At 49.5% G+C, this 57,671-nt stretch carries 52 protein-coding genes, 1 tRNA gene, 1 other RNA gene and 1 pseudogene (2 of these 55 only partly in view); 52 read left to right on the forward strand and 3 right to left on the reverse strand.

The genetic code is table 11. The features are described from left to right. From secA to ABNN70_RS07950, 6 genes are all read left to right on the forward strand, one after another. Nucleotides 1-2,076, forward strand: the 3' portion of a protein-coding gene (gene secA / locus ABNN70_RS07925) for a preprotein translocase subunit SecA (RefSeq protein WP_129928760.1). The gene continues 447 nt to the left of window position 1, outside the view; the window shows 2,076 of its 2,523 coding nt (coding positions 448-2,523); its start codon lies beyond the left edge, outside the window; it ends in the stop codon at nt 2,074-2,076. A gap of 29 nt (nt 2,077-2,105) precedes the next feature. Then, nucleotides 2,106-3,206, forward strand: a complete 1,101-nt coding sequence (gene prfB / locus ABNN70_RS07930) for a peptide chain release factor 2 (protein WP_353947477.1) — start codon at nt 2,106-2,108, stop codon at nt 3,204-3,206. Nucleotides 3,207-3,349: 143 nt separating this feature from the next. Next, nucleotides 3,350-4,246, forward strand: a complete 897-nt coding sequence (locus tag ABNN70_RS07935) for a YitT family protein (RefSeq protein WP_353947478.1) — start codon at nt 3,350-3,352, stop codon at nt 4,244-4,246. A 318-nt stretch (nt 4,247-4,564) separates the two neighbouring features. Further along, complete coding sequence (ftsE, locus tag ABNN70_RS07940) at nt 4,565-5,251, forward strand: cell division ATP-binding protein FtsE (RefSeq protein ID WP_353949407.1); 687 nt, start codon at nt 4,565-4,567, stop codon at nt 5,249-5,251. Next, nucleotides 5,241-6,134, forward strand: coding sequence for a permease-like cell division protein FtsX (gene ftsX / locus ABNN70_RS07945; RefSeq protein WP_353947479.1), 894 nt, complete (start codon nt 5,241-5,243; stop codon nt 6,132-6,134). The genes ftsE and ftsX overlap by 11 nt, the downstream gene beginning before the upstream one ends. A 90-nt stretch (nt 6,135-6,224) precedes the next feature. Then, complete coding sequence (locus tag ABNN70_RS07950) at nt 6,225-7,685, forward strand: S41 family peptidase (RefSeq protein ID WP_353947480.1); 1,461 nt, start codon at nt 6,225-6,227, stop codon at nt 7,683-7,685. 224 nt (nt 7,686-7,909) lie between these two features. On the opposite strand, the gene ABNN70_RS07955 is transcribed toward ABNN70_RS07950, so the two are convergent. Further along, nucleotides 7,910-8,365: a DUF6141 family protein gene (locus tag ABNN70_RS07955; RefSeq protein WP_353947481.1), complete on the reverse strand. Its 456-nt coding sequence runs from the start codon at nt 8,363-8,365 to the stop codon at nt 7,910-7,912. 274 nt (nt 8,366-8,639) lie between these two features. On the opposite strand from ABNN70_RS07955, the gene ABNN70_RS07960 reads away from it, so the two are divergent. The 15 genes from ABNN70_RS07960 to ABNN70_RS08030 all read left to right on the forward strand — a co-directional run bounded on the left by ABNN70_RS07960 (nt 8,640) and on the right by ABNN70_RS08030 (nt 25,034). Next, nucleotides 8,640-9,824, forward strand: a complete 1,185-nt coding sequence (locus ABNN70_RS07960) for a PDZ domain-containing protein (protein ID WP_353947482.1) — start codon at nt 8,640-8,642, stop codon at nt 9,822-9,824. A gap of 298 nt (nt 9,825-10,122) precedes the next feature. Further along, on the forward strand, nt 10,123-10,422 hold the full coding sequence (locus tag ABNN70_RS07965; RefSeq protein WP_129928753.1) for an AbrB/MazE/SpoVT family DNA-binding domain-containing protein: 300 nt from the start codon (nt 10,123-10,125) through the stop codon (nt 10,420-10,422). A 178-nt stretch (nt 10,423-10,600) separates the two neighbouring features. Further along, nucleotides 10,601-12,571 carry an excinuclease ABC subunit UvrB gene (gene uvrB / locus ABNN70_RS07970; RefSeq protein WP_129928752.1) on the forward strand — a complete coding sequence of 657 codons (1,971 nt, stop codon included), beginning with the start codon at nt 10,601-10,603 and terminating at the stop codon, nt 12,569-12,571. Nucleotides 12,572-12,578: 7 nt separating this feature from the next. Beyond that, nucleotides 12,579-15,464: an excinuclease ABC subunit UvrA gene (uvrA, locus tag ABNN70_RS07975; protein WP_353947483.1), complete on the forward strand. Its 2,886-nt coding sequence runs from the start codon at nt 12,579-12,581 to the stop codon at nt 15,462-15,464. 289 nt (nt 15,465-15,753) lie between these two features. Beyond that, entirely contained in the window at nt 15,754-15,948 is a 195-nt protein-coding gene (locus ABNN70_RS07980; RefSeq protein ID WP_129928750.1) for a PspC domain-containing protein, read from the forward strand. Nucleotides 15,949-15,955: 7 nt separating this feature from the next. Next, nucleotides 15,956-16,330, forward strand: coding sequence for a phage holin family protein (locus ABNN70_RS07985; RefSeq protein ID WP_353947484.1), 375 nt, complete (start codon nt 15,956-15,958; stop codon nt 16,328-16,330). Between the two features lie 113 nt (nt 16,331-16,443). Further along, nucleotides 16,444-17,364: an HPr(Ser) kinase/phosphatase gene (gene hprK / locus ABNN70_RS07990; protein ID WP_129928748.1), complete on the forward strand. Its 921-nt coding sequence runs from the start codon at nt 16,444-16,446 to the stop codon at nt 17,362-17,364. A 38-nt stretch (nt 17,365-17,402) separates the two neighbouring features. Continuing rightward, nucleotides 17,403-18,209 carry a prolipoprotein diacylglyceryl transferase gene (lgt, locus tag ABNN70_RS07995; protein ID WP_129928747.1) on the forward strand — a complete coding sequence of 269 codons (807 nt, stop codon included), beginning with the start codon at nt 17,403-17,405 and terminating at the stop codon, nt 18,207-18,209. Nucleotides 18,210-18,302: 93 nt separating this feature from the next. Then, entirely contained in the window at nt 18,303-18,956 is a 654-nt protein-coding gene (gene ppaX, locus ABNN70_RS08000; protein ID WP_129928746.1) for a pyrophosphatase PpaX, read from the forward strand. Nucleotides 18,957-19,074: 118 nt separating this feature from the next. Beyond that, the gene (locus ABNN70_RS08005; RefSeq protein ID WP_353947485.1) at nt 19,075-20,586 is read left to right on the forward strand and encodes a tetratricopeptide repeat protein; all 1,512 of its coding nucleotides are present in this window, start codon (nt 19,075-19,077) and stop codon (nt 20,584-20,586) included. A gap of 122 nt (nt 20,587-20,708) precedes the next feature. Continuing rightward, on the forward strand, nt 20,709-21,659 hold the full coding sequence (trxB, locus tag ABNN70_RS08010) for a thioredoxin-disulfide reductase (protein WP_129928744.1): 951 nt from the start codon (nt 20,709-20,711) through the stop codon (nt 21,657-21,659). A 309-nt stretch (nt 21,660-21,968) separates the two neighbouring features. Continuing rightward, a complete protein-coding gene (gene rapZ / locus ABNN70_RS08015; protein WP_353947486.1) occupies nt 21,969-22,832 on the forward strand; it encodes an RNase adapter RapZ in 864 nt (287 codons plus the stop codon). An 8-nt stretch (nt 22,833-22,840) separates the two neighbouring features. Beyond that, complete coding sequence (locus tag ABNN70_RS08020) at nt 22,841-23,797, forward strand: YvcK family protein (protein WP_353947487.1); 957 nt, start codon at nt 22,841-22,843, stop codon at nt 23,795-23,797. 24 nt (nt 23,798-23,821) lie between these two features. Continuing rightward, nucleotides 23,822-24,754 (forward strand): DNA-binding protein WhiA, encoded by a 933-nt coding sequence (gene whiA, locus ABNN70_RS08025; protein ID WP_129928741.1) that lies wholly within the window; start codon nt 23,822-23,824, stop codon nt 24,752-24,754. A 19-nt stretch (nt 24,755-24,773) separates the two neighbouring features. Further along, complete coding sequence (locus ABNN70_RS08030) at nt 24,774-25,034, forward strand: HPr family phosphocarrier protein (protein ID WP_353947488.1); 261 nt, start codon at nt 24,774-24,776, stop codon at nt 25,032-25,034. Nucleotides 25,035-25,300: 266 nt separating this feature from the next. Here the strand turns inward: ABNN70_RS08030 and clpP are convergent, their stop codons facing one another. Then, nucleotides 25,301-25,885 (reverse strand): ATP-dependent Clp endopeptidase proteolytic subunit ClpP, encoded by a 585-nt coding sequence (gene clpP, locus ABNN70_RS08035; protein WP_353947489.1) that lies wholly within the window; start codon nt 25,883-25,885, stop codon nt 25,301-25,303. Between the two features lie 860 nt (nt 25,886-26,745). Beyond that, a tRNA-Arg gene (locus ABNN70_RS08040) sits at nt 26,746-26,819 on the reverse strand. 233 nt (nt 26,820-27,052) lie between these two features. Between ABNN70_RS08040 and ABNN70_RS08045 the strand changes: the two genes are divergently transcribed. The 31 genes and pseudogenes from ABNN70_RS08045 to ABNN70_RS08195 form a co-directional block, all read left to right on the forward strand. Further along, complete coding sequence (locus tag ABNN70_RS08045) at nt 27,053-27,535, forward strand: CotD family spore coat protein (RefSeq protein WP_353947490.1); 483 nt, start codon at nt 27,053-27,055, stop codon at nt 27,533-27,535. Between the two features lie 348 nt (nt 27,536-27,883). Next, nucleotides 27,884-28,822 carry a magnesium transporter CorA family protein gene (locus tag ABNN70_RS08050; protein ID WP_353947491.1) on the forward strand — a complete coding sequence of 313 codons (939 nt, stop codon included), beginning with the start codon at nt 27,884-27,886 and terminating at the stop codon, nt 28,820-28,822. 198 nt (nt 28,823-29,020) lie between these two features. Then, nucleotides 29,021-30,325: an RNA polymerase factor sigma-54 gene (gene rpoN, locus ABNN70_RS08055; RefSeq protein WP_353947492.1), complete on the forward strand. Its 1,305-nt coding sequence runs from the start codon at nt 29,021-29,023 to the stop codon at nt 30,323-30,325. A 391-nt stretch (nt 30,326-30,716) separates the two neighbouring features. Further along, a complete protein-coding gene (locus ABNN70_RS08060; RefSeq protein ID WP_353947493.1) occupies nt 30,717-31,742 on the forward strand; it encodes a sugar-binding domain-containing protein in 1,026 nt (341 codons plus the stop codon). Nucleotides 31,743-31,766: 24 nt separating this feature from the next. Further along, entirely contained in the window at nt 31,767-32,774 is a 1,008-nt protein-coding gene (gene gap / locus ABNN70_RS08065; RefSeq protein WP_353947494.1) for a type I glyceraldehyde-3-phosphate dehydrogenase, read from the forward strand. A 142-nt stretch (nt 32,775-32,916) separates the two neighbouring features. Then, the gene (locus ABNN70_RS08070; protein WP_353947495.1) at nt 32,917-34,104 is read left to right on the forward strand and encodes a phosphoglycerate kinase; all 1,188 of its coding nucleotides are present in this window, start codon (nt 32,917-32,919) and stop codon (nt 34,102-34,104) included. 33 nt (nt 34,105-34,137) lie between these two features. After that, a complete protein-coding gene (gene tpiA / locus ABNN70_RS08075) occupies nt 34,138-34,899 on the forward strand; it encodes a triose-phosphate isomerase (RefSeq protein WP_353947496.1) in 762 nt (253 codons plus the stop codon). A gap of 120 nt (nt 34,900-35,019) precedes the next feature. Further along, a complete protein-coding gene (gene eno / locus ABNN70_RS08080) occupies nt 35,020-36,303 on the forward strand; it encodes a phosphopyruvate hydratase (protein WP_129928731.1) in 1,284 nt (427 codons plus the stop codon). Between the two features lie 211 nt (nt 36,304-36,514). After that, nucleotides 36,515-37,420 carry an AraC family transcriptional regulator gene (locus ABNN70_RS08085; RefSeq protein ID WP_240697249.1) on the forward strand — a complete coding sequence of 302 codons (906 nt, stop codon included), beginning with the start codon at nt 36,515-36,517 and terminating at the stop codon, nt 37,418-37,420. A gap of 232 nt (nt 37,421-37,652) precedes the next feature. Further along, the gene (locus ABNN70_RS08090; protein WP_353947497.1) at nt 37,653-38,507 is read left to right on the forward strand and encodes a DUF2231 domain-containing protein; all 855 of its coding nucleotides are present in this window, start codon (nt 37,653-37,655) and stop codon (nt 38,505-38,507) included. Nucleotides 38,508-38,795: 288 nt separating this feature from the next. Continuing rightward, nucleotides 38,796-39,887 carry a hydrogenase small subunit gene (locus ABNN70_RS08095; RefSeq protein WP_353947498.1) on the forward strand — a complete coding sequence of 364 codons (1,092 nt, stop codon included), beginning with the start codon at nt 38,796-38,798 and terminating at the stop codon, nt 39,885-39,887. Continuing rightward, nucleotides 39,880-41,604: a nickel-dependent hydrogenase large subunit gene (locus tag ABNN70_RS08100; RefSeq protein WP_353947499.1), complete on the forward strand. Its 1,725-nt coding sequence runs from the start codon at nt 39,880-39,882 to the stop codon at nt 41,602-41,604. Before ABNN70_RS08095 ends, ABNN70_RS08100 begins: the two co-directional genes overlap by 8 nt. Nucleotides 41,605-41,673: 69 nt before the next feature. Next, a pseudogene (gene cybH / locus ABNN70_RS08105) lies at nt 41,674-42,360 on the forward strand (Ni/Fe-hydrogenase, b-type cytochrome subunit); the annotation flags it as partial. A gap of 81 nt (nt 42,361-42,441) precedes the next feature. Next, a complete protein-coding gene (locus tag ABNN70_RS08110; protein WP_326407522.1) occupies nt 42,442-42,897 on the forward strand; it encodes a HyaD/HybD family hydrogenase maturation endopeptidase in 456 nt (151 codons plus the stop codon). Then, the gene (locus ABNN70_RS08115) at nt 42,894-43,322 is read left to right on the forward strand and encodes a Rieske (2Fe-2S) protein (RefSeq protein WP_353947500.1); all 429 of its coding nucleotides are present in this window, start codon (nt 42,894-42,896) and stop codon (nt 43,320-43,322) included. Before ABNN70_RS08110 ends, ABNN70_RS08115 begins: the two co-directional genes overlap by 4 nt. Further along, nucleotides 43,315-43,668, forward strand: a complete 354-nt coding sequence (locus tag ABNN70_RS08120; protein WP_129928725.1) for a hydrogenase maturation nickel metallochaperone HypA — start codon at nt 43,315-43,317, stop codon at nt 43,666-43,668. The genes ABNN70_RS08115 and ABNN70_RS08120 overlap by 8 nt, the downstream gene beginning before the upstream one ends. A 4-nt stretch (nt 43,669-43,672) precedes the next feature. Further along, nucleotides 43,673-44,332 (forward strand): hydrogenase nickel incorporation protein HypB, encoded by a 660-nt coding sequence (hypB, locus tag ABNN70_RS08125; protein ID WP_353947501.1) that lies wholly within the window; start codon nt 43,673-43,675, stop codon nt 44,330-44,332. Next, a complete protein-coding gene (gene hypF / locus ABNN70_RS08130; RefSeq protein WP_353947502.1) occupies nt 44,284-46,614 on the forward strand; it encodes a carbamoyltransferase HypF in 2,331 nt (776 codons plus the stop codon). Before hypB ends, hypF begins: the two co-directional genes overlap by 49 nt. A gap of 60 nt (nt 46,615-46,674) precedes the next feature. After that, nucleotides 46,675-46,899 (forward strand): HypC/HybG/HupF family hydrogenase formation chaperone, encoded by a 225-nt coding sequence (locus tag ABNN70_RS08135; protein WP_353949408.1) that lies wholly within the window; start codon nt 46,675-46,677, stop codon nt 46,897-46,899. Next, nucleotides 46,883-47,992 carry a hydrogenase formation protein HypD gene (gene hypD, locus ABNN70_RS08140; protein ID WP_129928722.1) on the forward strand — a complete coding sequence of 370 codons (1,110 nt, stop codon included), beginning with the start codon at nt 46,883-46,885 and terminating at the stop codon, nt 47,990-47,992. Before ABNN70_RS08135 ends, hypD begins: the two co-directional genes overlap by 17 nt. Nucleotides 47,993-47,998: 6 nt before the next feature. After that, on the forward strand, nt 47,999-49,003 hold the full coding sequence (hypE, locus tag ABNN70_RS08145) for a hydrogenase expression/formation protein HypE (RefSeq protein ID WP_353947503.1): 1,005 nt from the start codon (nt 47,999-48,001) through the stop codon (nt 49,001-49,003). A gap of 21 nt (nt 49,004-49,024) precedes the next feature. Beyond that, a complete protein-coding gene (locus ABNN70_RS08150; protein WP_129928720.1) occupies nt 49,025-49,243 on the forward strand; it encodes a twin-arginine translocase TatA/TatE family subunit in 219 nt (72 codons plus the stop codon). A 17-nt stretch (nt 49,244-49,260) separates the two neighbouring features. Next, the gene (gene tatC, locus ABNN70_RS08155; protein ID WP_353949409.1) at nt 49,261-50,037 is read left to right on the forward strand and encodes a twin-arginine translocase subunit TatC; all 777 of its coding nucleotides are present in this window, start codon (nt 49,261-49,263) and stop codon (nt 50,035-50,037) included. A gap of 82 nt (nt 50,038-50,119) precedes the next feature. Further along, complete coding sequence (secG, locus tag ABNN70_RS08160; protein WP_353947504.1) at nt 50,120-50,350, forward strand: preprotein translocase subunit SecG; 231 nt, start codon at nt 50,120-50,122, stop codon at nt 50,348-50,350. Nucleotides 50,351-50,551: 201 nt separating this feature from the next. Further along, nucleotides 50,552-51,301: an alpha/beta fold hydrolase gene (locus ABNN70_RS08165; protein ID WP_129928717.1), complete on the forward strand. Its 750-nt coding sequence runs from the start codon at nt 50,552-50,554 to the stop codon at nt 51,299-51,301. Between the two features lie 18 nt (nt 51,302-51,319). Next, nucleotides 51,320-53,650 (forward strand): ribonuclease R, encoded by a 2,331-nt coding sequence (gene rnr / locus ABNN70_RS08170; protein WP_353947505.1) that lies wholly within the window; start codon nt 51,320-51,322, stop codon nt 53,648-53,650. 175 nt (nt 53,651-53,825) lie between these two features. Beyond that, nucleotides 53,826-54,671 (forward strand): Cof-type HAD-IIB family hydrolase, encoded by an 846-nt coding sequence (locus tag ABNN70_RS08175; protein ID WP_353947506.1) that lies wholly within the window; start codon nt 53,826-53,828, stop codon nt 54,669-54,671. Between the two features lie 25 nt (nt 54,672-54,696). Beyond that, entirely contained in the window at nt 54,697-54,876 is a 180-nt protein-coding gene (locus tag ABNN70_RS08180) for a hypothetical protein (RefSeq protein WP_353947507.1), read from the forward strand. Between the two features lie 80 nt (nt 54,877-54,956). After that, nucleotides 54,957-55,424 (forward strand): SsrA-binding protein SmpB, encoded by a 468-nt coding sequence (gene smpB / locus ABNN70_RS08185; protein ID WP_353947508.1) that lies wholly within the window; start codon nt 54,957-54,959, stop codon nt 55,422-55,424. A gap of 84 nt (nt 55,425-55,508) precedes the next feature. Continuing rightward, nucleotides 55,509-55,866, forward strand: a transfer-messenger RNA (tmRNA) gene (ssrA, locus tag ABNN70_RS08190). Between the two features lie 390 nt (nt 55,867-56,256). After that, nucleotides 56,257-57,671 carry the 5' portion of a heavy metal translocating P-type ATPase gene (locus ABNN70_RS08195; protein WP_353947509.1) on the forward strand. Its footprint extends 457 nt past the window's final position, so only the first 1,415 of its 1,872 coding nucleotides appear in the window; it begins with the start codon at nt 56,257-56,259; its stop codon lies off the right edge, out of view.

Genomic DNA, 57,671 nt, shown 5'->3' on the forward strand with positions numbered 1-57,671 from the left:
GGCCTGTCGGTCGGCCTGAATGTAGCCGGCATGTCGCCTGCAGAGAAACGTGAGGCGTATAACGCAGACATTACCTACGGGACGAACAGCGAGTTCGGTTTCGATTATCTGCGTGACAACATGGTGCTTTATAAGGACGAAATGGTTCAGCGCCCGCTGAACTATGCGATTGTCGATGAAGTGGACTCGATCCTGATCGATGAAGCGCGGACGCCGCTGATCATTTCCGGAAATGCGGAAAAGTCGACGGATCTTTATATCCGCGCTAATCAGTTTGCACGGCTTCTGACAGAAAAGCAGGATTACACAGTGGATCTCAAGACGAAGACGGTACAGCTGACCGAAGAGGGCATGACCCGGGCAGAAAAATTCTTTCATATTAAAAATCTGTATGATTATTCCAATGTCGCTCTGAACCACCATGTCACCGAAGCCCTGAAGGCGCATGCGATCATGCACCGCGATACGGATTATGTCGTTCAGAACGGTCAGATCATTATCGTTGATCCGTTTACCGGCCGGCTGATGCAGGGAAGACGGTACAGCGAAGGCCTCCATCAGGCCATTGAGGCCAAGGAAGGTCTGGAGATCCAGAGTGAAAGCAAGACGCTGGCCACGATCACGCTGCAGAACTTCTTCCGGATGTATAACAAGCTGGCTGGTATGACCGGTACGGCGAAGACCGAAGAGGAAGAATTCCAGAGCATCTACAATATGGATGTCATTGTGATTCCGACGAACCGGCCGATGATCCGTGAAGACCATCCGGATCTGATTTACAAAACGAAAAAAGGTAAATTCAAAGCCGTCGTGGAAGAGATTGCGACACTGTATCACCGCGGTCAGCCGGTGCTGGTCGGTACGGTTGCCGTTGAAACGTCGGAAATGCTTTCGAAAATGCTGAAACGGCGCGGGATTCCGCACAATGTGCTGAACGCGAAGAACCACGAACGTGAAGCGGAAATCATCGAAAATGCCGGCCAGGTCGGAGCCGTCACAATCGCAACCAACATGGCTGGCCGTGGGACAGATATCAAGCTCGGTGAGGGCGTGGCTGATCTTGGCGGCCTGTTCATCCTCGGTACAGAACGTCACGAATCGCGGCGTATTGATAACCAGCTGCGTGGTCGTTCCGGCCGGCAGGGGGACCCCGGTGAATCGCGGTTCTATCTGTCCCTGGAAGACGATCTGATGCGCCGCTTCGGATCGGACAAGATGAAGGGCATGATGGAACGGCTTGGCATGGATGATGAGACGCCGATCGAAAGTAAAATGGTCAGCCGGTCTGTTGAATCAGCCCAGAAGCGCGTTGAGGGCAACAACTTCGATGCCCGTAAGCAGCTGCTGAAATTCGATGATGTCATGCGCCAGCAGCGGGAGATTATTTATAAGCAGCGCATGGAAGTAATGGAATCGAAGAACGTTCGCCCGGATATCGAGGATATGATCAAAACGGTGATTGAAAATGAAGTGAAGGCTCATACGCCGGAGCATGAAGTGCCGGAAGAGTGGGATCTTCAGTCGGTCATCGATTTCCTGAACGCACGTATTTTTGATGACGGCGTTCTGACGCTTAAGGATCTTGAGGGCAAGGATCCGGAAGAGATGATTGACGACCTGTATGACAGGGCAATTGCCAAATACGACAAGAAGGAAGAACAGTTCACGCCGGAGCGGATGCGCGAATTCGAGCGGGTGATCATGCTGCGGACGGTCGACACGAAGTGGATGGATCACATCGATGCGATGGAACAGCTCCGCGAAGGGATCTACCTCCGGGCTTACGGCCAGGTTGACCCGTACCGCGCCTATCAGGTCGAAGGCTACAAGATGTTCGAAGAAATGATTGCGAGCATCGAAGAGGAAGTAGTAAACTTCCTGATGCGTGCTGAAATTCGTGAGCCGGAAGAGCCGATTAAACGCGAGCGCGTCACTCACGGTCTGCACGTCATTTCAGGCGGTCAGGATGATAAGCCGAAGAAGAAAAAACCGTTTGTCCGTAAGATGCATGTCGGGCGTAACGACCCATGCCCATGCGGCAGCGGTAAAAAATATAAGAACTGCCACGGTAAATAAGTCCAGGCAGTAAGAAAGCAGGATGAACAATGGAATTATCAGAAATGAAACATGAAATCGACGAGATGGCAGGCCGTCTCAAAGAATTTAGGGGTCTCTTTGACTTAGACAGCAAAAAGGAGCGTATCGCCGAGCTTGAGGAACAGATGACCCTGCCCGGTTTCTGGGATGATAATGAAAAAGCCCAGAAAGTGATCGATGAATCCAATGAATTGAAGGGCAAGGTCGACTCCCTCAGCGAGCTGATCACGAAGTTTGAAGATCTTCAGGTGGCCTATGAACTCGTGAAAGAGGAAAATGACGCTGACCTGAAAAACGAACTGGAGACCTCACTTGCCGAAGCCGGTAAGGCATTCGATCATTATGAAACGCAGCTGCTGCTCAGCGGCAAACATGACCGGAACAATGCGATTCTGGAACTGCATCCCGGCGCCGGTGGGACAGAGGCCCAGGACTGGGCGTCCATGCTGCTGCGGATGTACACACGCTGGGCGGAACGCCACGGCTACTCTGTCGAGACGCTCGACTATCTGCCGGGGGATGAAGCCGGTGTGAAGAGCGTCACCCTGCTGATCAAAGGTCCGGATGCCTACGGCTATCTGAAAACGGAAAAAGGCATTCACCGTCTGGTCCGTATTTCTCCGTTTGACGCAGCAGGCAGGCGTCATACGTCCTTTGTTTCCTGCGAGGTGACTCCGGAACTCGATGACAGTATCGACATTGACATCCGTCCGGAAGACGTGAAAATGGAAGTGTTCCGTTCCAGCGGCGCCGGTGGGCAGCATATCAATAAAACGTCATCGGCGGTCCGGCTGATCCATATTCCGACCGGGATTGTGGTCAGCTGCCAGTCTGAACGTTCTCAGTTTCAGAACCGGGATCAGGCGATGAAGATGCTGAAATCGCGTCTCTACCAGATGGAGGAAGAAAAACGCGAAGCAGAAAAAGCCGCTCTGCACGGTGAACAGAAGGAAATTGGCTGGGGCAGTCAGATCCGTTCCTATGTTTTCCATCCGTATTCGATGGTGAAAGATCACCGGACGAATGTGGAAATCGGCGATGTGAACCGGGTGATGGACGGAGACATCGATCCATTCATCGATGCCTGTCTCAGACTGAATCTGTCATGATCAGGACTGAAAAAGGAGCCTCGACGGCTCCTTTTTTTACTTTGAGAAGAAAAACTCCACTGATTGAAATTTCACTTTATTTATCTTATTGCCGGGATGTGTCCCGGCTCCTCATCAAAAACAGGAACAAAGGAGCACAAGTCATGTCTTTCCTGGCGAAAAGGGACAAGCATGCTGCCGCACCACGCGGATGGAAAGCGGCGGTACTGGATTATTTTTATGTGATTGCCGGTGCGACAATTCTCGGTATTTCTTTTAATCTTTTTCAGCTGCCCAATCAAATTGCAGCGGGGGGTGTCAGCGGGATCGGCATTATTCTGCACTGGACACTCGGCTGGGAGCCGGCCTATGTCCTCTGGGGACTGAATATCCCGCTTTTTATCATCGGCATCCTGATGCTCGGGAAGAGCTTCGGTTATTTTGATTATGCGCTTAAGACGCTGATTGGTACGCTGATGCTGCCGCTCTCCGTTTTTCTGACGGCAGACTGGCCGGCTGCGACCCACAATGCGCTGCTCGGCGCACTTTTTGGCGGGATTGGGGTCGGACTGGGGCTGGGCATCGTCTTTCGCGGACGCGGCTCGACCGGTGGCACCGCGCTTGCCGGTCAGGTCTTCCAGAAGTTTACCGGGCTCTCACTTGGTTTCTGCGTGTCGGCCATTGACGGTGCGATTGTCCTTGCTTCTGCCTTTACGCTCTCCCTGGAATCAGCACTTTATGCGCTGATCAGCATTTATCTTCAGGCAAAAATGATCGACGTCGTCCAGCTCGGGTTCAATACAGAGAAAATGGCTCTCGTGATTTCAAACAGGGAAGACAAGATGCGGCGCGCCATTCTCGAGGAGATCGACCGGGGGGTGACGCGGATCAGCAGCCGCGGCGGCTATACGGGGGATGACCGGCCGATGCTGATGACTGTCGTTTCGCAGAGCGAGCTGACTCATCTCAAACAGTTGATCCGCTCCATTGATCCCGAAGCCTTTTTTATCGTCACGAATGCGACGGAAGTATTCGGCAAGGGATTTTACCGGGGAGTCTGATTTTTTTCATTTCTGTCGCATCCTGTCAGATCTTGAAATTGAAATGTAATATTTTTCTTACGTAATCGGTCGGGTTTGAATGGTATAATAAAAATTGATTAAGGTCGCTCGTGGCAAGTTCTGATACATAAGGAAGGCGGCAGAGCAGGCAGAGAAATCCGCAGAATCTGTCGACCTGTGTCATTTTGCATCAGCCGGGATACCCGCTTATTTTACCGGCTGTTCGAATAGTTTTAAAAACAGGCTCTGCCAGGGAAACAGAGAGACTTTGGTTAAATTTTTCAAAGGGAGCATGGGGGAACACAACATATGGAAGACATGATTCAGATGCAGAATGTCTGGAAAGCTTACCCTAATGGTGTCATGGCACTAAATGGTATTGATCTCTCGGTTAAGAAAGGCGAATTTGTCTATATCGTCGGACCCAGTGGGGCCGGCAAGTCAACGTTTATCAAGATGATTTTCAGAGAACTGAAACCAACGAGAGGCAAAATTCTTGTCGCTCATAAAGATATAGCTAAGCTGAAAGAAAGACAGGTTCCTTATCTGAGACGGAAGATCGGCATTGTTTTCCAGGATTTTCGTCTGCTTCCGAAACTGACTGTTTATGAAAATGTCGCTTTCGCGCTTGAAGTGATCGAGGAGCCGCCGCGCGTGATCAAACGCCGCGTGATGGAGGTCCTGGATCTTGTCGGACTGAAGCATAAAATACGTTCCTTCCCCAATCAGCTCTCCGGCGGCGAGCAGCAGCGCGTATCGATTGCCCGTTCTATCTGTAACCGTCCACCGGTCCTGATCGCCGATGAACCGACGGGGAACCTCGATCCGGAAACCTCCTGGCAGATCATGGATGTATTCAAAAGGATCAACGAACAGGGGACAACGATTGTCATGGCGACACACAACCGTGATATCGTGGACCGGATCAAGCACAGAGTCATTGCCCTTGAGGGCGGCATGATCGTCCGGGATGAAGAAGAAGGGGGTTACGGTTATGAAGCTTAGGACACTGCACAGACACGTTAATGAGAGCTTCAAAAGCCTGGGTCGAAACGGATGGATGACCTTTGCCTCCGTCAGTGCCGTAACCGTCTCTCTCATTCTGGTCGGACTGTTTCTGATGGTGCTCTTCAATCTGAATAAAATTGCCGGAGATATTGAGAGTGATGTGGAAGTTCGCGTCTATGTCGATCAGTCGGCGACGCAGGCGGATACAAACCGGCTGGAGAATCAGCTGAAGGGGATCAATAATGTGCAGTCCGTCGCCTATCAGCCTAAAGAAGAAGGGCTGAATAATCTGATGGACAGTCTCGGCAGTGACAAGAAGACGTTTAAGGATCTGACGAAACAGAATCCGCTCCCGAACGCCTTTATCCTGAAAACCGATCAGCCGGAACAGACGATCGGTGTTGCGTCAGAAGTGAAAAGTCTGTCGCATGTGTCCGACGTCCGCTACGGAAAAGGGACTGTTGAGAAACTGTTCAAGTTCATCAACATCGCGCGGAATGTCGGTATCGTGTTGATTATCGGTCTGCTGTTTACATCGATCTTCCTGATCGCCAACACGATCAAACTGACGATTGTTGCCCGACGCCGGGAAATCGAAATTATGAAATATGTCGGTGCGACCAATGCCTTTGTCCGCTGGCCTTATTTCCTTGAAGGGCTGATGATGGGCGTTCTTGGAGCAGTGATTCCGGTCGTTCTGGTTATTATTGTTTATCATTTTGCCTATTATAATCTTGGGGGCAGTTTATCCCAGATGTTTATCAGGCTGATTCCTTATCAAACGATGACGCTTCATCTCAGCCTGCTTCTGGTCGGCATTGGCGCAGCAATCGGCGTCTGGGGCAGTCTGAGTTCAGTACGGAAATTTCTCAAGGTCTGAAAGGCAACACCGGCCACGGACGATGATCATTTCTGGAGCTGTTGACTGCTGCCCGGGGCGTATTTTACAGATACTGAAGGAGGCAGCAGGATGAAAAAATTCAGCGGCAAAATAGTCGCTTTACTGATGGTGCTGTCGCTCGTGATTGGTGGAGCGGCGGGTTCTTTTGTGGTATACAGCCTGACCAAGAGCAATGAACAGACGACGGCGCCGGCCGTGGAGACCGGTTCAGCCGCGGCAGACCAGGAGACCGCAAAAATAAAAGCCATTCACGATTTAATTGAAAAAGACTATTTTCAGAAAGTCGACAGCAGCAAGCTGTATGACGGCGCGATAAAAGGGATGATCAGCGCGCTGGGTGATCCCTTCTCAAGCTACATGAATGCCAAAAATGCCACAGCATTCACCGAATCCCTTTCTTCATCCTTCCAGGGGATCGGAGCCGAAGTCCAGATGGTCGGAAACAGAGTGAGTGTTGTTTCACCGATCAAGGGATCACCGGCTGAGAAAGCCGGCATCAGGCCAAATGATCAGATCGTTTCTATCGATGGGAAGACGACGGAGGGCCTCGACATCAACGAAGCCGTCAGCCGGATCCGCGGAAAAAAAGGAACGGTCGTCAAACTGGGTATCCGGCGTCCGGGCACGGATAATGAACTTAGCTTTTCTATTAAGCGTGATGACATTCCGCTGCGCACGGTTGACAGCCGGATGATCCGGCAGTCAGGCAGTCAGATCGGATATATCGCCATTACACAGTTTAACGAAAAAACCGACCAGGAGTTTGCAGACGCCCTGACATCTCTTGAAAAACAGAAACTGCAGGGCCTGATTGTGGATGTGCGCGGGAACCCGGGCGGCTATCTGCAGGCTGTTGAAAAAATAGCCAACCTGATTGTGCCGAATCAGAAGCCGATTGTTCAGATCGAAGACCGACAGGGTAAGCGTCAGCCGTTTTACTCAACATCGAATAAGAAAAAGAACTATCCGATTGTCGGTCTGATCGATGGCGGCAGTGCATCAGCGTCGGAAATTCTGGCCGGCGCCCTGAAACAGGCCGGAGGTTACCGCCTGGTCGGTGAAAAATCATTCGGTAAAGGGACGGTTCAGCAGGGCATTCAGCTTTCTGATAAAAGTGAACTGAAACTGACCACCAATAAGTGGCTGACGCCAGACGGAGACTGGATCCACAAGAAAGGGGTTCAGCCGACAATTCAAGTGAAGCAGCCGGATTATTTCTATGCCGCACCGCTGGTTCTGAAGAAGGACCAGGTTCTGAAGCCGGATCAGACGAGCTCGCATATTGCTGACGCTCAGAAGATGCTGAAAGCGGCCGGATTTGATCCGAAGCGTGCTGACGGGTACTTCAGCAGAGAGACAACCCGTGCGGTCAGCGCTTTTCAGAAGGACGTCAGTCTGCCTGTGACAGGAAACATTGATCAGAAAACAGCTGAAGCGCTTCAGGCAGCTACGCTGAAAGCCATTGCCAGTCCGAAGAACGATCGCCAGCTCAGTGCGGCGGTTCAGGAAGTTCTGAAAGAAATCAAATAAATGACAAAGCATGAAAACCGGGGAAACCCGGTTTTTTCTTCTTTCTGGCAATCCTGTCGCCACGCGCGGTCAGCCTGAATATATGAATGCTGAATCGATCGCTTTTTCAGTTCAGGACTCAAGTTATTTTCAGGACAGAAATTTAATGGCCAAAGTTCAGGTCTTATCGGCGAAAAGCCAAAATTTACTTGAATCTCACTTGATCAATTGCCTTTTTAAGTCTTTCATCTTGATTCGTACCTATAACCAATTTTTCTCCTGTTGTATTCAACTCCCTTGTTGCCTCCCAAATTATATATTTTTTCACCACGAGAGTTAAATCGAATTCCTATTCCTCCAAATCGAGAGATCGTACTATAATTTACCGGATAATAATAAGCAATACTTTTAAAGGGAATCTTTTTGTAGCGAATGTGAAACGGAAAAAATCGAAAATATACACCGTCTGTCCTGACCTCAATAGTAAACGTGACAAGAAAGAATAATAGCGGGAACAAAATTCCAAGCAATAACAAATAGCCAGATAAATCACGTGGAGTGTCAATATTATTAAATAAGGTGATATTTAAAATAAATGTTATCCATGCGGAGGCAGAAATTAAAATCACCGGCCAAAAAAGAATAGGAGAATTCCAAAACCCCTGGACCTCACGTAAAGTAGCGTCAGTTTTTTTTCCCATGTTATCATTCCTTTGTTGTTTTTTCGCGGTACCTGACCGTAGAAAATAATAAAGCGCTTAAATTTTTTACTGCCCCGGAGATTTTTCGAACTGAATATGATGTTCTCCAACAGAGACCTTCCCTGTTCAAAATAACAAATAGAATCTATTTTATTGGGAATGATTACCCCGTTTCATCGTTTTTTTCAGCAAATTGTTCACAGTGGGAGTGTTTTTGCTGTATTCTTAAACTAATAGATTCTTCATTTTGCTGATGATTGTGGAGGAAATTCGAATGGCGGATATTGTGCGATCGATCTTATCAGGCCTTGCCTCTTTTTTCTTAAATCCGGTTTTTTACCTGCTGGTTGCCGGACTGTTTCTGTTCAGTGCGCAGCGTGTCCGGCGGGAGCGACGCTCATTTCATGTTAAGGCATATGGCATGTTCAATACGATTTTCAGGAGTATTGTGCCCTCTTTACTCATGGGGCTCAGCGGATCAGTACTCCTGCTTGTTTCCGGTACGGCGCTGACGCAGGGGGTAATCGTGCTGTTCTCCTGTGCTTATCTGGTCATCATGCTGACGACGCAGCTTCGTTTTCTTTCACCGGCGATTGCTGGTGGTCTGGCCATGCCTGCTGCATGGTTCATGCCTGATTTTCAGACGCCTTTTTCGCTGATCAACCGCTGGATCAGTGAGATCCGCGAGGTGAACTTCTTTTCTCTCGGCGTCTTCGTCGTCGTCTGTATGCTGATGGAGTGCCTGCTCGTTTATCTCTGGGGTGCGTCTCAGTCCTCTCCGCGGCTGATTAACAGTCGTCGCGGCGGACTCGCAGGGGCTCATGAAGCAAGTGAGTTATGGATTGTCCCGCTCCTGCTCTTACTTCCTTCTCCCTCGGGACCCATAGGGTCGGCGGGCCCCTGGCCGTTTATTCCCGATACAGGTAGTTCGTACGGTCTGATCATGTTTCCACTTGGCGTCGGTATTGCTCAGCTGATCACGCACACACTTCCCGGGCGTGCTGTACGTGAGACGGGTCACTGGCTGTTAATCTGTACAGGATTTACGGCACTTTTTGTGGGGCTGGCCTGGCCGGATCTGCACCTGCCCTTCATGGCGGTGATCGGTGGTCTTCTGGCCCTGGTCGGGCGCCTGGGTCTGGTCTGGTATCATCATTACCTGCGCGAGTCGCGCCCCTTTTATTACACCATGCCGAATCAGGGCATTCGCGTCATCGGCGTCATTCCGCATACTCCTGGCGCACGGATGGGAATTCTCTCCGGTGAACAGATTCTGCAGGTGAATGATGTTACGGTGACAAGTGAATATGATTTTTATCAGGCTCTGCAGAAAAATCCGGCCTATTGTAAACTGGAAGTACTCGACCGGTTTGGGGAACCACGCTTTGTTAAGGGCACAATACATGAGGGTGACAGTCACAGAATTGGACTGCTTTTTCTTGAGCCGGAAATGGGTTAAAAAGACAAAGCGGACCTGCCTCATGCGAAGGTTATGTATGGAACATAATCCGGTAAAATAACCGAGCGGCTCTTTTTCCAGATTTTCATAGTTTGGAAATGGAGCTTTGAGAGGTGCGCTGCCCGTGACGTCTGAAAGCGGGAGCCGTATCGGAGCATTTCCCGGATGTTCCATAAATCTGAAATAAAACGCTGACGGACAAAGAAATTCCATGGGCGTTAAATGTTAATGTTATCCAGTATTGTGCTATGATTTACTTAGGGATCGTATAAATCCAGGAAAGGAGAAAAAATGAAGCATGAAATCCACCGGTATTGTACGTAAAGTAGACGAGCTGGGCCGCGTCGTGATTCCCATAGAACTGAGAAGAACGTTGAATATTAAAGAAGGCGATCCACTGGAAATCTTTACTGAAGAGGATCGAATTATTTTCCAGAAATATGTTCCAAGCATGGCCTGCCAGATTACGAATGAAGTCTCGCCGGACAACCTGGTTCTGGCAAACGGAAAACTGATTCTGAGCCGGAAAGCAGCGAAAGAAGTAGTCAGCGAAATAGAAAAGTATATGGGTGAAGATGCACATTCAAAAAATATATGATACGTTACAGTACAAACGCTTCCAGCCGTCACAGGGTGAGGGAGCGTTTTTGTTGTGTGTTCAGATAGTGAAAAGCGCACCTTCCTTCCGGGAATATTTGTTCGCTTTTTCTGTCCTTTCACCCTTTGGATATGATATAATTTGAACTAACGATTTCGAGAAACGGGAGGTCGGATGCATGGACTTCAAACTTGTATCCAGTTACAGGCCGCAGGGGGACCAGCCTGAGGCCATCCGTGAACTTGTTCAGGGCATTGAAAGTGGAAAGAAGCACCAGACACTTTTGGGCGCAACAGGAACAGGAAAGACATTCACGATGTCGAATGTGATTGCGCAGGTAAAGAAACCGACGCTGGTCATCGCCCACAATAAGACACTGGCCGGCCAGCTGTACAATGAATTTAAGGAATTCTTCCCGAACAATGCTGTTGAATATTTTGTCAGTTATTATGATTACTATCAGCCTGAGGCCTATATCCCCCAGACCGATACGTATATTGAAAAAGATTCGAGTATTAATGATGAGATTGATAAATTACGGCACTCGGCAACAAGCGCACTTTTTGAGCGCCGCGATGTGATCATTGTCGCCAGCGTGTCCTGCATCTATGGCCTCGGTTCTCCGGAAGAGTACAAGTCACTTGTTGTTTCACTCCGGCCGGGGATGGAAATAGACAGAGACGCGATGCTGCGCCGGCTGGTAGATATCCAGTACACACGTAATGATGTGAATTTTACACGCGGAACGTTTCGCGTGCACGGCGATGTGGTTGAAATCTTCCCGGCATCGCGTGACGATCACTGCATCCGTGTTGAATTTTTCGGTGACGAAATTGACCGGCTGACCGAAATGGATCCGATGACCGGAGAAATTGTCGGTGAGCGGGATCATGTGGCCATCTATCCGGCTTCGCACTTCGTTACCGGCCAGGAGAAAATGACACGGGCCATTAAAAATATTCAGGCGGAGCTTGATGAACGGCTGAAGGTGCTGCGCGATAACGGCAAACTGCTGGAAGCGCAGCGTCTGGAACAGCGGACCCGTTATGATCTGGAAATGATGGAGGAAGTAGGGTTCTGTTCAGGGATTGAGAACTATTCCCGGCATCTTACTTTTCGCAAGGCGGGAGATCCGCCGTATACGCTTCTGGACTATTTCCCCGATGATTTTCTGATCATGGTGGATGAATCGCACGTGACGCTTCCCCAGGTACGGGCGATGTATAACGGGGATCAGGCAAGGAAGAATGTCCTTGTCGATCACGGGTTTCGCCTGCCATCGGCGAAAGATAACCGTCCGCTGACGTTTGATGAGTTCGAGAATAAAGTCAATCAGATTGTCTATGTCTCTGCAACGCCCGGTGACTATGAAATGGAACACTCGGGTCAGCCGGTGCAGCAGATCATCCGCCCGACCGGACTGCTTGATCCGAAAATTCTTGTCCGTCCGATCAGGGGGCAGATTGACGATCTTTATAATGAAATCAATATCCGGGCGAAACGCAATGAGCGTGTCCTTGTGACGACGCTGACTAAAAAAATGGCGGAGAACCTGACGGATTACCTGAAGGGTATGGGGGTTAAAGTCCGCTACCTGCATTCAGAAATTAAAACACTTGAGCGGATTGAGATTATCCGTGATCTGCGGCGCGGTGAGTTTGATGTGCTGGTCGGCATCAATCTGCTCCGTGAAGGGCTGGACATTCCAGAAGTTTCGCTCGTTGCGATTCTTGATGCCGATAAGGAAGGCTTCCTGCGTTCTGAACGGTCGCTGATCCAGACGATTGGCCGGGCGGCGCGTAATGCGGAAGGGCAGGTCATTATGTACGCCGACCGGATCACGGATTCGATGCGCGCAGCGATTGATGAAACGAATCGCCGGCGGACGATCCAGAACGCCTTTAATGAAAAACATCATATCACGCCGAAGACGATCAGCAAAGCCATTCCGGAACTGATTCAGGCTACGTATGAAGCGAAGGATCAGAAGAAATCCGGTAAGAAGAAGAAACGCAAATTGACAAAGACGGAACGGAAGAAAACTATTATCAGCATGGAAACTGAAATGAAGAAGGCGGCCAAATCACTCGACTTCGAGCGGGCCGCTGAGCTCAGAGATATTATTCATGAACTGAAGGCGGAGGGATAACAGACTCATGGTACTTGAAAATATCGTCGTAAAAGGTGCCCGTGAACATAATCTGAAAAATGTCAACGTGACCATTCCGCGTGACAAAATGGTTGTGGTCACCGGACTGTCCGGATCAGGGAAATCATCACTGGCCTTCGACACCATCTATGCGGAAGGCCGGCGGCGCTACGTTGAATCGCTCTCCGCCTATGCCCGCCAGTTTCTGGGTCAGACGAAAAAGCCTGATGTGGACGCCATTGAGGGGCTTTCTCCGGCCATCTCTATCGATCAGAAGACGACAAGTCATAACCCGCGTTCTACCGTCGGCACGGTGACAGAAATCTATGATTATCTGCGCCTTCTTTTTGCCCGTATTGGCCATCCCTTCTGTCCGAAGCACCATATTGAGATTTCGTCACAGACTGTTGAACAGATGGTTGACCGGATCATGGTCTTCCCCGAGCGGACCCGGCTGCAGATTCTCGCACCGCTGATCTCAGGAAGGAAGGGGACGCAGGCGAAGGTTCTTGAAGACATTAAAAAGAAAGGCTATGTCCGTGTCCGGGTGGATGGCGAGATCCATGAAGTCAGCGAAGACATTAAACTTGAAAAAAATAAAAAGCACACGATTGATGTCATCATCGACCGGATTATTGTGAAACCCGGTGTTGAAGCGCGCCTTGCAGATTCACTGGAGTCAGCCTGCAAGCTGACAGACGGTCGTGTCATTGTCGATATCATCGGCGGAAAAGAATTGCTTTTCTCCGAGCAGCATTCCTGCCCGTACTGCGGTTTTTCAATTGGTGAACTGGAACCGAGACTATTTTCTTTCAACAGTCCGTTTGGTGCCTGCCCGGACTGTGACGGGCTTGGTGCACGGATGGAAGTTGATCCTGATCTGGTTATTCCTGATAAAAGCAAATCCCTTGCCGACGGGGCGATTGTTGCCTGGGAACCGACCAGCTCGCAGTATTATCCGCAGCTTCTGAAAGCCGTCTGTGCGCATTTCGGCATTGATATGAACATCCCGGTTAAAAAACTGCCGGCGGAACAGATGAAAATTATTCTGTACGGGTCAGGCACGCAGCGGATCCATTTCCATTATGAAAATGAATTTGGCGATGTACGTGATAAAGACATGTACTTTGAAGGTGTGATCCCGAATATTGGACGCCGCTACAGGGAAACCAGTTCCGATTTTGTCCGCGATCAGATGTCGACGTATATGACCCGGAAAGTCTGCCCGACCTGTCACGGATACCGGCTCAGGACTGAAGCGCTTGCTGTGAAGATTGGCGGAAAACAGATCAGTGAAGTGACGGAGCTGTCAATCCGTGACATGCAGACGTTCTTCAATTCTCTGGAACTGACACCAAAGGAGAAGACGATCGCCAGACTGATTCTGCGTGAAATCAGGCAGAGGACTCAGTTCCTGATCGATGTCGGCCTTGATTATCTGACACTCAGCCGTCCGGCGGGAACGCTCTCCGGCGGCGAAGCACAGCGGATCAGACTGGCCACTCAGATCGGTTCGCAGCTGATGGGGGTGCTCTACATCCTTGACGAGCCGTCGATCGGCCTGCATCAGCGGGACAACGACCGTCTGATTCATACCCTGCTCGGCATGCGTGATCTGGGTAACACGCTGATTATCGTGGAACATGATGAGGATACCATGCTCGCCGCGGACTACATCATTGATGTCGGTCCCGGTGCAGGTGAACATGGCGGACAGATTACTGCCCAGGGTCCCCCGGCGGAAATCATGAAGAATACCCATTCGCTGACCGGCCAGTACCTGTCGGGGAAAAAGTTCATTCCCATTCCGGCAAAGCGCAGGAAGGTTACCAGACGGGCGATTAAAATTACCGGAGCAAAAGCCAACAATCTGAAAGACATCAGTGTCAGTTTCCCGCTTGGCGTCATGACGGTCGTCACCGGTGTATCCGGATCCGGGAAGAGTACGCTCGTCAATGACGTGCTGTTCAAAGCGCTGGCTCAGAAATTGCACGGGCGCAGGGAACTGCCGGGCGCCTTTAAACAGATTAAAGGCATCAAAGAACTCGACCGGGTGATTCAAATCGACCAGTCACCGATCGGACGGACTCCCCGTTCCAATCCGGCCACCTATACCGGTGTTTTTGATATGATCCGTGAAGTCTTTGCGGCAACCAGTGCGGCAAAGGTCCGCGGGTATAAAAAAGGCCGCTTCAGTTTTAACGTCAAAGGCGGGCGCTGTGAAGCATGCAGCGGTGACGGGATTATTAAAATTGAAATGCACTTTCTTCCGGACGTTTATGTGCCCTGTGAAGTGTGTCACGGGAAACGTTATAACCGGGAAACGCTTGACGTCACGTATAAAGGGAAAAACATTGCCGATGTCCTGGATATGACCGTGGAGGAAGCACTGGAGTTCTTTAAAAATGTACCGCGGATCAAGCGTCGCCTTGAACCACTGGATCAGGTCGGGCTCGGTTACATCCGGCTCGGGCAGCCGGCAACCACACTGTCCGGCGGTGAGGCGCAGCGTGTCAAGCTCGCTTCACAGCTCTACAGAAGGACAAAGGGGCGCGCCCTGTATATTCTGGATGAACCGACGACCGGGCTGCATACCGATGACATCGCAAGACTGCTGCGCGTCCTCCAGGCCCTGGTCGACAGCGGTGACAGCGTCCTGATTATCGAACACAATCTGGACGTCATTAAATGCGCGGATTACCTGATTGACCTTGGACCGGAAGGCGGTGCAGGCGGAGGAACGGTTGTAGCCAGTGGTACACCGGAACAGATTGCGGAAACAGCCGGATCTTATACCGGTAAATATCTGAAACCGATCCTTGAACGGGACCGTAAGCGGATGGCTGACCGGATGAAGAGCCAGAAAATGGCGGCCGGAAGCCAGATAAAGTGAAACTCAATCAGTGGGGGGGCTTCATTCCCACTGATTGTTCGTTGAACCCATCGGGCGGCTGCGGGCAGTGATCCCTCACCCGGGCATGTGTGTTTATCCTGATTACTTTGAGGTGGGGGTTCTTACTGCCCGTTAATGCGGGATAAATAGATAAATCGTCAGGAGCTTAAAAGAGCCATTCGCACAGACCGGCCGGAGCAAAGTTGACTACATTCTGCTTGTTAATCTGCAGGGCATAAGGGTATAGTTGAATAAGTGAGAAAAAATATTTTCCGGGAGGAAACTAAAGATGCAGAAAAAGCTGTACCGGTCAAGAGAAAATAAAATTCTTGGTGGCGTATTGGGCGGCATTGGTGAATACCTTAATATAGATCCGACGCTGATTCGTCTGATTTTTATTGTATTATTAATCGTTACGGCCTTTTTTCCCTGTGTGATCGGCTATTTTCTGGCTTATCTTGTGATCCCCGAACAGAGAGAGTGATTTTTTGATGAAGAGATGGTTTGCCAACGTTATGATAAATATCATCATCAATATGATTATTTTAATGACGCTGGCAGGATACTTACACACCATGGTCTATCTGTCCGGAGTCGGGGCGGCATTCGTCGCGAGCGCGATTCTGTCCCTGCTCAATTTTTTCATCCGGCCGATCCTGATCCTGTTCTCCCTGCCGGTGACCTTACTGACCCTTGGATTCTTTATCTTTGTGATTAATGCCCTGATGCTGCTTCTGACCTCGGCGATTATGGGCCCCGCCTTTCAGCTGGACGGATTCGGCAGTGCCCTGATTGTTGCCATTATCATGGCAATCTTCCAGCTGATCATTCAGACATTTATCATTAAACCCATTCGCCGGCGCTGATCCGAAATGCGAAAATATATGGTAAAATAAAGGCAAAAGGTGCCTCATCATGGCAGCCGGGCGGGCAGTGCCGGCCGGTTTCATATCAACAGCAATAAGGAGCGGTCAGGCTCATGAACAAAGTGCGTGTCAGTGAACTGATTAATCATTTCAATTTGAAACTTGTCAGCGGGAAAGAAGGAATTGACCGTGAAATCATCGTCAGCGATATTTCACGGCCGGGGCTGGAGATCGCCGGTTATTTTACCTATTATCCCAGACGCCGTCTGCAACTTCTCGGACGGACCGAGCTTTCCTTTTTTAATGAACTGAGCATGGATGAACGCTACAAGCGTACCTCTCAGCTCTGTACAGCTCAGACGCCGTGTATTGTCATTTCCAGGGGCATTGACGTGCCGGAAGAATTCATTATTTCGTCTAACAAACGCCATGTACCGATTCTTCAGTCAAAAATGAAAACAACACGTCTGAGCAGCATGATTACTAATTACCTGGAATCGCGTCTTGCGCCGATGACTGCTGTACATGGCGTACTCGTGGACGTGTACGGAGTCGGTGTACTGATTACCGGCGAGAGCGGGGTCGGCAAGAGTGAGACGGCACTGGAACTGGTGAAACGCGGACACCGACTGGTCGCGGATGATTCAGTGGAGATTCGCCAGGAGGGTGAATCCGAACTGATCGGCAATGCACCTGAGCTGATCCAGCATTTACTGGAAATACGCGGGCTGGGGATCATTAATGTCATGACCCTCTTCGGTGCCGGCGCAGTGAGAAATTATAAACGCGTGTCCCTTGTGATCCATCTGGAACTCTGGGATCAGAACAAAGTGTATGACAGACTGGGTCTGGATGAAGAAAAGACGAAACTGATCGATACAGAGGTTCCCCGTCTTGTTCTTCCGGTACGCCCCGGTCGAAATCTGGCCGTCATTATTGAGGTGGCTGCAATGAACTATCGTTTGAAAAATATGGGCTTTCATGCGGCACAGCAATTCTCCGACCGCCTGAATGATACACTCCATGAAAGATAACTGTTGAATACTTGACAGACTGAGGTGAACAACTAAAGATGGATCAGAACATTGAGCCTTTGGATCGTGTCGCCATTCAGCTGGGGCCGATTCACATATACTGGTACGGGATCATTATTGCCGCTGCGGCATTGATCGGACTGCTGCTCGCCATACGGGAAGGCAGGAAACGCGGTCTGCCCCAGGATACATACGTTGATCTGATCCTGTTTGCTGCACCGATTTCGATCATCTTTGCACGACTTTATTATGTGATCTTTGAATGGTCCTATTATTCAAAACATCCGATGGAAATTTTCGCCATCTGGAACGGCGGGATTGCGATTTATGGCTCCCTGATCGGTGCGGTGGGAACGGCTATTGTTTTCTGTGCCGTCCGCCGGCTGCCGTTCTGGAAGGTCGCGGATATCGCAGCACCAAGCGTTATTCTAGGTCAGGCCATCGGACGCTGGGGAAACTTCATCAATCAGGAGGCACATGGGGCTGAAACAACACGTGAAGCACTGGAAAATCTCCATCTCCCCGACTTTATTATTAATCAGATGCTGATTAACGGTTCTTACTATGTTCCGACTTTTTTATATGAATCCGTGTGGGATTTTCTGGTCTTTATTGTGCTTCTTATCCTGAGACGTGTGAATTTGAAACGCGGCGAAGTGTTTGTTTCATACATGATGCTGTATGCAGCTGGCCGCGCCTGGATTGAAGGACTGCGTACAGACAGTCTGATGTTTGGCACGCTCAGGGTATCCCAGTGGCTCTCGGTCGTGCTGATCATTATCGGTATCGGACTGATTCTGTATTGGCGGATATTTGATAAAAAGCGTCCGCGTTATCTGGACTAGCTGGATAGATTCAGGAAGTGCCGCTCGAAAAATACAGGCGGCACTTCAGTATGTCCGGGGGCAACACAACACATGCAGAGGGAGGGTCTGAATGTGATTCAGACTGTGCTGTTCGATCTTGATGGAACACTAATCAATACAAACCGGCTGATTCTTGCGTCCTTTCAATATACACTGGATCGCTATTTTCCAGGTCAATACACCAAGGAGGATCTGATCCCGTTTATCGGCGAGCCGCTGCATGCCAGTTTCAGCCGGGTGGATGCCCGCCTGGCCGGCGAGATGGTTGCTGTATACCGGGAATATAACAGTCGGCATCATGACCAGCTGGTAACGGAATTCCCGGGCGTACATGAGACGCTTCAGAATCTCCGGAAGGCCGGGTGCCATCTGGGTGTGGTCAGTACGAAAAGGCGGGATATGGTGGAACGCGGATTAACGTTAACCCATATGAACGATTATTTTTCGACGATTGTTGCCGGAGATGAAGTCGGACATTTTAAGCCGGATCCTGAACCGGTTGAAACGGCCATAGCCCGCCTTCATGCAACAGCAGAACAAACGATGATGGTGGGTGACAGCCCGGCGGACATTCTTGCCGGCTCATCGGCGCATGTTCGGACAGCGGCTGTCAGCTGGTCACTCAAAGAGCGTTCCGTTCTGGAAGGACTTCACCCGGATTATTTCCTTGATTCCATGATTGACCTGCTGGACATCGTCCGTCGGGAAGATTCAGCAGCCATGTAAAGCGGGAAGCGTGCTGCAGAAATGAAACGTAATAAACGTGTCACCGGTATGTTTCCTAATCGTATGTTATACTGAAATGAACGTGATGAATCATGCTTTACGGAGGCAGAAAGAAGTTATGAAAGAAGCAAACCGGCCCAAAAAGGCCCAGGTGATTTCTTTTTATCCCAATGGCGAATTTTTCTACCAGAGGGGTATGACCTGTTTTGAAAAAGGAGATCTTAATCGCGCAAGCAAATATATGGAACGCGCATTGAAAATAAGGCCGAATGACGTCGAATATCTGTGTCAGCAGGCCGCCATCATGTCCGAACTGGAGCAGTATGATTCTTCAATCGGTCTGCTCAAAAAAGTGGTCTGCGAGCTGGATACACATATGACCGAATGCTACTTTTTTATGGCAAATAACTATGCCTATATGGGGGCATTCGATGAAGCGCTGGATGCGGCAAAGCTTTATATGACGCTGGAGCCCCATGGTGCTTTTTCAGATGAAGCAAGGCAGCTGTGCGACATGCTGTCTTCCGATGATGAACTGCCCGATGATGAGCCGGCTTATGTAGAAGAACATGAAAAGGGCCGGATGGCGCTTGAGCACGGCCGCTTTACCGAAGCCGCAGCGCTGTTTCAGCGGGTTCTCAAATTGAATCCGGATTTTCTTGCGGCTCAGAACAACCTGTCGATTGCCTATTTTTCAACAGGAAACATCAATCAGGCCCTTGCCGAAACAGACCTGGTTCTGAGTAAGGATCCGGGCAACGTTCATGCCCTCTGCAATATGGCGACCTTTTTTTATCAGGAGGGGGACACGCCGCATCTGAAACAGATTTTGAACCGGCTGGACAGCCTGTATCCGATGGTACCGGAGCACTGTGGAAAACTTGGATCGACCTATCTTTATCTTGGTGAATACAGAAAGGCTTACAGGTGGCTCAGGATAGCGGAAAAAAGAGGGGTTCACTGTGATCAGGTCTTTCGCTTCTGGCTGGCGCTGGCCGCCTTTCACTCAGGCGACAGGAAGCAGGCGGAGAAAAACTGGAAGCGTGTGGACTATTTCAGTAATAAACCCTTCCATCCATTCAAATACAATAAAATTCAGGATATGATGTTTGAAGAATCAACGGCAGATAACTTTATGGTGAAGGATCTGCTGCGAAAGGAAATCTGGGAGAACAACCTGTCCTATCAGCTGTTTTCACTTTTCTATCTTTCTCATCATGGAGATGCGCAGCTGCTCGCGGATACAGCTCGAAAAGGTCCGACGCCCCAGATCAGGGACATTGCCGGTCGCTTACTTGAAGAAAATCAGACAGGGATGAAGAATAGCCGCCTTGAAATCATGCGGATCGTTGAAAAGCTGACAGGCGGCGAGAAAGAAGCGATGAAGCAGCCGGAAATCTACAGCTTCTGGTCCGTGGTCGATTCTGTGATCGGACCGGACAAAGAAGCAGACAGTCTGGGCTGGGCGGCAGCTCTGTATTACTTATGGGAGAAAGAATTCGGTGTCAAAACTTCTCAGAAAAAGGTTGCTGATCTGGCCGGGACGACGGTTTACAGGATTCGAAAACATATTGGCGTGCTTTCTCAGGTGCTGAATCGTAAATGGGAAGAGGAACTGGTGCATGATTAAGCGGCTGTCTGAGCAACTTTCTGGACATTGGTTTTTCGATTCATTAGCATAAAATAAGTGATGAGCAGATAATAATGATTACAATTTGATCATGGAAAAACAGGAAGGGACTGAGATATACATTGGCCGAAGACGAGAAAATTTATGATGTCCTGATTGCCGGAGCAGGTCCGGCAGGGATGACTGCAGCGGTCTATGCTGCCAGAGCAAACATGACAACGATTATGGTAGAACGGGGCATTCCGGGAGGACAGATGGCCAACACAGAAGCTGTTGAAAATTATCCCGGGTTTGAATCGATCCTGGGCCCTGACCTTTCCAATAAGATGTTTGAGCATGCCAAGAAGTTTGGTACCAAATATGCTTATGGGGACATTAAAGAGATTCGCGATGGAAAGGAATATAAAACCGTGGACTGCGGCAGCAAGGTTTATAAAGCCCGTACCGTGATTGTGACAACCGGAGCCGAGTACCGGAAACTTGGTGTTCCCGGTGAAAAGGAATTTGCCGGACGTGGCGTTTCCTACTGTGCGGTCTGTGACGGTGCTTTCTTTAAGGGGAAGAAGCTGGCGGTTATCGGAGGCGGCGATTCGGCGGTTGAAGAAGGGACTTATCTCACGCGCTTTGCTTCGAGTGTCACGATTATTCACCGCCGCGACGCATTGCGTGCGCAGAAAATCCTGCAGAACCGGGCTTTCAATAATGAAAAAGTTGATTTTATCTGGAATACCATCTGCACAGAGATTAAAGGTAAGGATGGAAAAGTATCGAGCCTTGTTCTGCACAATAAGAAGTCGGGTGAGGATTCTGAATTCCCGGTAGACGGCGTATTCATCTATGTCGGGATGAATCCTCTCTCTAAAGCCGTCGAGAATCTGAACATCACCGATGAGCACGGATACATTGTGACGAATGAACAGATGGAGACGCGCGTACCTGGTATTTTCGCTGCAGGCGACGTGCGCCAGAAAGACCTTCGCCAGATTGTAACAGCAACCGGCGATGGAAGTATTGCAGCTGATAATGCTCAGAAGTATGTTGAGAAACTCAAGGATGCTTCGGCGGTTAGCTGATGTGAGGTGCGCCTGGACAATGTGCCTTTGGTCGCAGTCGTAAAGCGCCTTTTCAGCTCCAGTATTATCCATCTTTAATCTTGATGTAACGGTTCTGAAATGAAAATGGGGTATCATAAAATTGAATTGACCCCCCTTGTTATTAATAAATCATTTACGGCGCGAAAGTCATTCCGTGCTGTTTTTTTTTGCAGCCATTTTCCAAAGCCTTCCTGATTCACGGGTTTTCGAGTATACTGAAAGAAGAAGTGACAGGAGTCCTGATGACTCAGCATTTCCGAAATTCAGAGGCGATGGGAAGGATCATGGATGAAAGACATTCAAGTGGTGATTATAACAGGAATGTCCGGTGCCGGAAAGACTGTTGCGACACGGATTTTCGAGGACCTGGGTTATTTCTGTATTGATAATCTGCCTCCAACCCTGATGCCGAAATTTATTGATTTGATTCAGGATTCGGACTCGGATAAATTAAACAAAGTGGCTCTGGTTATGGATCTGCGCGGGCGGGAATTTTTCGATTCATTGTTTTCATCACTGGACGCGTTAAGCAGGTTAGATAAAATCAGACCTAAAATTTTATTTCTGGATGCGAAAGATCAGACACTCGTCAGAAGGTATAAAGAGACACGCCGATCCCATCCGATGTCGCCGCAGAGTCGGCCGATAGACGGTATCCGGCGTGAACGGGAGAAACTTGAAGAGGTTAAAGGGCTGGCACAGTACTATATTGATACAACCGATTTGTCTGCACGGCAGCTACGCGACCGGATCATCAGTGAATTTGATTCGGAAAGTGCATCTTTTCGCGTGAACCTGCTTTCGTTTGGATTTAAATATGGTCTTCCGATCGATGCGGATCTTGTGTTTGACGTCCGCTTTCTGCCCAATCCGTATTATGTCAGACATATGCGTGACCGGACGGGTCTGGATGCGGATATCTCGGAGTATGTGCTTAAGTGGACAGAGACCCGGCAGTTTCTAAAGAAATTAACTGATTTGCTGCACTTTATGCTCCCTCAGTATAAACGGGAAGGGAAGGGACAGCTGGTGATCGCCATAGGCTGTACGGGCGGGAAACATCGCTCGGTAGCTCTGACGGAATGGCTCGGCAAGACTCTTTCAGCTGACTATCCGACGAGTGTGTCGCACCGGGACATTAAGAGAGGATAGTTGAGACCATGACGGTACGAAAAAAAGTTGTTGCGATCGGCGGGGGTACAGGACTGCCTGCCGTGCTCCGTGGCCTGAAGCATTATCCCGTAGATATTACGGCGATTGTAACTGTTGCAGATGACGGCGGAAGCAGTGGTATGCTCCGGAACGAACTGCGCATTCCGCCTCCTGGCGACATCCGCAATGTGCTCGTTTCGTTGTCTGACGTAGAACCGATATTTGAAAAGCTGCTTCAGCACCGCTTTAAGACAGAAAGCGGGCTGAACGGCCATTCTCTGGGTAATCTCCTGATCGCCGCACTGACCTCGATCACCGGTGACTTCGTTAAGGGAGTCAGGGAAATGAGCCACATTCTGAATGTACATGGAGAAGTCCTCCCGGCGGCCGATCAGAGCATCATTCTCGGAGCAGTGATGCATGACGGAACGATCGTTGAAGGTGAGTCCAGTATTCCAAAGGTTAAGAAAAAGATCAAAAAGGTCTTTTTAAAACCGGATCATATACGGCCGCTGCCGGAAAGCGTCAAGGCGATCAGGGAGGCTGATCTGATTACGCTTGGACCGGGGAGCCTTTATACAAGTGTGTTACCTAACCTGCTCGTACCTGGACTGGCCGGAGAGATTGCCCGGTCAAAAGCGCAAAAAGTGTATGTGTGTAATGTGATGACCCAGATGGGGGAGACGGATGGATTTTCTGCATCGGATCATGTGGCCGTGATGAATCAGCATGTGGGTACCCCTTTTCTTGATACGATTATCGTAAACAATCAACCGATTGCGCCGGATATCCTGAAGCGTTATGCTGCAGAAAAGGCAGAACCGGTTTCTGTTGACCGTGATAAGCTGGAGGCAGAGGGCCTGAGAGTGATCAGTGCGCCTGTGATCCGGACGACAGGTGGGGTCATACGACATAACGAAGCGGCGATTGCGCAGCTTCTGATGACTTTGTTTTCCGGGGAATAAGTTAAAGTTGCGGGAGGGCTGCCGATGTCATTCGCTGCAGACACAAAAAAAGAGCTGACCATGCTTGAAGTTAAGGATTGCTGCGCCAGAGCAGAACTTGCTGCGCTGACGCGAATGAATGGATTTATCACCATTCGCAGCAAACGCGTTGAACTGGACATTGCAACGGAAAATGCAGCGATATCCCGACGCATCTACCGTCTGATCAAGCAGGTCTATCATTACCAGATTGAGATCCTTGTCCGTAGAAAAATGCGACTGAAAAAGAATAATGTTTATATTGTCAGACTGAAAGAGTCGGCCCGTCCGTTTCTGCGGGATCTGGAGATTATCGACGACCAGGGACAGTTTACCAGAGAAATTGCTCCGGATCTGGTTAAGCAGAAATGCTGCCGCAGATCGTATCTGCGCGGTGCTTTTCTGGCAGGAGGCTCGCTGAATCATCCGGAATCTTCCTATCATCTGGAAATTTTCTCAAATTATGAAGATCATATCCGTTCTTTGGCTAAACTGATGAATACATTCGAACTGAATGTCAAAGTACTCCCAAGAAAAAACGGGTATATTATTTATATGAAAGAAGGCGAGAAGATTACCGATTTTCTGAGCATCATCGGAGCGAACCGGGCACTCTTCTACTTTGAAGACATCCGGATCGTGAAAGATATGCGTAACTCCGTCAATCGTCTGGTTAACTGTGAAACAGCAAATTTGAATAAAACGGTTGGGGCAGCCATACGTCAGACGGAGAATATCCGTCTGATTGAAAAGAGCATCGGTCTGGATGAGCTTCCGCATAAACTGCGTGAAATCGCTGAGCTCCGTCTCAAGCATCCGGATATTACGCTAAAAGAACTGGGTGAATTGCTCGGCGAACCGATCAGCAAATCAGGAATCAACCACCGTTTCAGGAAACTGGATACCATTGCAAACAGAATCAGACAGGGGCAGAAATAAATGAAAGGGGGGAAAGCATATGGTGAACAAAAGGGTCACCGTTCAGTTGCGGGAAGGTCTTCAGGCCCGCCCGGCAGCGCTTTTTGTCCAGGAAGCCGGACGTTTTCATTCGCACGTGACACTTGAGAAAGACGGGAAGGTCGCCAATGTAAAAAGCATTATGGGCGTCATGAGCGTCGCTCCGGCTTTCGGTGAAGAGATCGTCCTTGCGGCGGATGGACCGGATGAACAGGAAGCGCTGGACACCCTGTCGTCTTTTATTGAAAATCAGAAGGGATAATATTTTATTGCGGCTTGTTTTGTAAGCGTTATCCTTCAGGAACGGGCAGTACCCCGCAGGGAGGGTACATAAACATGCCCGGCTGGGCGATCACTGCCCGCAGCAGCCCGAGGGGTTCAACGAACAATCAGTGGTGGATGAAGCCCCACTGATTGGCGTTTCACCTTACTTGAGACTTGCGAGATAAGTGAGACGGCCTGAGTATAAGTAAAAAACCCGGAATGCAGCCTGTAAGCTGTATTCCGGGTTTCCTTTTTTTGCCTTCTTTATCGGGACGTCGTCAGAATCTCATCGATCAGACCATATTTTTTAGAATCTTCAGCTGACATGAAGTTGTCGCGGTCCGTATCCCGCGCAATGACTTCATAAGGCTGTCCGGTCCGTTCGGAATAGATATGATTCAGCTTCTCACGGATTTTCAGAATCCGTTTGGCATGAATTTCCATGTCCGATGCCTGTCCCTGCATGCCGCCGAGCGGCTGGTGAATCATGATTTCACTGTTCGGAAGGGCGAAACGTTTCCCTTTCTCTCCTGCTGTCAGCAGGAAACTGCCCATGGATGCCGCCATCCCGATGCAGATTGTGGAAACATTGGGTTTGACGTACTGCATCGTATCATAGATCGCCATCCCTGCGGTAATTGATCCACCAGGGCTGTTAATGTAAAGCGAAATATCTTTTTCGGAATCTTCAGCAGCAAGAAACAGCAACTGAGCGACTACAGCATTTGCCACATTATCATCAATAGCTGTTCCCAGCATGATGATTCGGTCCTTCAGCAGCCGGGAATAAATGTCGTAAGCACGCTCACCACGGTTTGTCTGTTCAATAACTGTCGGTATTAAAGGCATGATACTGACCTCCATTCAATCAAGTGTGTGACTTTCTTTAACCAGAATCAATCATACCGTAATGGTCAATATAGGTCAAATATTTTGGGCTTTTGACGATGTTCATTTTTTTTCGCGCCAATCTAAGGGGTGCAACTTTACCAGATTGCCAAAGGTTTGCCCTCCTGGCCGGGCAAATCTTCTTCAGCGGTTTGTGATCCTTTTCGAGGCTGCCGCAGACTATCTTCCATCTTGCAGGGGTTTTCATCTCACTTAACTTGTCATCAGATGTTTTGTCCTGAGAGCAAAAAGGAAAATAAGCGGATATTTTCCGGTAAGGGGCAGAACGGAAATCTTTCCGAGTGTATATAAGCGGAAATTTTCCGATTATGCCAGGCAAAAAGCTCCATTTTCCATTTCTCCAGTCAATAAGCGGAATCTCTCCGTCTATTTTAACTGTTTTTAGATCGAATTTCTTAAGTAAGCGGAATTTTTCCGCCTATTCATCTGATCATGCACGAACCTGATCCCCAACCGACAAGAGTGGATCCCGGGTACTCTCCTTCCTTATTTTTGACCCTGCGACTTCAGACTTGCCCCTGTTTTGGCAGAAAATCACTTCAAAACTCCTTATCATCCCCTCTGACACAAGGGGTTCCCCACATCCTAAAAGGCTCTTTTACACGAAAACGGCGATCAGGCAAGCTGATCCTGCCAAAGAGGGAGTTTCGCGGGAAGCAGGGGTATACTGAAGAAAATTTGCCGGGAGGCCAGTTGCCGGAGTTCAGTCTGGTCCTGTAACCTGACAAAATTTGTACTTTCCTTATAGTATAAATAAAAAGATCAGCCATATACCCGATGGCTGATCTCCTGAAATAAAATGCGCTCGAAGGGATTCGAACCCCCGACACATGGTACCGGAAACCATTGCTCTGTCCAGCTGAGCTACGAGCGCATAATTGAATTTCTACTGCTGACAATTGTCTATTTTAAGCGATACCGACTTTTTTTGCAAGTATAAAAAAGGTTATTTCTTCTCAGGAGTAAAAAAAGGAGGGGAAGCAGCTGCCCGTCAGAATCAAATGCCTATTTTTATCAGATCGCGGAAAACTGGGTATTCATACCAGGCAAGGCAAATCCCCGGTTCATAGGCTATAAGTGTATTCAAATCGATGAGGAGGAAAAATCATGGAGGTCTCGCCTTATTCGAATCAACACCCGATGCCGGTCAATCCTTATGCACATCACGAGAATAAATACCCTGCTATGAAACCGGAAATGAAACCAGTGAACAAACCTGCCGTTTCACCTGCGTCAAAGGGAAAATGCGGGAACATGCCGGTGATGAGTCCAGCTGGAAAATCGCATGCCGGAGGGATGGGCATGCATCCGGGAGCGATGTCTCCTGCTACGGGTCCAGTGACTCACGGGAAGCCACTACACTGCCCGCCGACACAGGGTGGATCATTTTTTGATCCACAGTCCGTCAATGTGACAGACGTTTATAAACCGGTTGTTGTCCGGCATATCCATCCTATGCACACACAGATCAGAACGCATTTTGTTTATGAGCACCAGCATTTTTACCCACAGTCGGTTTCCCATACATGCGATGAACGCCATTTTGATGTGCAGTGCGGCAAGCCCTGCTTCCCAAGGCCGCATTGCTAAAGAAAAGACAGACACAGAATCTGATTGCTGCCCGGAAGCAGCGGTCAGATTTTTTTTTTTTGACAGGCAGATTTTCAGAAGATTGACCTCTCACTTTATTTGTTTTATTTGCTTCGGACATGTATTATTAAGAATGTCTGCTGAAACGTTTTCGACAGTCAAAATAACCCCGAAAGGTGCAGGGAGATGATCATTGAATGAGTTCCGACAGTTCGCCCAGGCCGAACCCTGGCCCAGGATGGCAGAGGGAAGCTTTCATACCAGCTGAATACCGGCATTCATTATTTGATCCATTATCCCTGCCGGCCGGGTAACTGAAAGCTTCCTCAAAAATGAGGAGGTGGCATCATGATTGATATTTATTTAACAGATGAACAGGATAATCTGGTACAGAAAGATGAACTGGCCAAAGGGTGCTGGATCAACCTCACCCGGCCGTCGGAAATTGAAGTGGGTAAGGTTGTTAAGGGAACCGGCATTCCGTCGGATTTCATCCGTGACTCACTGGATGATGATGAACGGTCCCGAATTGAAAAGGAAGACGATACGGTGCTGATTATCGTTGACTTTCCTGTGCTGGTGCAGGATGAGTCAGATTCGGCTCCTTATGATACGATCCCGCTTGGTATCATTGTCACACCGCTTTACTTTGTCACTGTCTGCCTGCAGAGCAACCCGGTTGTCGAGGATTTTATCAATAATAAAATCAAAAATTTTTTCACTTATAAAAAAACACGTTTTACTCTGCAGATCCTCTACGCGATCGCAAGATATTATCTGAGATATCTGCGTACAATTGACCGGAGGACGGCCGCTATTGAGCGGGAACTGCATGAATCGATGCGAAATAAGGAATTATTCGATCTGCTGAGTCTGGAAAAAACGCTCGTCTATTTTACAACTTCATTGAAATCAAATAGTATCGTGATGGAAAAAATGACGAAGCAGCGTTTCCTGAGGATGTATGAGGACGATCAGGATTTACTGGAAGATGTGATCATCGAAATCAAACAGGCTATTGAAATGTCGGAAGTGCACAGTAATATCCTGAGCGGGATGATGGATGCGTATGCTTCCGTCATTTCGAACAATGTCAACGTGGTCATGAAGTTTCTGACCACCATTACGATTGTGCTTTCCATCCCGACGATGGTGTTCAGTCTGTACGGCATGAATGTTGATATCCCGTGGGCGAGCATTCGCCATGCGTATGTGATACCGCTGGTCATGGCTGTTTCCATCTCAGGCATTGCGGCACTGTTTTTCTGGAAAAAGAAATATTTCTGAAGGACCTGGCTTCAGCCGAAATCCGGCTGAAGTTTTTTAGTTACAGGGTCACGGACAAAGGTTCAGCCGATGCCGGGGGTGGAGCTTCTTTACCCGCTTTTTTCGTTCGATTTCGATCAGAAACGACAAAAATCATTCATGAAAGCGTAGTCATTTCATCGCTTCCCTGATATAATAAAGATCAGGGAGGTGAGCGTGATGGGCCTGGCTCTTGTACAAAATCAGTCGCTGAAGCAGAAACTGACGCCGGCACTCTTCCAGTCTGTGACCCTGCTTCAGTTTAACCATGAACAGTTGTCCGACTATATTAAAGAAAAGGCAACGGGTAATCCGCTTCTGCATGTCGGGGAAACAGACTTCGGCTATACCCCTGCGCATTCGGTTGCAGGGGAAGAAGCCCGGAGTACAACGGATGTCATTGAGGAAACGGTACAGAGCCCCGGCAGTTTTCGTGATCAGCTTCATATGGACCTTCATCAGCTCTCACTCAGCAAGAACGGCATCGCTGCAGCAGATCTTCTCATCGACTGTCTTGATCAGAACGGTTATCTGACGGAAAATCCGGCAGAGATTCTGGATCGTTTCGGGATGGATTCGGATCTGGCTGAACAGGCACTTCAGGTTGTGCAGACCCTGGAGCCGGCAGGAGTGGGTGCGCGTACCCTGCAGGAGTGCCTCAGACTTCAGCTGGATAGAATGGAGCCGCGCAGCCCTCTGGCCGAAAAGATTATTTCTGACTTCAGCGATTATTTTCTTTCCGGAAGCTGGCAGGAGCTGGCGGGCAAACTCGGAATCAGTGAAAAGCAGGTCAAGGAAGCGGTGGCGCTGATTCGTACCCTTGATCCCGCACCTGTCCATGATCATACGGGTCAGCAGACACCGTATGTTTTTCCGGATGTTGTCGTGCGCCGGACGGAGAACGGACTCGTTTGTGAACTGGAAGACCGGCTGCTGCCAAAAGTTACTCTGGAAACCGGTGCCTACAGGGCGTATATGACGCAGGCTGACCGGGAAACAAAGCGCTATCTGAAGCAAAAGAAGGCAGAAGCCCAGTGGCTGCTTAATGGTCTGTCAAGAAGAAAAAAGACGGTCTTGCAGCTTTCTACCCTGCTGGTTGATAAACAGGCCGACTTCTTTAGAACCGGAGACATGGGCACGCTCCGTCCATTTATGATGAAAGAAGCTGCACAGGCGATGTCAGTCAATGAATCCACAATCAGTCGTGCGGTTGCCAATAAATATCTGCAGACGCCGTATGGGCTGTTTCCAATAAAAACATTTTTTGTCCGGCCGATGAAGAAAAACAGACAGGAGATTTCCTCTCACCAGATTATCAGCCGGATTAAAGCCCTGATTGATGAAGAGGATCCGGGTAAACCGTATTCTGACCAGGAGCTCGCCCGCCGCATTAGCGAAAGCGGTTACCGGCTGAGCCGGAGGACGGTGGCCAAATATCGTGAGGCCAGTGGTATCGGGTCGACCATCCTGAGAAGAAAGAGGTAAGACAGGAGACGTCCATAAGCCATTTGATGGACATAATAAGTCCCTGTATCGCCTGAAAAGAAGGCGTCCGGCGAAATTTTTTTATGTTTTTTTTTGACGAGAAAGGAAATACTTAATATGAATATCGTCAGATGAAGAAGATCTGAAACGATGGAGGTGCAGATTTAATTCCGAATTTGCAGATAGTTGGAATAGTGCAATAAGTCCATGACTGTCGGCTTTTCTGTCAGATGTGACAATTCTACGTCAATGCATGGATCACACAAAAGATTTACATTTTTTTGCTTGAAAACCATGTTGAAAGTTGATAACATGAAACGTGGAGCAGATGGGACATGAAATGACTATGTGGGACATTTTCAGGCCGTGTTGGCTGATCGAGGGGGACGCTGTGGAACATTTGCTTGATCTTCAGAAAAAGCTCATCCCTGATGTCTTAGACATAATGTCCAGCCGCTACCGTATTCTCCAGTCTTTATTCTTTCTTCAGCCCATCGGCAGACGCAGCCTGTCCTCCCATCTTGGGATGACAGAGCGCGTGCTGCGCGGAGAGGTGACGTTCCTCAGTCAGCAGGGCCTGATTCATATGGCGTCAAGCGGCATGCATCTGACAGATCATGGTGAGGCCCTTGTAAAACAACTGGGCAACGTCATGAAGAACGTTTCGGGACTGAAAGAGATGGAGAAAAACCTGGAGGACGCCTTAGGGGTCTCCCGGGCAGTAATTGTTTCGGGCGACAGTGATCAGTACGCGTTGGTCAAAAGTGAGATTGGGCTCGCCTGCGTCCGGGAGATTGAACATAGCCTGGACGGTGAGAACATCATTGCGGTTACCGGGGGCTCCACTCTTGCGGCAGCTGCAGAAATGATGCACCCGCTGAAAAAGACACATCAGGATATTCTGTTCGTGTCTGCCAGGGGCGGCCTTGGTGAAAAGGTGGAAAATCAGGCAAACACGATCTGTGCAAAAATGGCCGAGAAAGCTGAAGGACGCTATCATCTGCTCCATGTTCCCGACCAGCTCAGTGACGAATCTTATCACAGCCTGATGGAAGAGCCCAGTATTCACCGGGTGCTGCAGCTGATTCACCGGGCGACCATTATCGTACACGGGATCGGTGATGCCAGATCGATGGCCATCCGCCGTCATTCCGGTGCCGATATTCTCAGAAAGGTCAGTGCGGAACACGCTGTGGCTGAGGCTTTTGGGTATTTCTTTGATCAGACAGGCCGTGTGATCCACAAGGTCCAGACGATAGGACTTCAGTGGGAAGACCTATTCGGAGCGCGGTCAGTCATTGCCGTAGCCGGTGGCAGGTCTAAGGCTGAGGCAATTAAGGCTTACTTTAAAAGGGGCCCGGATTCGGTATTGATTACGGATGAGGGTGCCGCGCAAGAGATTTTAACTACATTCTAAATTATTCTAGGAGGTCATTCACGAATGACAGTAAAAGTTGGTATTAATGGATTCGGACGTATTGGTCGTCTTGCTTTCAGAAGAATTCAGGATGTTCCGGAACTGGAAGTTGTTGCAGTTAACGACCTGACAGATCCGGCAATGCTTGCAAACCTTCTGAAATATGATACGACTCAGGGTCGCTTCAACGGCGAAGTTAAAGTTGAGGAAGGCTACTTTGTTGTTAACGGCAAGAAAGTAAAAGTTCTCGCAAATCCTGATCCGTCACAGCTGCCGTGGGGCAAACTTGGCGTTGACATCGTTCTCGAATGCACAGGCTTCTTTACTACGAAAGACAAAGCAGAAGCTCACCTCAAGGGCGGCGCTAAGAAAGTTGTTATCTCCGCTCCTGCAAAAGGTGACGTGAAGACGATCGTATACAATGTTAACCAAGATACACTTGACGGTTCTGAAACAGTTATTTCCGGTGCATCCTGCACAACCAACTCTCTGGCTCCTGTAGCTAAAGTTCTGAATGACAAATTCGGTATTGAAAAAGGCCTGATGACGACGGTTCATGCTTATACCGGTGACCAGATGACACTTGACGGCCCGCACAGAAAAGGCGATCTGCGCCGTGCACGTGCCGCTGCTGAAAACATCGTACCTGCTTCTTCCGGTGCAGCAAAGGCAGTTGCCCTTGTTATTCCTGAACTGAAGGGCAAATTCGACGGATCCGCTCAGCGTGTTCCTGTTAAATCCGGTTCTGTCACCTTGCTTTATTCAACTCTGTCTAAGAGAACTTCAGTTGAAGAAATCAACGAAGCAATGAAGGCTGCTGCGAACGAAACACTTGGCTACAACGAAGATCCGATCGTATCCTCTGACGTTATCGGCATTACTTACGGTTCACTGTTCGATGCCACTCAGACGAAGATCCTCGACGTTGACGGCAAGCAGCTCGTTCAGGTTGTTGCATGGTATGACAACGAAATGTCCTATACTTCTCAGCTTGTAAGAACTCTGGAATACTTCGCCAAACTGCACAAATAAGGCTTTGCAGGCGATTGTAAATAGAACCTGAATAGCGGAAACAGCATTGTTGTTTCCGCTATTTTATCATGAAAGAGGACATTGTGAGCTCCTGATGCTCCGGATGTTCCGCTTCTGAATCAAAGTGAAAGAAGGCTTTTACATGGCAAAAAAAACCATCCGCGACATTGATGTTAAGGGTAAAAAAGTTTTTTGTCGCGTTGATTTCAATGTTCCGCTCAGTGGCAAGGCCGTAACGGATGACACACGTATTCGCGCGGCTCTGCCGACCATTAAATATCTGTCAGAACACGGTGCCAGACTGATCCTGGCTTCGCATCTGGGTCGTCCGACACCTGAAAACAAGGAATCTCTCCGGATGAATCCGGTGGCTGACCGCCTGAGTGAACTGCTCGGCAAACCGGTTGCCAAAACTGATGAAGTGGTTGGACCGGAAGTGGAGGCTGCCGTTGCCAAATTGAACGACGGTGATGTCCTCCTGCTTGAAAACGTACGTTTTGAAAAAGGTGAAAAGAAAAACGATCCGAAACTGGCCAAGGCTTTTGCCGCACTCGCTGATGTTTATGTCAATGACGCGTTTGGCTCGGCTCACCGGGCCCATGCTTCAACTGAAGGGGTTGCAAAATATCTCCCGGCTGTCGCAGGCTTCCTGATGGAAAAAGAACTGACCGTTATGGCTGCATCACTGGACAATCCGAAACATCCATTCACCGCGATTATTGGCGGCGCTAAAGTCACCGATAAAATCGGTGTGATTGAAAATCTGCTGGACAAAGTTGACAACCTGATTGTCGGCGGCGGACTGGCCTACACCTTTGTCAAGGCTCAGGGCTATGGTATTGGTAAATCTCTGCTTGACGCAGATAAGCTGGACCTGGCAAAGAAATTTATGGAAGCGGCAAAAGAAAAGGGCGTCAACTTCCTGACTCCTGTCGATACGGTTATTGCGGATGAATTTAAGGAAACCGCCAATGTGAAGACGGTCGACATCGACAAGATGCCTGACGGCTGGCTGGGCGTTGATATCGGACCGAAGACGGTTGCTCTCTATGCCGATACCATCAAGAAATCAAAACTCGTTGTCTGGAACGGACCGATGGGCGTTTTTGAAATGGATCCATTTGCAAAAGGAACTGAAGCTGTGGCAAAAGCTCTGGCGGAAGCGACAAATGCAACGACCATCATCGGCGGCGGAGATTCTGCTGCAGCCGTTGAAAAGTTCCATCTTTCCGATAAAATGAGCCACATCTCAACAGGCGGCGGCGCATCACTTGAACTGATGGAAGGCAAAGTCCTTCCCGGGGTCGCAGCACTGAACGACGCTGAATAATAAGATAACCGCAAGAAAGGATGAGTGTCTGTTATGTCACGGAAACCGATTATTGCCGGCAACTGGAAGATGAACAAGACAGTAAAGGAAGCACATGCATTTGTCGAAGCGGTCAAGGACAAGGTTCCTTCCCCGGACCTCGTTGATTCCGTTGTTGCTGCTCCTTTTATTGACCTTGACCGGCTTGTTGCCGATGCGAAAGGCTCTGATCTGAAGATTGGAGCAGAGAATGTCCACTTTGAAAATTCCGGTGCTTATACAGGTGAAGTCAGCCCGGTCATGCTGGAAGATCTGGGTGTTGACTATGTCATCATCGGCCACTCCGAACGCAGAGCTTATTTTGCCGAAACCGATGATACAGTCAATAAAAAGGTACTTGCTGCACTGGCTCATCATCTGCTGCCCATCTTCTGCGTCGGTGAATCGCTGGATGAGCGCGAAGGCGGACGGTGGCAGGCTGTTATTAAAAAGCAGGTCACAAAAGCATTTGAAGGCGTACCTGCCGATCAGGTACCGGGCGTTGTTGTTGCGTATGAACCGATCTGGGCGATCGGTACCGGTAAATCTGCATCAGCAGAAGATGCCAATGAAGTTTGCCACTACATCCGTGCCACTATTGCCGGACTGTACGGCGAAGCTACGGCTGAGGAAGTACGGATCCAGTACGGCGGCAGTGTAAAACCGGCGAACATCGCCAGTTTCCTGAATCAGTCGGATATCGACGGGGCACTGGTCGGCGGTGCCAGCCTGCAGCCTGAATCATTCCTTGCTCTGCTTGAAGGAGCAAAGGGCTGATTCTGCAAAATTGAAAGTGAATGGAACATAAGCTGTATATCTGAATCTGTGCTTTGTCCGGACATTGTGCGGATTCGGACAGCGGCTGATGATTATAGAAATATGAGGAGAGATGAACAGATGTCTCAGATTACTGATGTTTATGCCCGTGAAGTCCTCGACTCTCGTGGCAATCCGACGGTTGAAGTAGAACTTTACACGGACCTCGGCGGTTTTGGCCGCGCACTCGTGCCGAGCGGTGCCTCAACCGGCGAACACGAAGCCGTTGAACTTCGCGACGGAGACAAAAACCGTTTTGGCGGTAAAGGTGTCCTGAAGGCTGTAAAAAATGTTAACGACGTTATCGCTCCTAAGGTTGTCGGTATGGAAGTTTCCGAACAGGTAGCCCTCGACCAGGCGATGATTGATCTCGATGGTACGGAAAATAAGGGTAAACTGGGTGCCAATGCGATTCTTGGTGTTTCTCTTGCCGCAGCAAATGCAGCTGCCGATGAACTCGGTATTCCGCTGTATCGCTATCTTGGCGGTGTCAATGCGAAAGTGTTGCCGACCCCGATGATGAACATCCTCAATGGTGGCAAGCACGCAGACAACAGTGTTGACTTCCAGGAATTTATGATTATGCCTGTTGGTGCTGAGACGCTGAAAGAAGCTGTTCGGATTGGTGCAGAAGTTTACCACGCACTGAAATCCGTTCTGGCTGCTAAGGGCCACATGACCGCTGTCGGTGATGAAGGCGGTTTTGCTCCGAACCTGAAGAACAATGAAGAAGTGCTTGAAACGATCGTCGAAGCTATTAGAAAAGCCGGCTACAAACCGGGCGATGATGTGAAACTAGCCATTGACCCGGCTTCGTCCGAACTGTATGAAAATGGCAAGTACAACTTCAAGGGTGAAGGCGTCGTCAGAACAACTGATGAAATGATTCAATACTACGCTGACCTCGTTGAGAAATTCCCGATCGTCTCAATCGAAGACGGCCTGGATGAAAACGACTGGGAAGGCTGGCAGAAACTGACCAAAGCACTCGGTCACAAGGTACAGCTTGTCGGCGATGATCTGTTCGTCACCAACACCGACTACCTGAAGAAAGGTATCGACCTTGGTGTGGCTAACTCGATCCTGATTAAAGTCAACCAGATTGGTACATTGACGGAAACACTGAATGCGATCGAAATGGCTCAGAAGGCCGGTTACACGGCTGTTGTTTCACACCGGTCAGGTGAAACGGAAGACACTTCGATAGCCGATATCGTTGTGGCTACAAACGCCGGTGAAATTAAAACCGGTTCTCTCGCCAGAACAGACCGTATTGCGAAATACAACCAGCTCATCAGAATTGAGGACGGACTCAACGGTGCCGCTCAGTATCTCGGCAACGATTCCTTCTACAATATCAAATAAGGATGAGCAGACCAGAATAACAGAATTTGTCAAAAACGGGCTTCGCATGTTGCGGAGTCCGTTTTTTTTGCGAAAAAAGATTCAGAAAGACTGCGTCTCTGGTGGCTCCTGTGACCCAACAGTCGGCAGGCTTTTCTTTACAGAATGGTTGTTCACCTGTCTCTTTCATGTTATTCTCACAATATAGATCGGAAAACAGAGGATGATTTTATTGGCCGAGAATAAAAAGGCAAATATGCGGCATTTACATATTGAAGACTTTAAATTTCCCTTTCAAATCAGCATTGAAAATCTTCATCAGACGGAAATGATTCATCCTCATACTCATGCTTTTTCCGAAGTCATTTATTTTGCGGAAGGCAGAGGCATACATAATTACAACGGTTCCATTTCAGACGTTGCACGGGGAGATGTCTTCATTATCCAGCCCGGGAAAGTGCATGCGTATCGTGTTCAATCTCAAGGTTTCCTTCGCGTCTGCCGGATCATGTTTCATCAGAAGCTGCTTAGCCGGGAATGGTCGTCACTGAATCATGCGACACCATTTATTGACCCTTATTTCATCGATCCTCATTACAGCAGCAACGAGTCATTTCCATCTCATATTTCTTTAAATCCCGAGGAACAGATAGAATTTACTGTACTCATAGACCGGATGATGGCCGAGTACAACCAGAAACCCTGGGCTTATCATTGTATGGTTCGCATGCTGTTGACGGAAATGTTTCTATATTTGGGCAGGTGGTCAGAAAAAAAAGGGAAGGAAAATCACTCTGCCGGAAACACGAAGAACATCATCAAAGATCTAACACTCTTTATCAGACAGCATTATAAACTGAATCTGACTCTAGGGCAGATCGCTGAAATGTGTGGGATGAGTCAGTCTGCATTCACAGCCCGGTTTAAGAAGGTAACCGGACGGACGTTTATCGACTATCGAAATAGAATCAGAATTAATGCGGCAAAAGATATACTGGGTACTTCTGACAAAAAAATTATTGAGGTGGCCCATGATGTCGGGTTCGATGACATCAGCCATTTTAACCGGACATTTAAAAAATGTGCAGGAATTACCCCGAAAGCATACCGAAACAGAATAACTCCCGGTTGCAGATGACGGGCAGCCAAACGATGCTCTCCTCATTACCTTGAGGTGGGAGTCTACCTGCAGGATGAATGAGAACTATTATCATCATCCACACTATTGACCACGAATGCCTGATTTGTGGCAAATGCGCAAAAAAAGCGTCAGATATGCAAAGTCACAGCGTCTGAGAAAAACTATGATTATCCCTGCAAGACAGATAAAAAATAAAAAAGCTATTCTGTTTATCTGAGGGGGAGAGATCATGAGTCCTAATTTGTTTAATACGTTGCATTTCCTTGTTTTGCATTTTCCTATTGCTCTGCTGATTCTCAGTTTTGTCCTTGATCTGATCGCAGCAATCTGGAAGAGAAGTAAAGCGCACGACCTGTTGCACAAAGCAGGATTCCTCACTTTGCTGTTTGGTACATTTATGTCGATCATTACTGTACTGTCCGGATTTATTGCTGCACAGATGCTTGGCGTCGGTGCACCAATCATTGTCCACGCATCAAAAGCCGTTTTCGTGACCAGCTATGCCATTTTTCTCAGTTTTATCCGCTGCTATTTTGTTTGGAAACTGAAGAAAGACATTAGTGATCATATTTTCTATCTTGTCGCTGCTTTTGCCGGGATTCTGCTGGTATTCACACAATTCAAGGTTTATCGCTTCTCGCATTTTGCTCTGCTCCAGTTTACGGTGCCATTGATCATTTCCGGATTTATTGCCGATATAATTGCCATGGTCGGAAGAAATAAGAACTATGCGGAGGATTTCAAAAGAATGGGGTATTACTTCCTGATTCTCGGCACGGTGGTCATCATCGGTACGGTCATTTCGGGTTACATGCGTGCAGCTGCCATGCCAACACTGAATCCGCCAAGAGTTTATGACGAGACGGCATTACAGGCACATGAACTGTTTGGCCTGATCACGATGGGTTTCTTTATTCTGCTCAGTGCGGTCCGTTCCGTTTTCTTTTTCAAAGCTGACCGGGCAAAAATTATTCTGAAAGGGCAGGGCATCTATGTAGTTGCCCTCATTGCCGGCATCGCCATCATTTCCTGGGCATCGCACCTGGGTGGGGAGGTTCATCTTTTCCCGGCGCTTTTCAAATAATTTTGTGAAACCTGGCTGTGAGAAAGTCTGTATCATGGACTTTCTTTTTTTCATTCCTGTGGCCCAACAGTCGGCAGGTTTTTCCATAGCTTCTCTCCACAATTCTGTCACTTATCTGAGGCTATATAAAAAAGAAAAACAAAATGTCTGTGATATAAGTCATAGATATTTGAATTATATTTGTCTATTATTAATCCGATCAGTAACATTGATCACATACTTTGAAAAAGATTTTTAAAATTTCTGACAGGAATATGTATTAAAAACGGGACAGGGGGAGGCAGCGGTATGACGTCAGGAGAACCAACCATTTATGAAAGCGTTTTACGAAAAGGCTATTCACGACGTACCTTTTTAAAAATATGCGCAGCTCTTGCAGCGACGATGGGACTGGAATTCTCGAAAACCGATAAAGTCGTACATGCTTTGGAGAACAAGAAACGTATTCCGGTGATCTGGCTGCAGATGCAGGATTGCACCGGTTGTTCGGAATCATTTATCAGGTCATCTTATCCAAAAGTTGAGAGTGTTATATTCAACATGATTTCTCTGGAATATATGGAACTGCTGACCGCAGCAGCCGGGTTTCAGACTGAGGCGGCAGAACAGAACGTATTGAAAAAAAACAAGGGTGAATATGTGCTGGTCGTTGAAGGAAGTGTACCGGAACAGGCCGGTTATCTGACTATCGGCGGCCGATCGGGTGAAGATCTGCTCCGGGAAGCGGCGGAAAATGCAAAAGCCGTACTGGCATTTGGTACGTGTGCATCCTGGGGCGGCATTGCCAAAGCCAAACCGAATCCGACAGGTGCCCGGCCGATTTCTGCCGTTCTCAGCGGCATTCCGATTATTCGTGTCCCCGGGTGCCCGCCGATTGCAGAAGTCATGACCGGTGTGCTGGCACATATCGTGACGTTTGATCAATTGCCGGAAACGGATTCACTCGGTCGTCCGAAAGCCTTTTACCGTCATCGGATCCATGATAAATGCAACCGCAGGGCTTACTTTGACGCCGGACTGTTTGCCGAGTCGTTTGACGATCCGAATCTCAAAGCCGGATATTGTCTGTATAAATTAGGGTGCAAGGGTCCGACGACATATAATGCCTGCGCGGAACTGCGCTGGAACGGCGGCGTCAGTTATCCGATTCAGTCAGGCAACCCATGTATCGGCTGTTCCGAAGCTGATTTCTGGGATAATGGACCGTTTTACACGCGTCACGCCAAAATACCGCTGACTCAAACGACAATCAATCCGGAAAAATGGGGTGCTGCGCTGACCGGTGCTGCTGTTGTCGGCGTGGGTGCTCATGCGGGCATTACGGCCGCAGTAAAGCACCATCAGAAGAAGTCAGAAAATAAAGGTGATCAGAATGAGTAAACGAGTCGTTGTCGATCCGGTCACCCGGATCGAAGGACATCTGAGGATTGAAGCGGATGTTCAGAATGGAAAGATCACCGATGCATTCAGTTCCGGAACAGCCATTCGCGGGATTGAACTGGTGGTCCGAAACAGGGATCCGCGCGATGTCTGGGGCTATGTCCAGCGAATCTGCGGTGTCTGTACGTCGTCACATGCACTGGCAAGCATCCGTGCTGTGGAAGATGCGCTGGACATCCGCGTGCCGAAGAATGCCAGCCTGATCAGAAATATCATGAACGGCACCCTCAACTTGCATGATCACGTGGTCCATTTCTACCACCTGCACGCTTTTGACTGGGTGGACGCGCTGAGCATTTTGAAAGCAGATCCGAAAGAGACAAGCCGGATTGCTCAGTCCATTTCCGCCTGGCCGAACTCCTCACCCGGCTATTTTAAGAGTGTTCAGGATAAAATCAAAAAAGTGGCTGACAGCGGACAGCTGGGTGTTTTCGCCAATGGTTACTGGGGGCATCCCGCCTATAAGCTGCCTCCGGAAGTCAATCTGCTGGCTGTCGCTCACTATCTGGAAGCTCTGGACTGGCAGAAGGAGATCGTGAAAATCCAGACAATTCTTGGCGGGAAGAACCCGCACCCGCACTATCTGGTCGGCGGTATGGCGACGCCGCTTGACATCAATATGGATAACGGAATTCATTCAGAACGCCTGCAGCAGATTGATCAGCTGATCACGCAGGCCGATCAGTTCATCCATCAGGTTTACCTGCCCGATCTTTTGGCCATCGGTTCTTATTATAAAGACTGGGGCAGTGCTGAAATCGGCGGCGGACTGCGGAACTATCTGTGCTACGGTGATTTTTCAACAGGGGATATCCGTGATACCCGGCTGTACCGCGTGCCGAGAGGAATCATCATGAACGGAAACATGAACGACATTCAGGATGTCGATCTGCACGATCCGAAGCAGATTACCGAAGGAATCGATCACGCCTGGTATACCTACGGCGGATCGCAAACCGGAAGCCGGCATCCGTGGAAAGGGTCGACCGAACTGAATTATACAGGCCCGAAGCCGCCGTATGAGCACCTGAACACGAATGAGAAGTACAGCTGGATCAAGGCGCCGCGCTGGAGAGGGCAGCCGATGGAAACCGGTCCGCTTGCCCGGATGATCGTCGGCTATGCGGCAGATAAGGGGGATTACAGACCGATTGTTGATGACACGTTAAAAAAACTGGGCCTTCCGCTTACTGCCCTGCACTCCGCACTTGGACGCACGGTGGCCAGAGGTCTCGACGCCGGCATGATCGTCGGATGGATGCGTGAGGATTTCAACAGTTTGATTCAGAATATTAAAAATGGAGACCAGACCACGTTCGATAAGACGAAGTGGGAACCGAAGTCCTGGCCGAAGCATGTATTTGGTGCCGGGACCAGTGAAGCACCGCGTGGCGCGCTCGGTCACTGGATTGAGATTGAAAATGGTAAAACGAAAAATTATCAGGCCGTTGTCCCAACGACATGGAACGCCTCACCCCGGGACAGTCAGGGGAACATCGGCGCCTATGAATCATCGCTTAAAGGCGTGCCGGTTGCTGATCTGAAACAGCCGCTGGAGATCCTGCGCGTCGTTCATTCCTTCGATCCCTGTCTCGCCTGCGCCGTTCATCTGACCGATACGGAAAGCCGGACGTTGACTTCCGTCCATGTGGAGTAAGGGGGTAGCGTGATGAGAACACTTACGGAGACAAAACCGGCGCTCCGCCGCAAACATGCCGAAGAAAATCTGAGAGCAAAGATCAGTGAACGCCGCTCTGCGCAGCTGCGTGAACAACATTCTGTTTATGTATGGGAACTTCCGATCCGGATCTTTCACTGGGTCAATGCAGCGTCAATCATGATTCTGATGCTTACCGGCATTTACATTGGTCACCCGTTCATCACGCCGGCTTCAAACGGCGAAGCCTATTATGATTATCTGATGGGCTGGGTGCGGATCATTCATTTTATCACAGCTTTTGTTTTCACGGCTAACCTGATTTTCCGCGCGTACTGGACCTTTAAGGGCAATCATTATGCCAAATCGCAGATTCTGCAGAAAAGTTTCTGGACCGGTCTGATTGAAACGCTCAAGGGATACCTTTTTCTGCCGAACCACAAGAAGCACTACATCGGCCATAATCCGCTTGCTCAGCTCAGTTATTGGATTTTTATCGGGCTTGGTTCCGTGATCATGGTTTTTACCGGCTACTATATGCTGTTTCAGCCGCAGCCGGATGCGTGGTATGCGAAAGCGTTTGACTGGGTGGTTTTCCTCTTCGGAGGGTCCGATTTCACGGTCCGTTCATGGCACCATCTGGTCGCCTGGGCCTTTATGATTTTTATTGTCATCCATGTCTATATGGCGTTCCGTGAGGACTGGCTGAGTAAAAACGGGACGATGTCTTCGATTTTTTCCGGGTATAAATTTGAACCGGCCCGCAGAGCGGAAGAACGTCAGAAAGGCGCGGCCGACGCAGCTCCATCATCTCTGGATGGGGTAAAAAAAATCACCGTGCTCGGTATTGGCAACACGCTGCACTCAGATGAAGGGACAGGGATTCATGTGCTGAACAGACTCCGGACGGCGCTTCAGGATGTGCCGAATCTGGAACTGGTCGACGGGTCAACGGAAGGCATGCAGCTGCTCGGACCGGTTGAAGACACCGATCAGCTGATTATCATTGATGCCATTAATGCCGGGGAAGAGCCGGGAACCCTGATTACCCTGAATAAAAATCAGATTCCCTCCTTTTCCGGAATCAAGATGTCCGTCCATCAGATCGGTTTTCAGGAAGTGGTATCGGCGGCTCAGCTCCGTGACCGACTGCCGGAGAAAATGGTCATGTTCGGTATTCAGCCCGCGTCATTAAAACTGGGAACAGAGTTGAGCAAAACGGTGGAACAGCTGCTTCCGGAACTGATTGAAAGAATAAAAAAACAGATCAGAGACTGGCGTGAGGGCCAATGAATCGCCGTTCATTTCTAAAAGAACTCGCCGGCAGCCTGACAGAGACGGCGAAGCAAATCGCCTCCCCGTTTATTGATGAAGATGTAAGGAAAATCACTCAGGCTGCCGATCTGCTTCAGGACATGCACTGGTATCGGCTCGACAGGGTGCCGAACGGGTACAGCGAGTCATTTCGTGCCGGGCAGGCTGTCTGTCTGTATAAAGCAGGTGAAAAAATCACGGCCTGCCGGAAGATCTGTCCGGATTGCCGGGGTATGCTGCAATGGATCGCCCCGCTTCAGCGGCTGACCTGCCTGTCCTGCGACCAATTTTATACGTTTGCGAAACAGGAAGGTTCCCTTCACCCTGAATTTATTCAATTGAAGCATGAAGGGGATCAGGTATGGGCGGCACTTCCCAATAAAGGGGCGGGGGACCATGCATGAAATGGGTCTGATGGCCGACGCTCTGGAAGCTGTTGCCGCGGATGCTGAAAAACGGGGCATGTCCTCAGTTGAGAAAATTTCCCTGATTGTCGGTGATCTGAGCAATGTACTTCCCGACGCCCTGCGTTTTGCTTTTGACGCGTTCCGCAGAACGGGAGAGGTCCCGCTGCTGGATCCGTCGGCGTCCCTGACCATTATCCGCGAGCGGGGGCGGGCACGCTGCGCCGTCTGCCATACGGAATATGAACCGGATGAGCTGATTGCCACCTGTCCGAAATGCGGCATGCCTTTCGGTGTCCTGCTTGAAGGAGAAACGTTTAAAATTCAATCATACGAGGGGAGCTGAGGTTATGAAAATCACGTTGGACAAGAATGTCATGGACAGCAATGATCATGCAGCGTCCTATAACCGGGATTTGTTCCGGAGGACAGGGACGCTTGTGATCAATATGATGAGTTCGCCGGGTGCCGGGAAGACAGCCATACTGGAAAAAACGGTGTCCGCTCTTGCAGGGGAATTTCGGATTGCAGTAATTGAGGGCGATATCGCGACAGAGCGTGATGCAGAACGGATCCGCAGAAACGGGGTGAAGGCCGTTCAGATTGCAACAGAAGGAGAATGTCACCTTGATCCGAGAATGGTGGCAAAAGTCCTTCCTGAGATCGATCTGGATACGACCGACATTCTCTTCATCGAAAACGTCGGAAATCTGGTCTGCCCCTCTGAATTCGATCTCGGTCAGAACTACCGGATTGTCGTGCTCAGTACCCCGGAGGGCAATGATAAAATGACAAAATATCCCCTGATGTTCCATGTTACTGATCTGGCGTTGATCAATAAGATCGACCTGTTACCCTATCTGTCCTTTGATCTGGATCAGGCAAAAAAGGATCTGAGAGGCATTAATCCCCATTCCCGTCTGATGCCGCTCTCAGCCAGAAGCGGAGAAGGTTTTGATACATGGCTCAACTGGATCAGAAAAGCTTATCAGGATGGCGTGAAGGACTGAGCATCACCGTGCACGGACGTGTGCAGGGAGTCGGATTCCGTCCGTTTGTTTATCGCCTGTCACAGGCGCTTGATCTGAAAGGGACGGTTCAGAATAATATGGACGGTGTTCATATTCACTGGGAGGGGCAGGAGGAGACGATTCGGACCGGTCTGAACCGGCTGATTGATGAAAAACCGGCAATGGCGCGGATTGATCACGTGGAAACAGTGAAGACCGCCCTTTCCGGTGCGTCCTGTTTTACAATCATTCCGAGTGACCGCAGCGGCTGTTCGTCGCTGATCATTCCGGTCGACTCGGCGGTGTGCGATGATTGTCTGCGTGAGATGCGCGATCCGGCAAACCGGCGTTACCATTATCCGTTTATTAACTGCACGCAATGTGGTCCGCGGTACACCATTATTGACGCGCTCCCTTACGACCGGTCATACACCTCGATGAAAAACTTCATCATGTGCCGGCCCTGCGCCGATGAATACCATCATCCGGCCGACAGGAGATATCATGCACAGCCCATTGCCTGCGCCTCCTGCGGCCCGCATCTATCCCTGCTGGATCCGGATGGGCGCACGATCAGCGAACGTGAGCAGGCGCTTCGCGTGGCTGTTCGCCTCCTTGAAAAAGGAAAGATCGTCGCCATCAAGGGGATTGGCGGTTATCACCTGGCCTGTGATGCAGCGAATGAAACGGCTGTTGCCCGGCTGAGAAAGCGCAAGGGAAGGCCGGACAAACCGCTGGCGGTTATGGTTCCCACGGTTGAGGCGGCCGGGAAGATGGCCGCAGTATCCGATACAGAAGCCGCCGTCCTGCGCTCGCCGGAAGCGCCGATCGTCCTGCTCGGGAAAAAGGACAGTCCGTCACTTCCGATTGCGCGTGGCATCGCTCCAGGCATCCGGACTGTGGGCATCATGCTGCCGTACACGCCGCTTCATCACCTGCTGTTTGACATGGGCCGGTATTCCTGTCTGGTGATGACGAGTGCGAATCATTCGGGCCTTCCGATCCTGTACGAGGACGGGCAGGTGCTCTCCGGACTGAAAGGGATCGCCGAGGCCATTCTGACGCATAACCGTCCGATATACAACGCCATTGACGACTCGGTGGTCCGGGCAGACGGAAAAGCCCCTTTCTTTTTACGACGGGCGAGAGGGTATGCCCCGGAGCCTGTCGCTGCCCCAGGCGATGTGAGCGGGATCGTTGCGCTTGGCAGTCAGCTGAATAATACATTCGCTCTTGGCCGCGGCCACCAGATTTTTATCAGCCCGCATCTGGGTGACTTATCGTCTGATCAAAGTATCAGACATTATGAACGGACGCTCAGACGTTTCATCGCATGGACAGGAAGCCGAATCGAGACGGTTGCTGCAGATCTCCATCCTCTCTACAGCAACAGAGAAACAGCTGCCGGACTGGGTCAGCCGGTCACCGAAGTCCAGCATCATCATGCGCATCTTGTTTCGTGTATGGCAGACAATCATCTGGGCGGCTGCTGCCTCGGGATCATCCTTGACGGGACGGGGTACGGAGAAGATGGTGCCATATGGGGCTTTGAAGTGCTGTATGGCGGGGCAGCCGGGTTCCGGCGGCTTGCTCACTTGCGCTATACGCCGCTTCCGGGTGGTGACAGGGCGGTCATTGAGCCCTGGCGCAACGCTGCCGCAATGCTGATCAGCCTGCATGGCGATGAAGGCATGCAGCTGGCGGAACGCCTGTTTCCCGAGAAAAAGCAGCTGCTTCCGGTCATTCAGCGTATGACAGAAAGGGAAGTGAACAGCCCGTCAGCCGGTACCTGTGGCCGATTATTTGATGCCGTGAGCGCGATACTCGGCGTCTGCCGGCGATCCACATATGAAGGAGAGGCGGCTGTTCTACTTTCAGAGCTCGCGGAAAGCGGGAAGAGGGCGCAATCTTATCCGTTTACAATCAGAGAGCAGGATCACATGCTGGTGATTGATCCGTCCGAGATGCTGCAGGAAATTGCCGTAGATCATCTCAGGGGCGCAGCTTCCGAAGCGATCAGTCAGCGCTTCCATGAAACGGTAAAAGCGGCCTGCTGCACGGTTCTGAATCAGATCCACCGCGCTCACCCGGAATATGGCCGGCGTGTCGTTTTGTCCGGAGGGAGTTTTAACAATCCGTATCTGTCAGAACAGATGGATCAGACGCTGTGCCGGTCCGGTTTCACTGTATTCAGGCATCAGCATGTCCCCTGCGGAGATGGAGGCCTGAGCCTGGGGCAGCTGATAATTGCGGAGGCGCGCAGATCGTCCGCTAACAGGTGAAAAATAATTCTGCAGAGTCATTATGATCGTAAGAGAGATTAAATGAGGAGAGTGATTCCGGTGTGTGTAGGCGTTCCGGCAAAAGTTATTAAAAAGAAAGATTATACGGCGCTTGTTGATGTGATGGGCACGCGAATGGAAGTCGGTATTCTGTTTGTCCCTGAAGTTCAGACAGGTGAATATGTGATTGTTCACGCCGGTCAGGGGATGTCCATCGTTGATCGTGATTTTGCCAGGGCAAGCATCAATGAGTGGGAGAAGATGGCCCATGCAAACGTTATTTGAACCGGCGGATCCGCAAGTTGCAAAAGAACTGGCGGAAAAAGTCAACCGTCTGGCAGATCGATGCCGGGAAAAGACCGGTGAGCTGCCGGCCTTTATGGAAGTCTGCGGGTCACACACGATGGCGCTCGCGCGAACAGGGGTTAAACTGATTTTAAAGGGACATGTCCGGATGATCTCAGGACCGGGCTGTCCGGTCTGCGTCACTGACCAGAAGCAAATTGATGCGATGATCGAACTCGCCGAGTCTGAGGAGCGGATTGTCTGTACGTTTGGCGATATGATGCGCGTCCCCGGATCGAAACGAAGTCTTCTCAGTGCAAAAACCGAAGGGCGCGACGTCCGCATTGTTTATTCACCACTGGATGCGGTGCGGATCGCTGAAGAAAACCCGGATAAGGAAGTTGTTTTTCTCGGTGTCGGATTTGAAACCACCGTACCTGTCCTGGCTGCTGCCCTGCAGCTGGCAAACGAGAAACAGGTCGCGAATTTCTCGATGTGGACTCAGGCAAAGCTTGTCCAGCCGGTACTGCGTACGCTGCTTTCTGTAAAGAAGGTCAAAATCAACGGTTTTTTACTGCCCGGCCATGTATCGATCGTGCTCGGCGCGAAAGCCTATCAGTTCCTTGTGGATGACTATCGGATGCCCGGGGTCATCAGCGGTTTTGAGCCTGTTGAGATGCTGAGCGCCATTTATCAGCTGCTTCAGATGACGCTGGAGGGGCGACCGGCTATTCTGAACAATTATAAAAGCGTCGTTCGTACTGACGGGAATGAAGCGGCTCGGAATATGATGTTCAGATATTTTGAGCCGGCAGACGCGGCGTGGCGCGGAATGGGGATCATTCCGCAAAGCGGACTGGCTATTCGCCGGGAATACAGCCGGTTTGATGCGAAAAAGAAATTTCATATCCATGTCGGTCAGCCGAAGAAAACGCGCTGCCGGTGCGGGGACATGATCTGCGGACTCGCCGCGCCCGATGAATGCATCCTGTTTGGTAAAGCCTGTACGCCCCTTCATCCTGTCGGTCCCTGCATGGTATCGACAGAAGGCAGCTGCGCGGCACATTACGCCTATTTGAGAGAGGAAGGATGACTCCTTATGGATCGTAAAGTTACTTTAGCTCACGGAGATGGCGGGGAACTGGCCCATAAACTGATCCAGCAGATTTTTGTCTCCGCCTTTGGTAATGAGACGGCTTCACATTTTGATTCTGCCTTTCTCTCAGTCGGGAGCGGGGAAATCGCCGTGACCACAGACAGCTTTGTTGTTCATCCCCTGTTCTTTCCCGGCGGGGATATCGGGAAACTCGCCGTTTCAGGAACGGTTAATGACCTGAGTGTGGCGGGGGCGAGGCCCCTCTTTCTGACAGCCGGATTTATTATTGAGGAAGGCTTCCCGCTGTCTGATCTGCGTACCATCGTCCGTTCACTGGCGCGCGAAGCGGAACAGGCCGGTGTCCATGTGGTTGCCGGGGATACCAAGGTTGTTGAAAAAGGAGGAGCTGACGGCCTCTATATTAATACAACGGGTATCGGTCTGAAGAGAAAAGAGACCGGGATCGCCCCTGAACGCATGGAAGCAGGTGATGCGGTGATTCTCAGCGGTACCGCGGGAGATCACGGCATCGCGATCCTTGCCGCCAGAGGCGAGCTGGGTCTGATCACCGATCTCAAAAGTGACTGCGCACCGCTCAATCAGATGATTGACCGCCTGTTTCAGGGCGGTATTGACATCAAAATGATGCGGGATCCGACGCGCGGCGGTGTGGCCACCACACTCGTTGAGATTGCCGAAGACTTCGGCGTGCAGATTGAACTTACGGAATCCCGGATTCCGATCAGAAATGAAGTAAAAGGCGCGTGTGATATTCTCGGTTTTGATCCGCTGTACCTGGCTAACGAAGGAAAAGTCATCCTGATTGTTGCAGATAAGGACCGGGAACGTGCACTCGAGGTCTTGCATGCCACTCCGGAAGGGTCACAGGCAACGCTCATCGGGAAAGTAACCGGCAGGGGTCATGGTCAATTAGTTCTTGAAACGCCGCTCGGGAGTAAACGGCGGTTGCATCGCTTGTCCGGCATGATGCTGCCGCGGATCTGCTAAATTAGAAAAGAGGTGCCTGCTATGTTTCAATCAATCGGTATTCCCGGTCTGATCCTGATTTTAGTGATTGCTCTTGTCATTTTCGGTCCGTCCAAGCTCCCTGAAATTGGGAAAGCTTTCGGTAAAACGCTCAGGGAATTCAAGAAGGAAACCAACAATCTCGTTGATGATGAATCCCATGAATCCCCGCAGAAAGTTCGCAAGGAAAAGAACCATACAGATGACGGTAAAAATGCGTGAAGAATCCAGGTGCGGGTATGACGGGGAAAAATATGAGTCTGCTGAATCATCTAAATGAACTGCGCAGAAGGCTGATCGCCGTTTTCGTCGCCTTCATCCTCAGTGCTGCCGTCATGCTTTTTTTCACGAAACGGCTGTACCTGTGGCTGATTCGTGACCTGCATGTCGACGGCCAGCTGGCCGTGCTCAGTCCGGCAGATATTGTCACGGTGTATTTCATGATTGCCGGTGTTGCGGCAATTGCTGTGACCATCCCTTTTGCCGCCTGGCAGCTCTGGCTTTTCGTTGCGCCTGCACTGACCCGGAAAGAACGGCGGATTGCGCTCTCTTACATTCCGGCCCTTTTTCTGCTTTTCCTGGGCGGGATTGCATTTGGCTATTTCATTGTGTTCCCAAACATTTTTCACTTTCTGATGTCAATGAATGATGGCATGTTCCAGCTGGTCTTTACGGCTGAACGCTATTTTCGCTTCATGATGCAGGTCGTCCTGCCGTTTGGGCTGATTTTTGAACTTCCGGTGATCGTCGTTTTCCTGACGAATCTCGGGATTCTGAATCCGGTCCGAATGAGAAAAATGAGAAAAATCTCTTATTTTGTCCTGATTATTCTGGGGGTTGCTCTGTCCCCACCGGATTTTGTTTCGGATACGGTGATGTCTGTACCGCTTCTTCTCCTTTATGAAATATGTGTGACCCTGTCCGCGATCACCTGGCGCAGGAAGCTGAAAAGAAGAGCGCAATCAGAAGGGGAGCTTTCGGCCGCTGCGGAACAGACTCATGAACATAACCTCTGAAAAAGTTGCGATGCCCCGTCCCGTATGGTACATTAAATCTATTGAGAAGGGTACGTTTATTTGAAGATAGGAGCGTTATTTCATGCATACATTTTTAATGATCGTGATGCTTGTTTCTGCATTGATTATGGTTGTCCTGATTCTGATGCAGAGAAGCCGTGGCGACGGATTATCAGAGGCGATTACAGGCGGGGCAGAACAATTATTCAGTAAACAGAAAGCAAGAGGCATTGAAGTTGGCCTGAGCCGTCTGACCATCTTTTTCTCTGTTATCTTTTTTCTCTGCGCGTTCCTGCTTGGTTACTATTTTTGAATTTCATGCTGAGTGACGAACCGGAAGGGTGGCTGAACAACAGCAGCTGTCGCTCCGGTTTTTTATACCTCTGTTCCGGGAATACCCGATCTCTTAGACCAAACAGTGAATATAGCGTATAATAAATGAATAGAAAAGGGAAGAACTGCCAGTTATCTGATTCAACAATTGATGACTGTTTAACGGGGGGATGACGGAAACATGAAGGTGAGGCCGCCAAAACCGTTTCTGTTTGAAGGCGGTGCCCGTGCCGTTTTACTTCTGCATGCATTTACAGGCAACTCGGCAGATGTCCGGCAGCTGGGCAGATATCTCAATAAACGGGGATACACCTGTTACGGGCCGCACTATTCAGGACATGCCGTACCTCCTGAGGAACTCGTTCGGACAACTGCTGCGGACTGGTGGCATGATGTGCAGGAAGCTTACCGGTACATGATGCGGCTCGGATATCAGGAACTTGCGGTATGCGGTTTGTCACTGGGAGGGGTATTTTCTCTGAGATGTGGATACACTTTTCCAGTAAAGGGACTGATTCCGATGTGCGCTCCGATCCGGTCCGGTGCACAGGAACGGATTCATGCAGGTGTTCTTCGCTATGCTGAGAATTATATGGCCATGCAGGGGAAAAATAAGCAGGAAATTGCCGCGGATATGGCGGATATTCGGAAGAAAATTCCGGCCATGCTTACAGGACTCAGCCGGATGATTGACGAGACACGGCATCATCTGCCACAGATCCGGGTGCCCGTTTTTATTGTTCAGGCACGGCAGGATGAAATGATTAATACGGATGATGCACAGAAGATGTATGACGCACTGCAATCGGAAAGAAAAACATTGAAATGGTATGAACAGGCAACACACGTAATAACGCTGGGAGCAGAAAAAATGCAGTTAAACCAGGATGTCTATGCGTTTCTCGAAAGCCTGGACTGGTCTGTTTCCTGAGGACAGGGAGGTTTATTTATGGCAGAAGAACGCATTCAGAAAATCCTTGATTACATGAGGGATGAAACGTACCGTCCAATGACCCTTCAGGAGCTTGAAACAGCTTTTGGAGAGGATCAGGCGGATCAATTGCCGGAGTTTGTCAGGACACTGACTGAGATGGAAAAACAGGGGCTGGTCATCCGAACACGTTCGGAACGGTACGGGCTTCCTGAAAAAATGAATCTGATGAAAGGCCGCGTACAGGCGCATGCCAAAGGGTTTGCATTTATTATCCCTGAGGATGACAGAATGGATGACGTATTTGTCAGCCCGAACGATATGGGCGGCGCGATGAACGGAGATACTGTCATCGTTCGTGTATCATACAAGCAGTCAGATCGTGGTGACCGGGCAGAAGGGACAATCATCCGTGTTCTTGAGCGTGCCGTGAAGCAGGTTGTCGGAACGTTTAATGCCGGCAGACACTTCGGCTTTGTGATTCCGGATGATAACCGCATTACAAGTGATATATTCATCCCTGAACATGCGGAACATGGGGCGATGGAAGGGCACAAAGTGGTTGCCGAGATTACGAAATATCCTGAAGGCAGGAAAAATGCTGAAGGCATGATTACCCAGATCCTGGGACATAAAAATGATCCGGGCGTCGATATTCTCTCCATTATCTATAAGCACGGCCTTCCGCTTGAATATCCTCCCGAAGTGCTTGCCCAGGCAGAAGCGATACCGGATGAAATCACGGATCAGGATCGCAGGGGCCGCCGAGATCTGCGCAATAAAACGATTGTGACGATTGATGGTGAGGACTCCAAGGACCTTGACGATGCGGTCAATGTCATCAGACTGGATAACGGCAATTACCAGCTGGGTGTACATATCGCCGATGTCAGCTACTATGTAACGGAAGGATCACCAATGGATGCAGAAGCCTATGAACGCGGAACAAGTGTGTACCTTGTCGACCGGGTGATCCCGATGATTCCGCACCGGCTCTCGAACGGGATATGCAGTCTGAATCCTCATGTGGACAGACTGGCCATCAGTTGTGTCATGGAAATCACGCCAAAGGGCGAGGTTGTCGGACATGAGATTTTCCCGAGTGTAATTCGCTCCACAGAACGGATGACCTATACCAATGTCCGCAAGATCCTGAGAAGAGAAGACGAGGCGGTCCTTGAACGTTATCATAATCTGATCCCGTTTTTTGACCTGATGGAAGAACTGGCTGAGATTCTCGAGAAACACCGCAAGGAACGTGGTGCTATTGACTTTGACTTTACAGAGGCAAAAATTATTGTTGATGAGCAGGGCAAACCGACCGATGTCGTGATTCGTGAACGCACGGAAGCGGAGCGCCTGATTGAATCCTTTATGCTCGCTGCCAATGAGACAGTGGCAGAGCATTTTGAAAAGCTGCATCTTCCCTTTTTATATCGGGTACACGAAGAACCGAGCCCGGATAAGCTCGAGAAATTTTTCGATTTCGTTGTAAACTTCGGTTATGTGGTCAAAGGCTCGAAAGATCATGTTCATCCTCGTACGCTTCAGTCCCTGCTGGAAAAAGTCAAGGGACAGCCTGAAGAAACGTTGATCAGTACGGTGATGCTGCGATCAATGGCAAAAGCAAAATATGATGATAAATGTCTCGGACATTTCGGCCTGTCGACGGAGTATTATACCCATTTTACTTCTCCAATCCGCCGCTATCCCGACCTCACCGTGCACAGACTGATTCGCAAATATCTGTTTGAAGGGCATACCGATGGAAAGACGCAGGCAGTCTGGAAAGAGCAGCTTCCGGACATCGCTCAGCGCACATCCGCCTGCGAACAGCGTGCAGTTGAGGCGGAACGCGATACCGATGATCTGAAAAAGGCTGAATTCATGCAGGATAAGGTCGGGCAGACCTTTGACGGCGTGGTCAGCGGGGTCACCAACTTCGGACTTTTTGTTGAACTGCCGAATACGATTGAAGGTCTGGTTCATATCAGCTACCTGACGGATGATTACTACCGTTACAGTGAAGAAAATATGGCCCTGATCGGTGAACGGACAGGTCATCTGTACCGAATTGGCGACGAGATCCGGGTCCGCGTGCTTGATGTGAATCTCGACGAGAGTGCTGTGGACTTTGAAGTTGAGGGTATGAAACCGCAGAAACCACGTGTGCGTAAATCCCGCCCAACGATCATTCAGGGAAATCGCAATGGCAAAGATGACAAAGGGAAGAGACGCTTCGGAGGAAAACCGGGCGGCAAAGCTTCAGATCATCGCGGATCCGGACACAGAGGCGGGTACGACAGTAAAAACCGACCCTATGCAAAAAATAAAGGAAGAAGTAAATGACAGAACGAGACAAGAGAACTCCGGGCGGGGTTCTTTTTTCAATTTTTCGGGTTAATGTAAAAAAATACAGCCTGAGAATCTGATATAATGAGGACGCCGGTTCCCTGAACAGAAAGGGTCCGGCTGCCAGTCTGCTCCACACCACAATACACAGCAGGCAAATTGGGAGGCTTTTATGATTAAACTTATTGCGATGGATATGGACGGAACTCTGCTCAACAGTCACAACGAGATCGGCTGGGAGAATCTGAAGGCCATGCGTTATGCCCGGTCAAAAGGTGTATCGCTAACGATTGCATCAGGAAGAGCACCCTTCGATGTGATGAATCTCCTGAAAGAAGCGGATATCGAAGCGCATGTCATTGGTGGTAACGGTTCCACGCTCCATACGCTCGACGGAAAATTGTTAGGTGCCGATTTTCTGGACACAAAAGAAGCGCTTGAGATTGTCGGCGATCTGACAGCGAAGAAGTATTTTGTCAGCGTCAGTACGGAACATGGTATTTACCATCCGGAAAACGGGGAGCTGTGGCTTCGTCAGGAGCTTGAACGGCTTCATAAGCCTGATGTCCGTGGAGAAGGCTATCAGCGTTCCGCAAAGCAGACCTATCACAGAAATTACAGTAGCCCGGAAGAGATTCAGGCGAGCGGAGAGGGGATCTATAAACTACTTGTTTTTTCATTTGATGATCAGAAACTGAGCAGGGCCCGGGAAAAATATGAAGCAAAACATAAATACGCCATCGTTTCAAGTGGCAGCGGGAACTTTGAAATCATGGCCCGTAACGTATCCAAAGGAAATGCCCTGTATCATCTGGCGTCCTATCTTGATATACCTCTGAGCGAGGTCATGGCGATTGGCGACAACTATAATGATCTGTCGATGTTTGCCGTCGCCGGTATCTCCGTTGCCATGGGGAATGCAGATCAGGAAATTAAGGATCAATGTAATCGTGTGACACTGACCTGTGCGGAAGATGGCGTGGCACACGCTATCTATCATGAACTGGGGAAAAAGTAAGGGCACAGGGACAGGGAGGACACGTATGAAAAAGTTTATCAGCTATGCCGGCCTGTTTGCTGCCAGCCTGATCATACAATGGCTTTGGTTTACCTATATGATGCCGCGTCCGGATAAAAGCCTGATGGATATGCTCCTTGCTTCCGTTGTTTTCATTGTCATCCTGATGCTTCTTGATCTGGCTCAGCACAGACGGATGAAATAAGCAGGAAGACAGTCCGGCTTGCCGGCTGCTGCCCGCGTAGCTTATAATGAAATGATGGATAAGTCAGGCAGGTGTTCACAGTGACAAAAAAGGAAAGCCGTGTACTCGCTCAGAATCGCCGGGCAAGACATGATTATTTTATTGAGCAGATGGTCGAAGCAGGGATCGTCCTGCAGGGAACGGAAATTAAATCAATTCGTCGGGGAAAGGTCAGTATTCAGGATGCCTTTGCCAGAGTTGAAGGCGAAGAAGCCTATCTTTACAATATGAATATCAGCATGTATGAACAGGGAAACAGATATAACCATGATCCGCTGAGAACACGTAAACTGCTGATGCATCGAAAAGAAATTGCCAAGTTTGGTGCAGAAGCGGATAAGACAGGTTATGCCCTGATCCCACTTAAAATTTATGTAAAGAACGGATTTGCCAAAGTACTGATTGGGTTAGGACGAGGCAAAAAGATGTATGATAAACGTGAAACCATGAAGAAAAAAACGGCTGAGCGTGAAATGGCCAGAGCGTTCAGAGGCAGGCAGAAAATGTAATTTGATTTTTTGCAGTTTTACTGATATACTATGTTCTGCCATCAAAGTTATGGCTGATTTTTTCGCACGCCCGTTTTACCAAACGGGGACGTTACGGATTCGACAGGGGCAGGTTGAGTTTAAGCGGCGAGCCGAGGGGGTCGGCCTCGTAAAAACGCCAAAGCCATAACTGGCAAAAAGAACGAAAACCTCGCTTTAGCTGCGTAAGTAGCTTTTGCGGTTCCTCCCTCCATCGCCCACGTGGTAGGGTCAGGGACTCACTCTAGTGGGATACGCCGGACGCCCGCATTCTGAGGGCCAGGGAAGAGATTAATCGGGATAGTTCCGTGAAAGCCTGTCGGCGGGCCGACGCGCGGGCGAATTGCTAATATACCGACTACGCTCGTAGAAACTTAAATGGCGATGTTTCTGGACGTGGGTTCGACTCCCACCGTCTCCATTTTTACAATTCTATGGAATATGGAAAGAGCTCGAAAGTTTTGATTTATCAATGCTTTCGGGCTCTTTCTTTTGGCCATTTCGATCGTTTAATGAAAACATCCCAGAACTTCCCAAATTCGTAAACCATTTTTGCCCCGTGTGTATATTTTTACAGTGCGGAAGCATAATAAGCCCCTCCTTTCAGAGAGTAGATTTTAAAAAATGACGGTTAGTTATCCTCTGTCTGATTCCACTCAGGACAGAGTCAGTTGCGTCAGTTGTAAAATTATTGGAATATTAAATATATTGCGAATATCGAATGGATGTTAAAAAGTTTCTTTTCTTGACTGCTGTCAATTTTATATCCTTCGTTTCCGCTTATCCTTGAATTATAAAAGGAGGGAGAGGCAATATGAAATTCCAGAAATGGTTACAGAAACATAATACACACATCACCTGGTTGACCGGTGCTTTGATTGTACTTGGCTTTTTAAGTAAAGGACTTTTCCATTGGGAAACAGGTTATAATGTGACATTTATCGCGGCTACAATTATCGGCTTCTTACCAGTTTTGATTCATGCCTGGCAGGCCCTGAAAGTGAAGGTCATCAGTATCGAATTGTTAGTCAGTATCGCTGTGATCGGTGCCCTTTTTATTGGTGAATATAACGAATCAGCGATCGTTGTCTTTCTGTTTCTGTTCGGGAGTTATCTGGAGCAGAAAACCTTGCAGAAAACGCGCAACTCAATTAAAACCCTGACCGAAATGGCCCCGACGAAAGCCTGGGTTTACCAAAAGAATGGTCAGGCGCAGGAAACGGATATTGATGAAGTGAATGAGGGTGATGAGCTCTTAGTGAAGACGGGGGCCCAGGTTCCGGTGGATGGGGTGATCACCTCAGGTCACGGCTATCTGAATGAAGCCAGTGTCACGGGCGAATCCAAGGTTGTTGATAAGCCGGTAGGCGCGACCGTTTTTGCCGGGACGATCTTAGACAACGGAACCCTGCGAATGAAGGCAACCCGTGTGGGTGAGGATACCACATTCGGCAAGATCATTGAATTGGTTGAAGAAGCTCAGGATACAAAATCACATGCGGAAAAGTTTATTGATCATTTTTCCCGTTATTATACGCCGGCCGTTCTATTATTAGGACTGATTGTCTGGGTGTTCACGCAGGACATCCGGCTGGCCATCACAATCTTAGTCCTGGGCTGCCCGGGAGCCTTAGTGATCGGTGCTCCGGTGTCCAATGTGGCCGGTATCGGTAATGGCGCAAAAAGCGGCGTTCTGATCAAAGGCGGCGAGATCATGAATACGTTCAGTAAGGTGGATACGTTAGTCTTTGACAAAACGGGCACGCTGACGAAGGGGCAGACTGAGCTCGTTGAAATGCATGCCGTGCCTGGTCAGCAACATGGATTAGCCTATACAGCTGCTATTGAAAAGGAATCCGATCACCCACTTGGCAAGGCGATCCTGGCCTATGCCAAGGCGCATGACATGGATTACAGTCATCTGAAGGTGACTCAGACCCAGGTGGTCAAGGGTAAAGGAATCAGGGCGGTTGTAGAGAATCAGAACGTTCTGGTTGGTAATCGTAACCTGCTGACTGAAGCCGGGGTGCAACTGCACCCTGAGCAGGAACGAAAATTAGCTGAGATGGAAGAGAAAGGAATATCCACTGTTTTAGTTGCGATCGATCAAGAGCCCGCGCTTATGCTGGGTATTGCCGATACGCCAAGAGACGGCGTTAAATCCGCTTTAGCCGCTTTAAAAACAATGGGCATCAAAAAAATGGTGATGCTGACGGGTGACAATGCGCG

Origin of the sequence: Sporolactobacillus sp. Y61, from assembly GCF_040529185.1 — a bacterium.
Taxonomy (GTDB): Bacteria; Bacillota; Bacilli; order Bacillales; family Sporolactobacillaceae; genus Sporolactobacillus.

Bases quoted from the DNA above. Each gene is read 5' to 3' on its own strand.
- eno (WP_129928731.1), top strand. From the start codon at position 35,020: ATGTCTCAGATTACTGATGTTTATGCCCGTGAAGTCCTCGACTCTCGT.
- ABNN70_RS08020 (WP_353947487.1), top strand. From the start codon at position 22,841: ATGACGGTACGAAAAAAAGTTGTTGCGATCGGCGGGGGTACAGGACTG.
- hypE (WP_353947503.1), top strand. From the start codon at position 47,999: ATGGATCGTAAAGTTACTTTAGCTCACGGAGATGGCGGGGAACTGGCC.
- rnr (WP_353947505.1), top strand. From the start codon at position 51,320: ATGGCAGAAGAACGCATTCAGAAAATCCTTGATTACATGAGGGATGAA.
- prfB (WP_353947477.1), top strand. From the start codon at position 2,106: ATGGAATTATCAGAAATGAAACATGAAATCGACGAGATGGCAGGCCGT.
- ABNN70_RS08180 (WP_353947507.1), top strand. From the start codon at position 54,697: ATGAAAAAGTTTATCAGCTATGCCGGCCTGTTTGCTGCCAGCCTGATC.
- ABNN70_RS07960 (WP_353947482.1), top strand. From the start codon at position 8,640: ATGGCGGATATTGTGCGATCGATCTTATCAGGCCTTGCCTCTTTTTTC.
- ABNN70_RS08095 (WP_353947498.1), top strand. From the start codon at position 38,796: ATGACGTCAGGAGAACCAACCATTTATGAAAGCGTTTTACGAAAAGGC.
- hypF (WP_353947502.1), top strand. From the start codon at position 44,284: ATGGCTCAACTGGATCAGAAAAGCTTATCAGGATGGCGTGAAGGACTG.
- ABNN70_RS08165 (WP_129928717.1), top strand. From the start codon at position 50,552: ATGAAGGTGAGGCCGCCAAAACCGTTTCTGTTTGAAGGCGGTGCCCGT.
- ABNN70_RS08150 (WP_129928720.1), top strand. From the start codon at position 49,025: ATGTTTCAATCAATCGGTATTCCCGGTCTGATCCTGATTTTAGTGATT.
- tatC (WP_353949409.1), top strand. From the start codon at position 49,261: ATGACGGGGAAAAATATGAGTCTGCTGAATCATCTAAATGAACTGCGC.
- clpP (WP_353947489.1), bottom strand. From the start codon at position 25,885: ATGCCTTTAATACCGACAGTTATTGAACAGACAAACCGTGGTGAGCGT.
- ftsX (WP_353947479.1), top strand. From the start codon at position 5,241: ATGAAGCTTAGGACACTGCACAGACACGTTAATGAGAGCTTCAAAAGC.
- ABNN70_RS07955 (WP_353947481.1), bottom strand. From the start codon at position 8,365: ATGGGAAAAAAAACTGACGCTACTTTACGTGAGGTCCAGGGGTTTTGG.
- ABNN70_RS07935 (WP_353947478.1), top strand. From the start codon at position 3,350: ATGTCTTTCCTGGCGAAAAGGGACAAGCATGCTGCCGCACCACGCGGA.
- hypB (WP_353947501.1), top strand. From the start codon at position 43,673: ATGAAAATCACGTTGGACAAGAATGTCATGGACAGCAATGATCATGCA.
- hprK (WP_129928748.1), top strand. From the start codon at position 16,444: ATGAACAAAGTGCGTGTCAGTGAACTGATTAATCATTTCAATTTGAAA.
- ABNN70_RS07950 (WP_353947480.1), top strand. From the start codon at position 6,225: ATGAAAAAATTCAGCGGCAAAATAGTCGCTTTACTGATGGTGCTGTCG.
- whiA (WP_129928741.1), top strand. From the start codon at position 23,822: ATGTCATTCGCTGCAGACACAAAAAAAGAGCTGACCATGCTTGAAGTT.
- ABNN70_RS08175 (WP_353947506.1), top strand. From the start codon at position 53,826: ATGATTAAACTTATTGCGATGGATATGGACGGAACTCTGCTCAACAGT.
- ABNN70_RS08100 (WP_353947499.1), top strand. From the start codon at position 39,880: ATGAGTAAACGAGTCGTTGTCGATCCGGTCACCCGGATCGAAGGACAT.
- ABNN70_RS08120 (WP_129928725.1), top strand. From the start codon at position 43,315: ATGCATGAAATGGGTCTGATGGCCGACGCTCTGGAAGCTGTTGCCGCG.
- ABNN70_RS08115 (WP_353947500.1), top strand. From the start codon at position 42,894: ATGAATCGCCGTTCATTTCTAAAAGAACTCGCCGGCAGCCTGACAGAG.
- ABNN70_RS08090 (WP_353947497.1), top strand. From the start codon at position 37,653: ATGAGTCCTAATTTGTTTAATACGTTGCATTTCCTTGTTTTGCATTTT.
- tpiA (WP_353947496.1), top strand. From the start codon at position 34,138: ATGTCACGGAAACCGATTATTGCCGGCAACTGGAAGATGAACAAGACA.
- uvrA (WP_353947483.1), top strand. From the start codon at position 12,579: ATGGTACTTGAAAATATCGTCGTAAAAGGTGCCCGTGAACATAATCTG.
- ABNN70_RS07965 (WP_129928753.1), top strand. From the start codon at position 10,123: ATGAAATCCACCGGTATTGTACGTAAAGTAGACGAGCTGGGCCGCGTC.
- ABNN70_RS08030 (WP_353947488.1), top strand. From the start codon at position 24,774: ATGGTGAACAAAAGGGTCACCGTTCAGTTGCGGGAAGGTCTTCAGGCC.
- ABNN70_RS08050 (WP_353947491.1), top strand. From the start codon at position 27,884: ATGATTGATATTTATTTAACAGATGAACAGGATAATCTGGTACAGAAA.
- ABNN70_RS08005 (WP_353947485.1), top strand. From the start codon at position 19,075: ATGAAAGAAGCAAACCGGCCCAAAAAGGCCCAGGTGATTTCTTTTTAT.
- gap (WP_353947494.1), top strand. From the start codon at position 31,767: ATGACAGTAAAAGTTGGTATTAATGGATTCGGACGTATTGGTCGTCTT.
- ftsE (WP_353949407.1), top strand. From the start codon at position 4,565: ATGATTCAGATGCAGAATGTCTGGAAAGCTTACCCTAATGGTGTCATG.
- ABNN70_RS08070 (WP_353947495.1), top strand. From the start codon at position 32,917: ATGGCAAAAAAAACCATCCGCGACATTGATGTTAAGGGTAAAAAAGTT.
- rapZ (WP_353947486.1), top strand. From the start codon at position 21,969: ATGAAAGACATTCAAGTGGTGATTATAACAGGAATGTCCGGTGCCGGA.
- secG (WP_353947504.1), top strand. From the start codon at position 50,120: ATGCATACATTTTTAATGATCGTGATGCTTGTTTCTGCATTGATTATG.
- hypD (WP_129928722.1), top strand. From the start codon at position 46,883: ATGCAAACGTTATTTGAACCGGCGGATCCGCAAGTTGCAAAAGAACTG.
- ABNN70_RS07980 (WP_129928750.1), top strand. From the start codon at position 15,754: ATGCAGAAAAAGCTGTACCGGTCAAGAGAAAATAAAATTCTTGGTGGC.
- uvrB (WP_129928752.1), top strand. From the start codon at position 10,601: ATGGACTTCAAACTTGTATCCAGTTACAGGCCGCAGGGGGACCAGCCT.
- ABNN70_RS08045 (WP_353947490.1), top strand. From the start codon at position 27,053: ATGGAGGTCTCGCCTTATTCGAATCAACACCCGATGCCGGTCAATCCT.
- ABNN70_RS07985 (WP_353947484.1), top strand. From the start codon at position 15,956: ATGAAGAGATGGTTTGCCAACGTTATGATAAATATCATCATCAATATG.
- lgt (WP_129928747.1), top strand. From the start codon at position 17,403: ATGGATCAGAACATTGAGCCTTTGGATCGTGTCGCCATTCAGCTGGGG.
- rpoN (WP_353947492.1), top strand. From the start codon at position 29,021: ATGGGCCTGGCTCTTGTACAAAATCAGTCGCTGAAGCAGAAACTGACG.